The organism is Streptomyces sp. NPDC006207 (assembly GCF_040613835.1).
Taxonomy (GTDB): Bacteria; Actinomycetota; Actinomycetes; order Streptomycetales; family Streptomycetaceae; genus Actinacidiphila.
In genome coordinates, this window is sequence record NZ_JBEXSX010000020.1 from 75,244 (window position 1) to 130,480 (window position 55,237).

At 73.6% G+C, this 55,237-nt stretch carries 53 protein-coding genes, 5 tRNA genes and 2 pseudogenes (1 of these 60 cut by a window edge); 36 read left to right on the forward strand and 24 right to left on the reverse strand.

The features are described 5' to 3' along the window. Positions 1 to 170 precede the first annotated feature (170 nt). Positions 171 to 560: a hypothetical protein gene (locus ABZ312_RS18185; RefSeq protein ID WP_500323809.1), complete on the forward strand. Its 390-nt coding sequence runs from the start codon at positions 171 to 173 to the stop codon at positions 558 to 560. A 15-nt stretch (positions 561 to 575) separates the two neighbouring features. After that, positions 576 to 649: transfer RNA gene (locus tag ABZ312_RS18190), tRNA-Met, on the forward strand. A 73-nt stretch (positions 650 to 722) separates the two neighbouring features. Here ABZ312_RS18190 and ABZ312_RS18195 read toward each other — a convergent pair. Then, positions 723 to 992: a DUF6343 family protein gene (locus tag ABZ312_RS18195; RefSeq protein ID WP_500323810.1), complete on the reverse strand. Its 270-nt coding sequence runs from the start codon at positions 990 to 992 to the stop codon at positions 723 to 725. 144 nt (positions 993 to 1,136) lie between these two features. On the opposite strand from ABZ312_RS18195, the gene ABZ312_RS18200 reads away from it, so the two are divergent. The 8 genes from ABZ312_RS18200 (at position 1,137) to ABZ312_RS18235 (ending at position 7,930) form a co-directional block, all read left to right on the forward strand. Beyond that, positions 1,137 to 2,231, forward strand: coding sequence for an MFS transporter (locus ABZ312_RS18200; protein ID WP_500438168.1), 1,095 nt, complete (start codon positions 1,137 to 1,139; stop codon positions 2,229 to 2,231). A gap of 35 nt (positions 2,232 to 2,266) precedes the next feature. Further along, positions 2,267 to 2,791, forward strand: coding sequence for a SigE family RNA polymerase sigma factor (locus ABZ312_RS18205; protein WP_500323812.1), 525 nt, complete (start codon positions 2,267 to 2,269; stop codon positions 2,789 to 2,791). Positions 2,792 to 2,854: 63 nt separating this feature from the next. Next, positions 2,855 to 4,072: a hypothetical protein gene (locus tag ABZ312_RS18210; protein ID WP_500438170.1), complete on the forward strand. Its 1,218-nt coding sequence runs from the start codon at positions 2,855 to 2,857 to the stop codon at positions 4,070 to 4,072. A 157-nt stretch (positions 4,073 to 4,229) separates the two neighbouring features. Beyond that, entirely contained in the window at positions 4,230 to 5,702 is a 1,473-nt protein-coding gene (locus ABZ312_RS18215) for an FAD-binding protein (protein WP_500438172.1), read from the forward strand. A gap of 29 nt (positions 5,703 to 5,731) precedes the next feature. Next, a complete protein-coding gene (locus tag ABZ312_RS18220; RefSeq protein WP_500323815.1) occupies positions 5,732 to 6,463 on the forward strand; it encodes a tyrosine-protein phosphatase in 732 nt (243 codons plus the stop codon). Positions 6,464 to 6,555: 92 nt separating this feature from the next. After that, entirely contained in the window at positions 6,556 to 7,032 is a 477-nt protein-coding gene (locus ABZ312_RS18225) for an SRPBCC family protein (RefSeq protein ID WP_500323816.1), read from the forward strand. After that, positions 7,029 to 7,382 (forward strand): ArsR/SmtB family transcription factor, encoded by a 354-nt coding sequence (locus ABZ312_RS18230; protein ID WP_500323817.1) that lies wholly within the window; start codon positions 7,029 to 7,031, stop codon positions 7,380 to 7,382. Before ABZ312_RS18225 ends, ABZ312_RS18230 begins: the two co-directional genes overlap by 4 nt. Positions 7,383 to 7,387: 5 nt before the next feature. After that, positions 7,388 to 7,930 (forward strand): hypothetical protein, encoded by a 543-nt coding sequence (locus ABZ312_RS18235; protein ID WP_500438173.1) that lies wholly within the window; start codon positions 7,388 to 7,390, stop codon positions 7,928 to 7,930. A gap of 47 nt (positions 7,931 to 7,977) precedes the next feature. Here ABZ312_RS18235 and ABZ312_RS18240 read toward each other — a convergent pair whose 3' ends face one another. Together ABZ312_RS18240 and ABZ312_RS18245 are read right to left on the reverse strand one after the other, a co-directional pair. Further along, complete coding sequence (locus ABZ312_RS18240) at positions 7,978 to 8,217, reverse strand: hypothetical protein (protein WP_500323819.1); 240 nt, start codon at positions 8,215 to 8,217, stop codon at positions 7,978 to 7,980. Between the two features lie 13 nt (positions 8,218 to 8,230). Beyond that, positions 8,231 to 9,382: an inorganic phosphate transporter gene (locus ABZ312_RS18245; RefSeq protein WP_500323820.1), complete on the reverse strand. Its 1,152-nt coding sequence runs from the start codon at positions 9,380 to 9,382 to the stop codon at positions 8,231 to 8,233. 175 nt (positions 9,383 to 9,557) lie between these two features. On the opposite strand from ABZ312_RS18245, the gene ABZ312_RS18250 reads away from it, so the two are divergent. Then, positions 9,558 to 10,193: a DUF4291 domain-containing protein gene (locus ABZ312_RS18250; protein WP_500323821.1), complete on the forward strand. Its 636-nt coding sequence runs from the start codon at positions 9,558 to 9,560 to the stop codon at positions 10,191 to 10,193. Here ABZ312_RS18250 and ABZ312_RS18255 read toward each other — a convergent pair. Further along, a pseudogene (locus ABZ312_RS18255) lies at positions 10,168 to 10,332 on the reverse strand (MmcQ/YjbR family DNA-binding protein); the annotation flags it as partial. The gene ABZ312_RS18250 and the pseudogene ABZ312_RS18255 overlap by 26 nt on opposite strands. A gap of 7 nt (positions 10,333 to 10,339) precedes the next feature. On the opposite strand from ABZ312_RS18255, the pseudogene ABZ312_RS18260 reads away from it, so the two are divergent. Then, positions 10,340 to 10,441, forward strand: a pseudogene (locus ABZ312_RS18260) (MmcQ/YjbR family DNA-binding protein); the annotation flags it as partial. A 271-nt stretch (positions 10,442 to 10,712) separates the two neighbouring features. Here ABZ312_RS18260 and ABZ312_RS18265 read toward each other — a convergent pair. Continuing rightward, positions 10,713 to 12,068, reverse strand: a complete 1,356-nt coding sequence (locus ABZ312_RS18265; protein WP_500323823.1) for a M14 family metallopeptidase — start codon at positions 12,066 to 12,068, stop codon at positions 10,713 to 10,715. A gap of 177 nt (positions 12,069 to 12,245) precedes the next feature. Here ABZ312_RS18265 and ABZ312_RS18270 point away from each other — a divergent pair. From ABZ312_RS18270 to ABZ312_RS18295, 6 genes are all read left to right on the forward strand, one after another. Next, a tRNA-Gly gene (locus ABZ312_RS18270) sits at positions 12,246 to 12,318 on the forward strand. Positions 12,319 to 12,334: 16 nt separating this feature from the next. Beyond that, a tRNA-Glu gene (locus ABZ312_RS18275) sits at positions 12,335 to 12,406 on the forward strand. Positions 12,407 to 12,426: 20 nt separating this feature from the next. Then, a tRNA-Cys gene (locus tag ABZ312_RS18280) sits at positions 12,427 to 12,498 on the forward strand. Positions 12,499 to 12,514: 16 nt separating this feature from the next. Beyond that, a tRNA-Ala gene (locus tag ABZ312_RS18285) sits at positions 12,515 to 12,587 on the forward strand. 36 nt (positions 12,588 to 12,623) lie between these two features. Then, complete coding sequence (locus ABZ312_RS18290) at positions 12,624 to 13,985, forward strand: SDR family NAD(P)-dependent oxidoreductase (RefSeq protein WP_500438175.1); 1,362 nt, start codon at positions 12,624 to 12,626, stop codon at positions 13,983 to 13,985. A 1-nt stretch (position 13,986) separates the two neighbouring features. Further along, positions 13,987 to 15,165, forward strand: coding sequence for a leucine-rich repeat domain-containing protein (locus ABZ312_RS18295; RefSeq protein ID WP_500323825.1), 1,179 nt, complete (start codon positions 13,987 to 13,989; stop codon positions 15,163 to 15,165). Here the strand turns inward: ABZ312_RS18295 and ABZ312_RS18300 are convergent, their stop codons facing one another. From ABZ312_RS18300 to ABZ312_RS18350, 11 genes are all read right to left on the reverse strand, one after another. Continuing rightward, on the reverse strand, positions 15,166 to 17,022 hold the full coding sequence (locus ABZ312_RS18300) for an ATP-binding protein (RefSeq protein ID WP_500323826.1): 1,857 nt from the start codon (positions 17,020 to 17,022) through the stop codon (positions 15,166 to 15,168). Continuing rightward, on the reverse strand, positions 17,019 to 18,419 hold the full coding sequence (locus ABZ312_RS18305) for a vWA domain-containing protein (protein ID WP_500323827.1): 1,401 nt from the start codon (positions 18,417 to 18,419) through the stop codon (positions 17,019 to 17,021). The genes ABZ312_RS18300 and ABZ312_RS18305 overlap by 4 nt, the downstream gene beginning before the upstream one ends. Beyond that, positions 18,308 to 19,375, reverse strand: a complete 1,068-nt coding sequence (locus tag ABZ312_RS18310; protein ID WP_500438177.1) for a hypothetical protein — start codon at positions 19,373 to 19,375, stop codon at positions 18,308 to 18,310. Before ABZ312_RS18310 ends, ABZ312_RS18305 begins: the two co-directional genes overlap by 112 nt. Before the next feature lie 37 nt (positions 19,376 to 19,412). Continuing rightward, on the reverse strand, positions 19,413 to 20,033 hold the full coding sequence (locus ABZ312_RS18315; protein ID WP_500438178.1) for a TetR/AcrR family transcriptional regulator: 621 nt from the start codon (positions 20,031 to 20,033) through the stop codon (positions 19,413 to 19,415). After that, positions 20,021 to 20,770, reverse strand: coding sequence for an enoyl-CoA hydratase family protein (locus tag ABZ312_RS18320; protein ID WP_500438179.1), 750 nt, complete (start codon positions 20,768 to 20,770; stop codon positions 20,021 to 20,023). The genes ABZ312_RS18315 and ABZ312_RS18320 overlap by 13 nt, the downstream gene beginning before the upstream one ends. Next, complete coding sequence (locus ABZ312_RS18325; protein WP_500438180.1) at positions 20,770 to 22,359, reverse strand: 4-coumarate--CoA ligase family protein; 1,590 nt, start codon at positions 22,357 to 22,359, stop codon at positions 20,770 to 20,772. The genes ABZ312_RS18320 and ABZ312_RS18325 overlap by 1 nt, the downstream gene beginning before the upstream one ends. Before the next feature lie 30 nt (positions 22,360 to 22,389). Beyond that, positions 22,390 to 23,592 (reverse strand): acyl-CoA dehydrogenase family protein, encoded by a 1,203-nt coding sequence (locus ABZ312_RS18330; protein ID WP_500438181.1) that lies wholly within the window; start codon positions 23,590 to 23,592, stop codon positions 22,390 to 22,392. Then, positions 23,589 to 25,481 (reverse strand): acetyl/propionyl/methylcrotonyl-CoA carboxylase subunit alpha, encoded by a 1,893-nt coding sequence (locus tag ABZ312_RS18335; protein WP_500438183.1) that lies wholly within the window; start codon positions 25,479 to 25,481, stop codon positions 23,589 to 23,591. Before ABZ312_RS18335 ends, ABZ312_RS18330 begins: the two co-directional genes overlap by 4 nt. Positions 25,482 to 25,494: 13 nt before the next feature. Continuing rightward, on the reverse strand, positions 25,495 to 27,033 hold the full coding sequence (locus tag ABZ312_RS18340; RefSeq protein ID WP_500323954.1) for an acyl-CoA carboxylase subunit beta: 1,539 nt from the start codon (positions 27,031 to 27,033) through the stop codon (positions 25,495 to 25,497). 20 nt (positions 27,034 to 27,053) lie between these two features. Continuing rightward, positions 27,054 to 27,851, reverse strand: a complete 798-nt coding sequence (locus ABZ312_RS18345; RefSeq protein ID WP_500438184.1) for a TIGR03084 family metal-binding protein — start codon at positions 27,849 to 27,851, stop codon at positions 27,054 to 27,056. 189 nt (positions 27,852 to 28,040) lie between these two features. Then, positions 28,041 to 28,703, reverse strand: coding sequence for an HAD family hydrolase (locus ABZ312_RS18350; protein WP_500438186.1), 663 nt, complete (start codon positions 28,701 to 28,703; stop codon positions 28,041 to 28,043). A 124-nt stretch (positions 28,704 to 28,827) separates the two neighbouring features. Between ABZ312_RS18350 and ABZ312_RS18355 the strand changes: the two genes are divergently transcribed. Then, a complete protein-coding gene (locus ABZ312_RS18355; protein ID WP_500323836.1) occupies positions 28,828 to 29,289 on the forward strand; it encodes a GNAT family N-acetyltransferase in 462 nt (153 codons plus the stop codon). Between the two features lie 55 nt (positions 29,290 to 29,344). Here ABZ312_RS18355 and ABZ312_RS18360 read toward each other — a convergent pair whose 3' ends face one another. Both ABZ312_RS18360 and ddaH read right to left on the reverse strand, forming a co-directional pair. Beyond that, the gene (locus ABZ312_RS18360; protein ID WP_500323837.1) at positions 29,345 to 30,310 is read right to left on the reverse strand and encodes an acyl-ACP desaturase; all 966 of its coding nucleotides are present in this window, start codon (positions 30,308 to 30,310) and stop codon (positions 29,345 to 29,347) included. An 89-nt stretch (positions 30,311 to 30,399) separates the two neighbouring features. Then, positions 30,400 to 31,176 (reverse strand): dimethylargininase, encoded by a 777-nt coding sequence (ddaH, locus tag ABZ312_RS18365; RefSeq protein ID WP_500323838.1) that lies wholly within the window; start codon positions 31,174 to 31,176, stop codon positions 30,400 to 30,402. A 102-nt stretch (positions 31,177 to 31,278) separates the two neighbouring features. Here ddaH and ABZ312_RS18370 point away from each other — a divergent pair, with 102 nt between their 5' ends. The 5 genes from ABZ312_RS18370 (at position 31,279) to ABZ312_RS18390 (ending at position 37,603) form a co-directional block, all read left to right on the forward strand. Then, complete coding sequence (locus ABZ312_RS18370; protein WP_500438188.1) at positions 31,279 to 32,919, forward strand: ABC-F family ATP-binding cassette domain-containing protein; 1,641 nt, start codon at positions 31,279 to 31,281, stop codon at positions 32,917 to 32,919. A 112-nt stretch (positions 32,920 to 33,031) separates the two neighbouring features. Next, positions 33,032 to 33,520: a glutathione peroxidase gene (locus ABZ312_RS18375; RefSeq protein ID WP_499515182.1), complete on the forward strand. Its 489-nt coding sequence runs from the start codon at positions 33,032 to 33,034 to the stop codon at positions 33,518 to 33,520. Positions 33,521 to 33,549: 29 nt separating this feature from the next. After that, on the forward strand, positions 33,550 to 34,230 hold the full coding sequence (locus ABZ312_RS18380; RefSeq protein WP_500323955.1) for a L,D-transpeptidase family protein: 681 nt from the start codon (positions 33,550 to 33,552) through the stop codon (positions 34,228 to 34,230). 326 nt (positions 34,231 to 34,556) lie between these two features. Further along, positions 34,557 to 36,641 (forward strand): FUSC family protein, encoded by a 2,085-nt coding sequence (locus ABZ312_RS18385; protein WP_500438204.1) that lies wholly within the window; start codon positions 34,557 to 34,559, stop codon positions 36,639 to 36,641. 44 nt (positions 36,642 to 36,685) lie between these two features. Beyond that, complete coding sequence (locus ABZ312_RS18390; RefSeq protein WP_500438190.1) at positions 36,686 to 37,603, forward strand: DMT family transporter; 918 nt, start codon at positions 36,686 to 36,688, stop codon at positions 37,601 to 37,603. Between the two features lie 38 nt (positions 37,604 to 37,641). On the opposite strand, the gene ABZ312_RS18395 is transcribed toward ABZ312_RS18390, so the two are convergent. Then, positions 37,642 to 38,562, reverse strand: a complete 921-nt coding sequence (locus ABZ312_RS18395; RefSeq protein WP_500323841.1) for a LysR family transcriptional regulator — start codon at positions 38,560 to 38,562, stop codon at positions 37,642 to 37,644. A 73-nt stretch (positions 38,563 to 38,635) separates the two neighbouring features. Here ABZ312_RS18395 and ABZ312_RS18400 point away from each other — a divergent pair, with 73 nt between their 5' ends. Continuing rightward, positions 38,636 to 39,580, forward strand: coding sequence for an EamA family transporter (locus ABZ312_RS18400; RefSeq protein WP_500438192.1), 945 nt, complete (start codon positions 38,636 to 38,638; stop codon positions 39,578 to 39,580). 71 nt (positions 39,581 to 39,651) lie between these two features. Here the strand turns inward: ABZ312_RS18400 and ABZ312_RS18405 are convergent, their stop codons facing one another. Further along, a complete protein-coding gene (locus ABZ312_RS18405) occupies positions 39,652 to 40,533 on the reverse strand; it encodes an SCO6745 family protein (protein WP_500358961.1) in 882 nt (293 codons plus the stop codon). Positions 40,534 to 40,729: 196 nt separating this feature from the next. Between ABZ312_RS18405 and ABZ312_RS18410 the strand changes: the two genes are divergently transcribed. Beyond that, on the forward strand, positions 40,730 to 41,395 hold the full coding sequence (locus tag ABZ312_RS18410) for a pyridoxamine 5'-phosphate oxidase family protein (RefSeq protein WP_500358960.1): 666 nt from the start codon (positions 40,730 to 40,732) through the stop codon (positions 41,393 to 41,395). Here ABZ312_RS18410 and ABZ312_RS18415 read toward each other — a convergent pair. After that, positions 41,373 to 42,149: an enoyl-CoA hydratase/isomerase family protein gene (locus ABZ312_RS18415; protein WP_500358959.1), complete on the reverse strand. Its 777-nt coding sequence runs from the start codon at positions 42,147 to 42,149 to the stop codon at positions 41,373 to 41,375. The genes ABZ312_RS18410 and ABZ312_RS18415 overlap by 23 nt on opposite strands. A 151-nt stretch (positions 42,150 to 42,300) precedes the next feature. On the opposite strand from ABZ312_RS18415, the gene ABZ312_RS18420 reads away from it, so the two are divergent. Together ABZ312_RS18420 and ABZ312_RS18425 are read left to right on the forward strand one after the other, a co-directional pair. Then, the gene (locus ABZ312_RS18420) at positions 42,301 to 42,909 is read left to right on the forward strand and encodes an HdeD family acid-resistance protein (protein WP_500323846.1); all 609 of its coding nucleotides are present in this window, start codon (positions 42,301 to 42,303) and stop codon (positions 42,907 to 42,909) included. A 210-nt stretch (positions 42,910 to 43,119) separates the two neighbouring features. Continuing rightward, positions 43,120 to 43,611, forward strand: a complete 492-nt coding sequence (locus tag ABZ312_RS18425) for an ATP-binding protein (protein ID WP_500323847.1) — start codon at positions 43,120 to 43,122, stop codon at positions 43,609 to 43,611. Positions 43,612 to 43,698: 87 nt separating this feature from the next. Here ABZ312_RS18425 and idi read toward each other — a convergent pair whose 3' ends face one another. The 3 genes from idi to galE all read right to left on the reverse strand — a co-directional run bounded on the left by idi (position 43,699) and on the right by galE (position 46,540). Continuing rightward, positions 43,699 to 44,307, reverse strand: coding sequence for an isopentenyl-diphosphate Delta-isomerase (gene idi, locus ABZ312_RS18430; protein ID WP_500438194.1), 609 nt, complete (start codon positions 44,305 to 44,307; stop codon positions 43,699 to 43,701). Between the two features lie 112 nt (positions 44,308 to 44,419). After that, the gene (locus tag ABZ312_RS18435) at positions 44,420 to 45,370 is read right to left on the reverse strand and encodes a cation diffusion facilitator family transporter (RefSeq protein WP_500323849.1); all 951 of its coding nucleotides are present in this window, start codon (positions 45,368 to 45,370) and stop codon (positions 44,420 to 44,422) included. Positions 45,371 to 45,553: 183 nt separating this feature from the next. Then, on the reverse strand, positions 45,554 to 46,540 hold the full coding sequence (gene galE, locus ABZ312_RS18440; protein ID WP_500438196.1) for a UDP-glucose 4-epimerase GalE: 987 nt from the start codon (positions 46,538 to 46,540) through the stop codon (positions 45,554 to 45,556). Between the two features lie 420 nt (positions 46,541 to 46,960). On the opposite strand from galE, the gene ABZ312_RS18445 reads away from it, so the two are divergent. The 8 genes from ABZ312_RS18445 to hpnC all read left to right on the forward strand — a co-directional run. Further along, on the forward strand, positions 46,961 to 48,742 hold the full coding sequence (locus tag ABZ312_RS18445; RefSeq protein WP_500438206.1) for a DUF5941 domain-containing protein: 1,782 nt from the start codon (positions 46,961 to 46,963) through the stop codon (positions 48,740 to 48,742). Further along, positions 48,739 to 49,488: a phosphocholine cytidylyltransferase family protein gene (locus ABZ312_RS18450; RefSeq protein ID WP_500323851.1), complete on the forward strand. Its 750-nt coding sequence runs from the start codon at positions 48,739 to 48,741 to the stop codon at positions 49,486 to 49,488. The genes ABZ312_RS18445 and ABZ312_RS18450 overlap by 4 nt, the downstream gene beginning before the upstream one ends. After that, complete coding sequence (locus ABZ312_RS18455) at positions 49,476 to 50,537, forward strand: iron-containing alcohol dehydrogenase family protein (RefSeq protein WP_500358958.1); 1,062 nt, start codon at positions 49,476 to 49,478, stop codon at positions 50,535 to 50,537. The genes ABZ312_RS18450 and ABZ312_RS18455 overlap by 13 nt, the downstream gene beginning before the upstream one ends. Further along, positions 50,515 to 51,300 (forward strand): CDP-alcohol phosphatidyltransferase family protein, encoded by a 786-nt coding sequence (locus ABZ312_RS18460; RefSeq protein WP_500323853.1) that lies wholly within the window; start codon positions 50,515 to 50,517, stop codon positions 51,298 to 51,300. The genes ABZ312_RS18455 and ABZ312_RS18460 overlap by 23 nt, the downstream gene beginning before the upstream one ends. 53 nt (positions 51,301 to 51,353) lie before the next feature. Continuing rightward, complete coding sequence (locus ABZ312_RS18465; protein WP_500323958.1) at positions 51,354 to 52,199, forward strand: glycosyltransferase family 2 protein; 846 nt, start codon at positions 51,354 to 51,356, stop codon at positions 52,197 to 52,199. A 72-nt stretch (positions 52,200 to 52,271) separates the two neighbouring features. After that, positions 52,272 to 53,195, forward strand: a complete 924-nt coding sequence (locus ABZ312_RS18470) for an ABC transporter permease (protein ID WP_500323854.1) — start codon at positions 52,272 to 52,274, stop codon at positions 53,193 to 53,195. Further along, on the forward strand, positions 53,188 to 53,979 hold the full coding sequence (locus ABZ312_RS18475) for an ABC transporter ATP-binding protein (protein ID WP_500323855.1): 792 nt from the start codon (positions 53,188 to 53,190) through the stop codon (positions 53,977 to 53,979). The genes ABZ312_RS18470 and ABZ312_RS18475 overlap by 8 nt, the downstream gene beginning before the upstream one ends. A 572-nt stretch (positions 53,980 to 54,551) precedes the next feature. After that, on the forward strand, positions 54,552 to 55,237 hold the 5' portion of the coding sequence (gene hpnC / locus ABZ312_RS18480) for a squalene synthase HpnC (RefSeq protein ID WP_500438198.1). Its footprint extends 244 nt past the window's final position; only the first 686 of its 930 coding nucleotides appear in the window; the start codon lies at positions 54,552 to 54,554; its stop codon lies beyond the right edge, outside the window.

The window sequence follows — 55,237 nt, forward strand, 5'->3', positions numbered from 1 at the left end:
ACGGGCCCGCGCGGACGCCGGTTCGGCGAGCCGCGGACACGGTGTCCCTGACCTCAGAAGAGCAACGGCCTTCTCCAATCGGACGGTGGCAGGCCGGAGCAGAAGCTACGCCGGTGCCCGGGCCCCGGCAACGCATTTACCGGGCGCCCGGTCCGTGGGAGTGTGACGCCGTGACCTCCCGGACCACCGCGCCCGACGGCCGCGTCGCCTCCGTCCTCCGCTTCACCACCGAGCTCGTGGCCTGGGTCGCGACCCCGTGGGCCCTGGCCGGGCACTCCTGGCCGCTCGCCGCGCTCTCGGTGGTCGTGCTCGCCGGCCTGCCGACGGTGTTCGCCACCCCCGGGGACAAGGCGCAGGTGATCGTCCCCGTCCCCGGCGCGGTGACCGTCGCGCTGGTGCTGCTGCAGCTCGGAGCGGCCGTCGTCTCCTCCTGGGCGGCCTGGCCCGCCCCGGTCGCGGTGCTGGTCGGGGTCCTCGCGGCCGCCACCGTCGTGGCCGAGATCCCCCGCTGGCGGTGGCTGACCGGGAATGGATTTGGTCCTGGCGCCGACACCCCGTAAGGTTGCGTTCAACGACGCGGGGTGGAGCAGCTCGGTAGCTCGCTGGGCTCATAACCCAGAGGTCGCAGGTTCAAATCCTGTCCCCGCTACTGAAGCCGAGGGCCCGGTGCATCAGCACCGGGCCCTCGGTCTTTGCCTGCCCGTGCGTGTCCGGCCGTGCGCTCAGCGTTTGCGGAGCGGTTCGTAGGGCGGGACGTCGCGCCCCGGCTGCCAGTGCGCGCCCTGGCGGATGTGCCGGACGATCAGCACCAGGTCGGTGCCGGCGGCGAGCGCCAGCAGACCGAAGAAGACGGCCCACCCGGTACGCCCCAGGTCGGCGAAGAGCACCGTTCCCGCGATCGCCCAGACCAGCCCGAAGGCCGCGAGTGCGAGCCGCATCCGCAGTGCGCTGCGAGCCCGCAGGGGCTCGTTCCCGCTCCGTCCCATACGCATGGAAAACGCCTCCTCATCCGGTTCGTACCCGGCTACGCTCGTCCCATGACATGGCGACATTGATCCGCACCGGAGTCCCCACTGGCGCGCAGGCTCTACGCCTACGCCTTCCTCGAGGACCTGATCCCGCTCTACCCGGTGTACGTGGTGCTCTTCGCGGGTGCCGGGCTGTCCGAGGCGGGGATCTCCTCGCTCTTCGCCGTCTGGTCCCTCACGGCGTTCCTGCTCGAGGTGCCCTCGGGCGTGTGGGCCGACCGCTTCTCCCGGCGCGCCCTGCTCACCCTCGCGCCGCTGCTGGCCGGGGCGGGCTTCACGCTGTGGACCCTGTGGCCGTGCTACGCGTCCTTCGCCGCCGGGTTCGTCCTGTGGGGCGCCGGGTCCGCGCTGCGGTCCGGGGCGCTGCAGGCCCTGGTGCACGAGGAGCTGACCCGCGTCGGCGCGGCGCACGCGTACGCCCGCCTCACCGGCCGGGCGCAGGCAATCGGCACCACGGCGGCCCTGGCCGCGACCGCGCTGGCGGGACCGCTCCTCGCGGCCGGCGGCGACCGCGCGGTCGGGCTGGCCAGCGTCGCGGTGACCGTGCTCACCGCGCTGGCCGCCCTCGCGCTGCCCGAACCCCGGGCACGCGGCGCCGGTGCCGACGAGGGCGGCGGCGCGGCCTCGTACGCAGGGCTGCTGCGCGAGGCCCTCGACCAGGCCCGGCACACCCCCGGCGCCGGGCGCATGGTGACCGTCGTCTCCCTGGTGGCCGGCGCGACCGCGCTGGACGAGTACGTCCCGCTGCTCGCGCAGGCGACGGGCGTGCGGCCGTCCTTCGTCCCGCTGCTCGTACTCCTGGTGACCGCGGGGGCCACGGCCGGCGGCTGGCTCGCCGGCCGCGGTACCCGCTGGGCCCCGCTCGCACCGGCCGCCGCCGTGGTGTGCCTGACCGCGGGCGCGGCCGGCACGCATCCGGCCGGCCTGGCACTGGTGGCCGTCGCCTTCGGCCTCCTCGACTGGGCGACGACGGCCGCCGACGCCCGCCTCCAGGACCGCATCACCGACCGCACCCGTGCGACGGTCACCTCCTTGGCGGGCCTGGGCTCCGAGGCCGGATCGCTCCTGCTCTTCGGCTGCTGGGCCCTGGGCTCCCACTGGTCCGGGCCGGGTCCGCTGTTCGCCCTGGCGGCGCTGCCGCTGCTGCTTCCTGTGCTCCTGCTGTGGAGGTGCAACATTTCCCCACCCCCACGACGTCAGTGAGGTGAGGGCGACGCCGGACGACGACGGGGTGGGACATGCACGAGGACCGTACGAAGGACTTCCTGGACTTCGCGAGGACCCGCGCTGCACATCTCTTCCGGTCGGCCTGCCTGCTCACCGGCGGTGACACCCATCTCGCCGAGGACCTCGTGCAGGAGACCCTCGGCAAGCTGTACGTCACCTGGTGGCGGGTGTCCCGCGTGGGCAACCCCGCCGGGTACGCCCAGACCGTGCTCGTCCGCACCTTCCTCAGCCACAGGCGGCGGCGCAGCAGCGGCGAGTCCCCCACGGGCGAGCTCCCCGACGTGCCCGCGGACGCCGGCGGCTCCGACAGCGACACGGCCCTGCTGCGGCTGACCCTCCTGGACGCGCTCGCCCGGCTGGCGCCCAAGGACCGCGCGGTCGTCGTCCTGCGCTACTGGGAGGACCGGAGCATCGAGGAGACCGCCGACGCGATGCGGGTCAGCTCGAGCGCTGTGCGCAGCCGGTCGGTGCGTGCCCTCGCCAGGCTCCGCGAACTGCTCGGCGACAGCCTCGCGGAACTCGTCTCCTCCCACTGACTCCCCCCCCACCGGCTTCCCTTCCCCTTACGACCTCTCCTCTCCTCCGGACGGTGGTTCACCATGCCCTTCGAAGACGACCTCGGCGCCGCTCTGCGGAGCACCGGCGACAGTTTCAGCACCGACCACCGCGCCCTCGTCGCGGCCGGCCTCGCGCAGGGCCGCAGCCTCCACCGCCGCCGTACGGCCGCCGTCGCGGGCACCGTCGCCGCCGTGGCGGCCGCGGGGGTGACCGCCGCCCTGGTCGTCCCCCGCGGCGGCGCCCAGGACGTGGGCCCGGCGACGACGGGCACGATCGCGAACTTCGGATGGGGCCCCGAGACGGCCTCCGACCGGAAGATGCTCGCGGTCTTCGAGGACCTGCTCCCCGCGGGCAGGATCCTGGCCGGGCACGCCACGGACACGCGGCCCTCGGCGCACATGGTCCCCAGGGCCCAGGTCGTCTGGGACGACGGTCACGGCGCGTCGACGATCGCCGTCGCCCTCAGTCGCGCCACGCCCGGCCAGGAGCGCACCCGTTGCCCCGACCTCACGCTCATGAGGGAGGGCAGCACCTGCACGCGCACGGAACTCCAGGACGGGTCGGTGCTGGTGGTCATCAGGACCTGGGAGTACCAGGACGAACGCACGGGGCCCAAGAACTGGCGGGCCGTCCTGACCACCCGTGAGGGCCACCAGATCGAGGCCGACGAGTGGAACGCCACCGAGCAGAAGTCCGAGCACTCCACCCGGGACGACCCGCCGCTCAGCGCGGCGCAGCTCGGTGCCCTGGTGCGTGCGACGGAGTGGAAGCGCCTGTTCGCCGTGTTCCCGGAGGCTTCGGCCTCGTCCGGGGAGCCCCGCCCCGGATCCGGCGAGGTGAGCGGCACGGAGATCCTGAAGCGCCTCAAGGCCGTCATGCCGGCGGGCCTGAAGATCACCGCACCGGTGGGGGAGGACGGCTACGCCCACGTCACGGTGGACGACGGTCACGGGCCCACGCTCGTCGAGGTCAACGTCCAGCACTGGGCCGAGGAGGACTTCGGGGACCTGAACTTCTCCGACCCCCAGACCCTGCCCGACGGCACCAAGGTGCAGACCACTCAAGGGGCGGGGGACAAGGGCGGGGCCGGGATCCAGCAGTGGACCGCCGACACCCTGCGGCCCGACGGGCTGCGGGTCGTCATCTCGGAACTCAACTCCGGTGGCTACCACCGGCCTCCCACGCGCACCACGCCCGCCCTCGGCATGGACGCCCTCGTGAAGGCGGCGACCGACCCCCGGTGGGAGTCGCTCGGATGATCACCCGGGCGGCCCGCCCGGCGGGCCGCCCGCCATGGGGTCGGTTAGCGTCGCCGGTGGCCCCACGGGATTCCACGAGTCGCTGTTGACGGGGGGACAGCAGGCCTAGAATCCGGGACTGTTGCAGTGTCCACCGACCCGTTCAGGGGGAGCGCGCATGTCCCACCTCCCGTCCAGACGTGCGATGTTGCGGACGGCGGCGACGGCCGCGGGCGCCGTGGTCGTCGGATTCGACCCCCTGGGCCGCAGTTGGGCCGTGGCCGCGGCGGCCGCGGACCGGGCGGACGGCACGCTGGCGGGGCTGCCCCACCTGGACGGGACGCTGTTCACCGACGACGCCTCCCTCGGCGCCGCCGCGGACGACTTCGGGCACATCGTGCACCGCAGGCCGGTCGCGGTGCTGCGTCCGGGGTCGGTGGACGACGTCGTCGCCATGGTGCGCTTCTGCAACCGGCACGGGCTGAAGGTGGCGCCGCGCGGCCAGGGCCACGGCACCTACGGTCAGGCGCAGGTCGACGGCGGGCTGGTCATCGAGACCACGCCCCTGGCGGGGATCGGCCCGGTCGGAGCGCACAGCCGTACCGTCACGGTCGGCGCCGGGGCCACGTGGAGCGAGGTCACCAGGGCCACCCTGGCGCACGGGCTCACGCCGCCCGTCTTCACCGACTACCTCGAACTCTCCGTCGGCGGCACCCTGTCCGTGGGCGGACTCGGCGGGCAGAGCCACCACCACGGCGCCCAGGTCGACAACGTCACCGAGCTGCACGTCGTCACCGGGGCGGGCGAGTCGCTGCGCTGCTCCCCGTCGCGGCACCGGGACCTGTTCGAGGCGGTGCTGGCGGGCCTGGGGCAGTGCGCCGTCATCGTGTCGGCCACGCTGCGCCTGGTGAAGGCCCCGGCGACGGTCCGGCACTACCTGCTGCCGTACCACGACCTCGGCACCTTCCTCGCCGACCAGCGACTGCTGGTCACCGACGGCCGGTTCGGCTACGTCGAGGGCCAGGTCGTCCCGGACGCGAACGGCGCCTTCCGCGGCTACGTCCTGGAGGCGGTCTCGTACGACGCCGCGCCCGACGACGCCGCGCTGCTGGCGGGGCTGCACCACGACACCGCGGGCGTGCAGACCGAGGACCTCGGCTACTTCGCCTTCCTCGACCGGCTCGCGGCCTCGGTGGCGGCGCTCAAGGCCGCCGGCCTGTGGGACTTCGCCCACCCCTGGCTCAACCTGCTCATCCCCGGGGACAAGGCCGCCGCCGTGGCCGGCGGCATCCTCGACGCGCTCACGCCCGCCGACCTGGGTCCCGGTGTCGTGCTGCTCTACCCGCTGCTGCGCGAGCGCCTGCACCGCCCCCTGCTGCGGGCCGGCCAGGACCCGGTCCCGTACCTGCTCGCCGTGCTGCGCACCACCCCGCCGCAGGACACCGCGACGGTCGACCGCCTCCTGGCCGCCAACCGGGCCGCGTACGAGGCCACCCGGGCGGCCGGCGGCACCCAGTACCCGGTCGGCTCCATCCCCTTCGGCCGCGCCGACTGGCGCGCCCACTTCGGCTCCGCGTGGCCCGCCCTGGCGGCGGCCAGGCGCCGGTACGACCCCCGGGGGATCCTCGTCCCCGGTCAGGGGATCTTCTGAGCGGGCGGCCCGCCCCGTAAGGTCCCCCCATGGGGAGACACATCGCGTTCGACCGACTGCACAACTTCCGCGACCTGGGCGGCTACCGCACGGCCGGCGGCCGCACGGTCCGCTGGGGGCGGCTCTACCGTTCCGACGCGCTCTCGAAGCTCGGGGGCACGGATCTGGAGCGCTTCGCCGCCCTCGGGGTGCGCACGGTCATCGACCTGCGCTACCCGTTCGAGATCGAGGCCAAGGGGCGCGTCCCGGAGGCCACCGGGGTCGCCTACCACAACCTCAGCATCGAGCACCGGCCCGTCGACCAGACCGCGTTCGGGCCGGAGGTCGAGACGACCGCCTTCTACGCCCGGCTGCACGCGGAGGTCGCGGCCGACGGCGTCAAGGAGCTGGCGCGCGCGCTCGAGGTGATCGCCGCCGACACCAGCGGGCCGCTGGTGTTCCACTGCGCGGCGGGCAAGGACCGCACCGGGCTGCTCGCCGCGCTGGTGCTCGGGCTGCTGGGGGTGTCCGAGGAGGACATCGTCGCCGACTACGCGCTGAGCGAGCTGGCCACCGCCCGCCTGCTCGCGGACTGGACGGCGGCCAACCCGGAGCGGAGCCTGCGCTGGCCCGGCTGGGGGAGGGCGCCCGCCGACGCGATGCGGATCTTCCTCGCCGGGCTCACCGCCGAGCACGGTTCCGTCGAAGGGTACGCCCGCGCGCGGCTCGGCACGGACGACGCCCTGCTCACCGCCCTGCGCGAGGTGCTGCTCACCGGCTGACCCCCCAACGTGCAACTTATCGGTTGCGCGATATGGCCTTACGTGCAACCCTGGAGTTGCACGTAAGGCTGTCCAGCGACGGAGGAACCATCATGAGCACCCAGACCCAGGACCGGATCGAACGGGAGATCAGCATCGCGGCGCCGGTCGAGCGCGTGTGGGACGTCCTGACCAGGCCCGAGCACATCGGCCGCTGGTTCGGCGAGGACCTGGGCGGTGGCGGCGCGCCCGCGGACGTGGACCTGCGGCCGGGCGGCGCCTTCGAGATCGACCACGGCTTCGGTGTCTACCCCAGCCGCATCGTGAGCGTGGAACCGCCGCGCTACTTCTCCTACCGCTGGGCCACCGCCTTCCCCGGCGCGGAGGCCACGCAGGACAACTCCACCCTCGTCGAGTTCACCCTCACCGCCGACGGGGACGGCACCCGTCTGCGGGTCGTCGAGAGCGGCTTCGCGGCCCTCGCCATCCCCGAGGACCGCATCCCGTACGCCGGGTACGAGAGCCATGCGCAGGGCTGGGTGGACGTCACGGCCGGACTCGCCACGTACGTGGAGAAGCTGCCCGCATGACGCAGACCCGTACCGAGGGCGAGGAGGACGTCTTCGCCGCGCTGGCCGACCCGATGCGGCGTCGCATCCTGGACGCCATCGCCGAGCACGGTGACACCACCGCCACCGTGCTCGCGGCCGAGCTCCCCGTGTCCCGTCAGGCGATCGTCAAGCACCTCACGGTGCTGGACCACGCGGGACTGGTCGCCGGGAGGCGCACGGGCCGGGAGATGCGGTACGCCGTACGGCCCGAGCGGCTGGTGGCGGCGGCGCGGTGGATGGACCGCGTCGCCGCCCGCTGGGACGCCCGGCTGTCGGCCATCAAACGCCTTGCGGAGGAACCCACTTCGCGGGACCCCGGTGTAACCTGAGCGCCGTGAACGGGGAGAGGCCGCCGGACAAGTTCTCCGGCCGCATAGGCGACGGTCGGATCAACTGGCAGGTGGGCCTGCTGCTCGTCGTCGTGAACGTGGTGCTGCTCGCGCTGGGCGTGGCATCGACCTTCTGGTTCTTCGGGCAGGACATCGGCATCGCGGGGCTGTCCGTGGCGCTGCCCGCCATGAGCCTGTGCACCTTCCTGGTGCTCTTCACCGACTCCCGCGACGTGCGCACCGCCGTGATGTCCGCCTTCACGGTCCTCTACTTCGGTTTCGTCGCGGCCTCGTTCAACAACGAGGTCGCGCGGGCGATGGCGGACACCTCCGGCTTCCTCGACGACGTCTACGGCAGCTTCAACACCTTCATGATCGTGATGGTGGGCTTCTACTTCGGCGGCAAGACCGCGGAGAAGGTCGTCGAGAAGAAGCAAGCCGGCCGGCAGGCCCCCGCCGCCGCCCCGCCTGCGCCCGCCGGGGACGAGCGCGGCACCGTCACGCCGCTGCCCGCGCCCGCCTCGGCCGTGGACGCCAACCCGGCCTGACCGGCCCGGACGCCGCAGCCGGCCCCGCCGCACTTCGGCGCGGAGCGTCAGCCGGGGACGATCAGGTCGATGCCGTAGGCCGCCACCGCCAGGCACGCCGCGAAGCACAGGGCCGCCACGGCCAGGGCCGTCTTCTCCTGGGCGTCGCGCGACTGCCCGTCGCGCGGGCCTCCGCCGCCGGCGCGGCCCCACGCGGCGACGCCCAGCGAGAACATCACCACGACGGCGATCGTGATGCCGAGGCTGGCCCCGAACACGCTGCCGAGGTTGCCCCACTGGATGTCCATGCGGATCCGCTCCTCACCGTTGCCCGGCCGAGTGGCCGGCGGGGCTCGGCGCCGGTGCACCGGGCCGCGTGTCGTTGACGTTCTCCGCGGTCACCGGGCGACGGCGCGACAGGAGGTAGAAGCCCGCGGCGGCGGCGACGGCCACACCCGCCACGAGCGCCACGCCCAGGTCGCCGTGGTCCGCGACCCAGGCCGCGACCCCGCCCACGGCCGCCGCCGCGGGGAGCGTCAGCACCCAGGACACGGCGATCCGCCCGGCGACCCCCCAGCGCACCTGGGCCAGTTTGCGGCCCAGCCCGGCGCCCAGGATGCTGCCGGTGCAGACCTGGGTGGTGGACAGCGCGAAGCCCAGGTGTGAGGACGCGAGGATCACGGAGGTCGCGCTCGTCTCGGCGGCGAAGCCCTGCGGGGACTCGATGTCGGTCAGCCCCTTGCCCATGGTGCGGATGATCCGCCAGCCCCCCACGTACGTGCCGAGCGCGATCGCCAGCCCGGCGCTCAGCACCACCCACCACGGCGGACCGGAACCGGGGGCGAGCAGTCCCCCCGAGATGAGCGTCAGCGTGATGACCCCCATCGTCTTCTGCGCGTCGTTGGTGCCGTGGGCGAGCGCCACGAGCGAGGCGGAGCCGATCTGGCCGGCCCGGAAGCCGCGCTTCACCTCGTTGCCCCGGGTCCGTCTGGTGATCACGTAGGCCAGGTACGTCGCCAGCATCGCCACCACGCAGGCCACGACGGGTGAGGCGACCGCGGGGATCACGATCTTCTCCAGGACCTCGCCGGCGTTGACCGCGGACGCGCCCGCGCCCACCCAGACCGCACCGATCAGCCCGCCGAACAGGGCGTGCGAGGAACTGGAGGGCAGGCCGAGCAGCCAGGTGACGAGGTTCCACAGGATGGCGCCCACCAGCCCGGCGAAGATCATGACGGCGGACACCTTGGCGTCGTCGACGATGCCGTTGGAGATGGTCTTGGCGACCTCCGTGGACAGGAACGCCCCCAGCAGGTTCAGCACACCGGCCACCGCCACCGCCACCCGCGGCGTGAGCGCGCCCGTGGCGATCGACGTCGCCATGGAGTTGGCCGTGTCGTGGAACCCGTTGGTGAAGTCGAAGGCGAGCGCCGTGACGATGACGATGACGATCAGAAAGGAGACAGTGGCCACCGCATACCTCCCACCCGGGTGCGGTGCAGTTCACCGGGCCCTTCGTAGCGATGTCGTGTCGGGATTCCAGGCTAGGCGAGGTGCCGGTGGGCCGCATGGCACGGCCCTCCGGACGGGCACGTCGCCGGAAAATGCCTGGCGGCGGGTGGCCCGTGGGGGGCACGATGCCCGCATCATGGAGAACACCGAGACGCCGTACCGCCTGATCAGGGCCGCGCACACCGAGGACGCCGTGACGGTCTATCAGGCGTACCGCCCCGAGATCGGTGACCACGCCGCGCAGCACGGGCGCTTCCCCGCGAGCTGGAGCCGCTCCCGGATGACGTGGATCAAGCCGTCGTTCCTGTGGATGATGTACCGCAGCGGCTGGGGCCGCAAGGACGGGCAGGAGAGGGTGCTCGCCCTCGACATCAGCCGCGACGGCTTCGACTCGGCGCTCCGGCAGGCCTGCCTGTCGCACTTCGACCGCTCGGTGTACCCCGACCGCGAGACCTGGGCCGAGCGCGTGCGCACCACGCAGGTCCGCGTCCAGTGGGACCCGGAGCGGGACCTCTCCCTGCGTCCGCTGCCGTACCGCTCGCTGCAGCTCGGGCTCACCGGCCGGACGACGCGCGACTACGCCGACCACTGGATCGTCCGGATCCGGGACGTCACCGCGCTCGCCCAGCGCGTCCAAGGGCTTGTGCGCTCCGGCGACCACGAGGCCGCGAAGGCGCTGCTGCCGCAGGAGCGGCCCTATCCGGTCGACGCGGCGACCGCCGCCGTGATCGGCGCGAGGACCGGGCTCAGCGGCCGTCCAGCTCCGCGATGAGCCGCTTCGGGGCGACCACGCGGTAGCTCTCCTCCACCCAGTCGCACAGCACCTCGGCGGCCGGCGCCGCCCCGGTGAGGGGGACCGTGACCCAGCCGGCCCCGCCGAGGCCGTAGCCGGAGGGCTCGGCGCCGGGGACCGAGAAGGTGCGCGCCTTCGCGCTCACGCTGCCCGGCGCGGCCGAGGAGTTCCCCTGGGGCGAGAGCGTCGTCAAGGTCAACAAGAAGGTCTTCGTCTTCCTCGGTGCCGGCGACGGCAGCCATCCTCCCGGCATCAACGTCAAGCTCAAGGACCCCCAGGTCCACGAGCGCGCACCTTCTCGCGCACGGCGAGCGGGTCGTGGACGGTGGTCACGGGGCCTCCCCGGGGCGGGCGCGGACGGCGGGCGACGGGCACGCGTACGCCCCGATCGTAGGACGGGGGCGGCCCGGATCCCGGGCAGGCGGGCCCCGCGACGCGCGAGGCCCCGCGACGCGCCAGGCGCCGCAGGGCCGGGCCGCGGGGGCCGTACCGGCCCGCTCATGAGCAGTACTGCGCCTCCTTGCCGATGGCGCGGTACATGCAGTCCGCGTTCTCCAGGAGCAGCAGCACCGCCTCGCGGTTGCGGCTGGTCTGGGCGGGGATCACCTCGTCGGGCGGGTAGAAGCCCGAGGAGCCGTTCGGGCCCGGGTACATCTCGAAGGTGTACGCCCAGATCCCCTGGTCGCCCCAGAGCCAGTCGTCGATCGACCCGTCGGTGATGTAGAGGTCGCTGGACTGCTCGGGGGTGTAGCCGTTGGTGGCGGCCATGGTGCGGCCGAAGGTGGCGAAGGTGTTGTACTGGTCGGCCGTCATCCCGGTGGTGGTGTTCGCGGTGGTGTAGCCGAAGGGCCACAGGACGAGCTGGCTGTAGGTGTGGAAGTCGATGCCCGCCGTGATCTGCTGCCTGCCGCCGACGACCCGGCCGCGTACGAAGTCCGCGACGAGCCTGACCTCGGGTGCGGACTCGGGGGACGCGCCGCGGTAGGTCTCGCTCGACTTGGTGCCGGAGGAGCCGCCGCAGCAGCCCCACCGGTAGTTCCAGTTGCGGTTGAGGTCGGTGCCGACGGCGGAGGAGCCGGAGTTGGGCTGGCGGTTCTTGCGCCAGCTGCGGTAGGAACCGGTCGCGATGTCGTACTCGCCGCCGTCCGGGTTGAGGTCCGGGATGATCCAGATCTCGCGGGAGTCGACGATGCCCTTGATGCGGCTGTCAGTGGCGTAGGTGTCGCCGAACTGGTGCAGCAGGTAGAGCGCCATCTCGACGGTGAGGTGCTCACGGGCGTGCTGGTGGTGGGTGAACAGCACCTCGGGCTCGGCCTCGTCGGTGCCGACGTTGTCGCTGACCTTGACGGCGACGATGTTCCGGCCGCCGTAGGAGGTGCCGATGACCTGCTGCCTCATGATGGCGGGATGCGCGGCGACCAGGGCGTTGATCTCCGCGGTCATCTCCGCGTGGTTGTGGTAACCGGAGTCGGAGCCGGGGAAGTCCAGCACCGAGGCGCCCCCGTCGGCGCCGCGGCCGCCGTCGCTCCCGGCGGGCGGACCGGGGAGCGCGGTGAGGCGGTAGCCCGCGGAGCGGAGTGCGGCTGCCTGGGCGGCGTTCGCGGTGACGACGGTGGAGTGGGTGCGGGCGGCGTCAATGGATACGCCGTGGGCGGCGAGCGCGGTACGGGCGGCGACGGTGCCGGTGCCGGCCACCTCGTACTGCCGGACGATCTCGTCGGCGGCGGCCGCGACGGGACGGCCGCCGGCGGTGGCCGGCGAGGCGTCGGCCTGGACGGCGAGCGAGGTCGCCAGGGCGCAGGCGAGCAGTGCGGCGGTGACCGTCGCCCGTCGGCCCGTTCGGGGGATGTGCATGGACGTCCTCCTGGGTGTGGGGGTAGCGCAGGAGTTCGACCCGATCGTGCGGTCGTGGCATGCGCGCGTCAAGATGTCCACGGTGCCTTCGGCTGTGAACGCCCGGAACCCTCCGGTGGATTGGCCGGGGGCCGCCCTGAAGGGCCCTGCGCGGCGCCGGTACGATCGGCGCAATGCCCGGACGTAGCGCAGAGGCAGGCGCGCCGTCTTGCCAAGACGCATCACGCCGGTTCGAATCCGGCCGTCCGGGCAGTCGGTGACACATGGGGCCCGTAGGGCAGAGGCAGACCCGCCGCCCTCTCAAGGCGGATACGCCGGTTCGAATCCGGCCGGGCCCCCGATAGGATCATCGCAATGCCCGGATGTAGCGCAGAGGCAGGCGCCCCGTCTGCACAACGGGATCACGCCGGTTCGAATCCGGCCGTCCGGGGCAGCCGGGGGCATATGGGTCCGTAGCGCAGAGGCAGGCGCCGCCGCCTCAGCAAGGCGGATACGCCGGTTCGAATCCGGCCGGACCCATCCCTCTTCGTCGCGGCGGGACATCGGGCAGGAGCCATGGGGGAGACGGGCGACATCACGGAGGCGGAACTCGCCGTCTTCGACGCGGTGGTGGGCAAGCTGCGCGCGCTGCCCGTCGACGATCCGGTACGGCTGAGGGCCGAGCAGGTGGCCGCGTCCTTCGCCCGTGACGGACGGCTGCGGCGCAGGAAGACCCGGCGGGACGGCCGGGCCATGGCGGACGCCGACGTCGTGGCGGCCACCGCGACCGGTGCGCGGGCACGCCGCGAGGACGCGCCCCTGGACGAGGTGGCGCAGGGAGGCGCCGCAGGGGAGTTCGCCAAACCCCGCCGCTGCTACGTCTGCAAGTCCTTCTACCGGCAGGTGGATGCCTTCTACCACCTGCTCTGCCCCGCCTGCGCCACGGACAACACCGCACGCCGGCGCCTGCGTACCGACCTCGGCGGCAGGCGCGTGCTGCTGACCGGCGGCCGCGTCAAGATCGGCTTCCAGCTGGCCCTGATGATGTTGCGCGACGGGGCCGAACTCCTGGTCACCAGCCGCTTTCCCCGGGACACACTGCGCCGCTTCACCGAGGCACCCGGCAGCGAGCAGTGGCTGCACCGGCTCACGGTCGTCGCCGTGGACCTGCGCGACCCCCGCCAGGTCGTCGGCCTGTGCGAACGGCTCCGCGAGACAGGTGAGCCGCTGGACATCCTGGTCAACAACGCGGCCCAGACGGTCCGGCGGCCACCCGAGTCGTACGCGGCCCTCACCGCGGGCGAGCGCGCGCCGCTGCCCGCCGGGGCGCGGCCCAAGGCCATGCTCACCGCTCCGGGATTCGGCACCGCCCCCGCGCTGCCGGCGGCCGCCGGTCCCACCGTCGAACTCCTGCTGGCCGGGACCGACGAGGCCGGGCTCCTGCCCGACACCGCCCCGGAGAACTCCTGGTCGGCGGAGCTCGGCGGCCTCGACCCGGCCGAGGTGCTGGAGACCCAGCTCGTCAACTCCCTCGCCCCGGCGCTGCTCTGCGACCGCCTGCTGCCGCTGCTGCTGGCCTCCCCGCGGCCGCGCCGCTACATCGTCAACGTCACCGCGGTCGAGGGGCGCTTCACGGTGCGCAACAAGACCGCCGGCCATCCGCACACCAACATGGCCAAGGCCGCCCTCAACATGCTGACCCGCACCAGCGGACCCGCACTCGCCCCACAGGGCGTCCACATGTGCAGCGTCGACACCGGCTGGATCACCGACGAGAACCCGCTGCCGAAGAAGAACCGGCTGGCAGACCGGGGCTTCCGCACCCCACTGGACGTCGTGGACGGCGCGGCCCGGGTCTACGACCCGATCGTGCGCGGAGAGGCCGGGCACCCGCTCTCCGGCGTCTTCCTCAAGGACTACCAGGAAGCCGAGTGGTGAGATGACGGACGACCGGCCCCCGTACGCGGGCGTCCCCGAGACCGTGCCGCGCCCGCACGCCGACCTCGAGCCGCTGCTGGGCTGGCTGCGCGGCGGCGAGGGCGTGCCCGAACGCCGGGACTTCCCGGCCGGCACCGCCCTGCCCGACGGGCGCCTCGACCTGTGCAAGCAGGCGCTGGGCCCGGAGGGGGCGGCCGCCGTCGCCGAGGCCCTGCGTCAGGCACCCGCCACCGGTGCCGTACGCCACCTGCTGCTCGGCACCGACGGACTGGGCGACACGGGCGCCGCCGCCGTCACCGAACGCACCGGGGGCACCGGAGTCGAGACGCTCTACCTGGGCTGCAACGGCATCACGGCGGGTGGCGCCTGCCGCATCGCGGACAACCTGCGGGCCTCACCGCAGGCCGTCACCGGGGTCTGGCTGAAGCGCAACCCGCTCGGCGGCGGCGCGGGCGAGGCGGGTGCCGGACTCGTGGAGTCGGCACGGTCGTTGCGCACCCTTGACCTGGTGCAGACCGGACTCGACCCCGCGGGCCTCGCCGTGCTGGCCGACGCGCTGGTCGTCGCCGCCCGCTCGGGACGCGCCGTGGAGCGGCTGTTCGTCGGCGGCAACGCGCTCGGCACGGCCGGAGCCGCCTGCCTGGGGACTGTCATCACAGCGGGAGCCGTCGCCGAGCTGTACGTGTCGGCCGCCGGTCTCGGCGACGAGGGAGCCCTCGTGCTCGCCGAGGCCCTCGCCCGGGCGCCGCACGGCCGGCTCACCCGGCTCTCCGTGGCCAGCAACGGCATCGGAGCGGTGGCCTGCGCCCGCCTGGTCACCGCCGCGACGGCCGCGGGTGTGGAACTCGTGGACCTGGGGCGGGTCAAGGCCGCCCGCGTCCTGGGCGCCGCGGACAACCAGGTCGACGTCGAGGCGGCCACGGCGATGGCCGCGGCACTGACCTCGGCGCCGCACCGGCTGACCCATCTCGTGCTGGCCCACACCGGAATGCGCAGCCGGGAGGCGCACCGTCTGCTCGACGCCGCCCCGGCTGCGGCGACCGCGACGCGCTACGTCCTCGGCAAGGGCATCGCGACCAGCGTCCGGCGGCGGCTGGACGCGCTCAGCGCGCACCTGCCTTCGCCGGCCGTGCCCGAGGACGTCGCCGCCGTGCGCAGCGTCCACCGCACCCCGCGCTGATCAGCGGGGCATGCGGGCGAAGGTCTCGATCCAGAAGCGCTGCGTCTGCTCCGAGGCGCCCACCAGGTAGGTCGAGCGCAGCTTGGGCGGCAGCAACGCCACCAGCCGGGCGACGGCCTTGCGGTGCCGCTTGAGCTGGGACAGCTCCGCGTTGGCGATCACCTGGTGGACGACGTCGCTCTCGTCGTTGCCCTCCCCGGACTCCTCCCGGGCCCGTCGCAGCCGTGCCTCCCAGGCGTCCACGTCCCGCGCCAGTTCCCGCAGCCCGGTCACCGAGCGGTTGGCGAGCCGGTCGACCAGCGCGGTCAGCGGCACCGGGGCGTACTCGCCGTCGCCGAGGTAGACCGTGGCCATCTGCAGGGGCAGACCGCGTTGGTGGAGCTTGATCAGCCGCTCGATGGTGCGCTTGGTGATCCAGGCGCGGCCCTCGTCGTCGATGTCGTGCTTCCACCACTCCAGCACGGTCTCGGCGAGGCCGCCGTACCGCGCGATCAGCCACTCGTTGGCCGGGATGTCGCCCGGTTCGACGGTGAGCGAAGCCGTGAAGCGCGTCGCCTGGGCGATGTTGTTGCGGGACACCATCAGCCGGCGGCCCAAATGGTACGGCGGGTTCTGCACCGCTATCTGGGCACGCAGGTTCTCGATCGGGCGCCCCGCCAGCGACCACTCCTGCGTGATCTCCATCAGCTTGGCGAACGCGGCCTTGTCCTTGGGCCGGTTGTACTCGTCCCAGACGATCGCCTTCGGCTCGCTCCCGGTGAACTTCTGCGCCAGCAGGGTGTCCAGTGAGCCGTCCCGGTCCGGGACGGGCGCGCACAGGTCCTCGACGTTGGTGACCGGCAGCGAGAAGTACAGCGGGTCACGGCCCAGGTCCTCGCGCAGCGTCTCGCGCACCACCTCGGTCTTGCCGCAACCGGGCGGCCCCTGGAGCAGCACCGTCCACCGGTTGCGCAGCGCCGCCCGCACCACCGAGCGCACCGGGTCCGGCACGGTCGCCGGGTTGGGCACGCCGAGCTCCGTGGCGATCCGGTCCAGGATCTCCGACGTCCGGTCCTGCCCCGGCCTGCCGTCCGGCCGGGGCTCCGCCAGGCGCAGCCGCTCGCCGTTGACCAGCGGCAGCCCCCAGCGCAGCGGGAACCCCTCCCGCGCGTTGGCGAGGACGTGGTCGAGGGTGCGCGGGGAGAGCAGCTCGCGGACCGCCGGGCCGAGCGACGCCCACAGGGCGAAGACCCCGTTCAGGTCCCAGTCCCGGTACTTCTCGGCGAGCTTGCGCCGCCACGCCGTGTTGTTGGCGGTCACCCGCACCGTGACCATGCGGTCGAGGACGGCCAGGTCGCCGCGGCGCGCGGCCGTCTCGGACAGCGACTCGTTGTCGCTGAGGAACACCCCGACGCAGCCCAGCGCCCGCAGGTCGTACTCGCCGAGCGTCCAGTTGCAGGCGATCTGCATCAGCTGCGACTGGATCGTCTCGCCGGCCTGCAGCGAGTCGTCGATGAGCAGCACGAACGGGCGCCCCGGCCGCAGCTGGCTCATCACCAGCTGGCGCAGCACCAGTTCGTCCGAGTGCGGGTCACGGACCGGCGCGTTCACCAGGAGGTCGTCCGGGGTGAGGTTGGCAGCGGGCACGTAGACCAGCTCGGCGTGCGGATGGGCCTCGGCGACGTGCGAGAAGAACGTCGAGGTCTTGCCGATGCCGTGCTCACCGAAGACCTGCCCCGTCTGCCCCATGTCGATCATCGCGTCGATGAACGACTCCAGCCGGGAAGCCTCCGGCCGGCCCTCGGGCGGCCGTGGATAGGTGGCGTTGGCCCGCCAGGGCCGGGGGCCGGCCGTGGCGGTCGCCGCGGTGGTGGTCATCTCGCTCCTGTCGTCACGCGGTGGCAGGCCATGGGCGGGGTGTGGGCGTCGGGCCAGTCGTCGCCGCCCTCGGTGATCAGCCATATCCACTTGTCGGGCTCCTGCGGCGTGATGTGCGGGGCGTAGCCGTCGGTCAGCACGACCACCGCGTCCGGACGCTCCTCGAAGCGCCGCCCTCGGACTTCCGTACGCCCCTCCACGTAGTCGGCCACGGCCTGGAAGCTCGTGCCCCCGCCGCCGTACACCCGCTCGCCGGGGGCGAAGGGCATCACGACGCCGTCGAAGGAGAGCCAGTGGGCCTCCACGCCGTCGATCCGCCCGACGAGTTCGGTCAGCCAGGTGATGACGGAACCCGGCATGGACCCCGAGGTGTCGTAGGCGATGACCAGCACCTTGTCGCGGACGGGGCCGCGCCTTGAGAGCATCGGGTCGTGGCCGAGCGCCGCCAGCAGCGCGCCCCGCTTCTTCGGGTAGACCAGCCGCTCGCCCTCGCGCAGCTTCGAGGCGACCACGTCGACCAGCCACCGCTGCCACCAGTCCACCCGCCGGGTCCTGACGGTCTCGCCGCGCAGCGTCCCGGCGCCCAGCTGTCCCCACAGCCGGGCCGTGCGCTCCGAGGCGCCCTCGGTGCGGCCCATGAGGTCCAGCAGCTCGCGCTCGGCTCCGGTGTGCCCGCGGCGCGCGGCCAGCAGCGAGTTCAGCAGGGAGGAGGAGACCAGTGCGTCGATGGTGCCCTGGTCGCCCGGTACGCCCTCACCCTCGAGGTGCACGCACGACGACGTCAGGGGCACCGGTGGGTGCTTCATCCGCTTGAGCTCGGTGTAGACGCCCATGTCGGTCTCGACGAACTCCGCATAGGACAGGGGTGTCAGCCCCTGCTCCGTCAGATCCCGCTCGTACGCGGCGTGGACCTCGTGCGGATCGACCCCCGTCGGCCGGCCGTCCCGCAGCGGCAGGGCCTGCCGTCGTAGGCGGACCAGCGCCACGTGGTTGATCGCCACCTCCGCCGCGGTGGAGAAGACCGGGTCCTCCCGCAGCGCGGGCTCGGCGAACAGATGCCGGTGCACCACGTGCCGGGCCTCGTGGAAGAGGACGAACTTGACCCCGTCCAGCCCCAGGTCGACGAAGAACGCGGGGTTGTACAGCAGGAGGACGGAGCCGTCCCCCGAGGCCACCACCGCCGCGGTGTCCACGGCCGTGGTCGGGATCTGGTGCGGGCACTTGGCGTACAGCCAGGACGCGACCGCCGACTCGGTCAGCCCGAAGTCCAGCAGCGCGGCCTCCTTCAGCCGCTCGGCCTCCGCCACGACGACCGGATCCGCCGGATGCCACTGCTCCAGCGCCCGCCGGTCGGCGAGGTCGACCACGGGTCGTCGCCCGCGCTCGTCGAATCCCATGTCGGCCCCCCACGTTCGTGCCCCGGACCCTCCTGGCCCCTTGGTGACTCAGTGTTACCAGAGGCCACTGACAACGGGCCGTCGGCTTCCTCCCCGGCGCCCTCCCCGGCGCCCTCCGCGATCGCCCCCGCCGTCGTGATCAGCTCCGGCAGCGTGCCCGTGAACGTCGGCAGGAGCTGCGTCAGCACCGCCCACGCCTCGGTGTTGCCGCCCAGCTCCGTGCGCACCAGCGGCCGCAGCGCGTCGGCGGCCTCCGGCAGCCGCAGCGGGAACGCCCAGCGGCCCATGGCCAGGACGCGCAGGGCGTCGCGTGCCGGACGCGTGCCGGTCGCGTACGCCCCCGGGCCATCCACGACGCCCGCGTCACGGAGCCGGTTGGTGAACTTGCGATGCGTACCGAACTGCGTGCGCAGCGCCGGAGGGCAGTCGGGGCGGATCGCCAGTGCCCAGCGGGCGTAGCCCGGCAGCGGCTGCTCGCGGTCGGCCTCGGCCACCACGGCCCAGTCGTCCCGCCCCACCGTCAACGCGGCGGCCCGGCCCTGGGACATACCCGCCACGGCCCGCAGCGCGGCGACCAGCGCCTCCGGCCCGGCCGGCAGGGCGAGTTCCGGCGCCGGAAAGTGCGCGAGGTCCGCGTGCACCTTCACAGGGCGGGAGCGATCCGGCCCGTACGGAAGGCCGTTGAGGATGTCGTACCGGACGCGGTCGTCGGTCCGCCAGTGGTGGTACACCAGCGCGTTGGTCCGGGGATCGTCCTCCTGCAGGATCCACCAGAGCACCGACGCCGGCAGGTTGTGCCACAACGGGCCCCACATCAGGTGCTCCGGGGGCTTCGCGACGGCCGCCGGATCCTCCTCCGGCACACCCGTCCGGCTCCGCGCACGCGCGGCGAGCGCCGGGTCGACCAGACCCAGCAGGAAGCCCAGTTCGCCGGCGGACACCGCCTCGTTCAGCATGCCGTGATCGTCTCACCCGGCACCGACAGCGGGCGACTCAAAAACCCCGGCGCAGCACCCCGTCCAGGACCGCCGACCACTCGCGGACGATGCCCCCCCGGCGGGCGCTGTCGTCGCTGAGGAGGTTCGCCAGCCCCAGGCCGCGGGCCATGTCGAGGGTGGCCTGGACGGTCTCCCTGACCCCGGCCACCGCCTCGTCCGCGCCGAGCATCTCCACGGCGAGCCGGTGCGCCTCCCGCCCGATGCGCGCCTCCAGCGAGGTGACCCGGGGCCGCAGTTGCTCCTCGTTCGCCGCGGCGACCCACAGGTGCAGGGCGGCCCGGAAGATCGGCCCCGTGTAGAGGTCGACGACCATGCCGACCACGGCGTGCGTGCGGGGCACGCCCTCGCGGGGGAGGGCGTGCGCGTGCTCGCGCAGGGCGACCAGCCACTGTTCGGCGACGAACTCGATGGCCCCGGTGAACAGGTCCTCGCGGGTGGGGAAATGGTGCTGGGCCGCACCCCGCGACACCCCCGCGCGCTCGGCGACCACGGTCACCGTGCTGCCCGCCCAGCCGCGTTCGGCCAGGCAGGCGACGGCGGCCCCCAGCAGCCGCTGCCGCGTGGCGCGGCTGCGGTCCTGCTTGGGCGTACGGGTGCCGGCGCTCACAGCGCCCATGGGGCCTCCCGCCGTTCGAGGAACGCCCGCATCCCCTCCGCGGCCTCGGGCGAGCCGAACAGCCGGGCCGACTGCTCGGTCAGCGCCGCGGCGTCCCGGTCGAAGACGCGCAGCACGGCGGCCGTCGTCAGCGCCTTGGACTCCGCGAGCCCCTGCGGCGACGCCGCGCGCAGCCCGGCGAGGATGCCGTCCAGCGCCTCCTCCGGCGCGGCGACCAGGCCGGTGCGGACGGCCTCCGCGGTGTCGAAGACCTCGCCCGTCAGGTAGTGCCGCGCGGCGGACCGGGCGTCCATACGCGGCAGCACGGTCAGCGAGATCACGGCCGGGGCGAGGCCGAGCCGTGCCTCGGTGAAGGCGAAGCTCGCCCCCGCCCCCGCCACCGGGACGTCACAGGCCGCCAGCAGCCCGAGGCCGCCCGCGCGCACGTGACCGGTCACGTGCGCCACGACCGGCTTGGGCAGTTCCACGATGGCCCGCAGCAGCGCCACCAGCCGCCGCGGCCCGTCCGGCGACGCCGCCTCCTTCAGGTCCGCGCCCGCGCAGAAGGTGCCGCCGGTGTGCGTGAGCAGCACCGCCCGCGTGGCCGGGTCCTTGCCGGCCCGGGCCAGCGCGTCGGACAGCTCGTCGACCATGCGTGCGGACAGCGCGTTGCGGTTGTGCGGGGAGTCCAGCGTGAGCGTGGTGATCCCCCGGTCGTGCGCGCTCCGCACGCAGGGTGCCCCGGCGTCGTCGGTCATCAGGTGGTACCCCTTTCCCGGGCGCGCAGTTCACGCCGGAGGATCTTGCCGCTCGCGGCCCTCGGTATCGCGTCGGTGAACTCCACCCGGCGCACCTTCTTGTACGGGGCGACCTGCGCGGCCACGTGCGCGATCACGTCGTCCGGCGTGAGGCCGGAGCCCTGCTTCGGCACCACGTACGCCTTGGGGATCTCGTTGCCGTCCTCGTCCACCACGCCGATGACCGCGGCGTCGGCCACCCGCGGGTCGGTGAGCAGCACGGCCTCCAGTTCGGCGGGCGGCACCTGGTAGCCCTTGTACTTGATCAGCTCCTTGACCCGGTCGACGACGTGCAGCCACCCGCCGGCGTCCACCCGGCCGACGTCGCCGGTGTGCAGCCAGCCCTCCTCGTCGATCATGGCGGCGGTCTCCTCGGGCCGTCCCAGGTAGCCCTTCATGACCTGCGGACCGCGGATCTGGATCTCCCCGGTGCCCTCGGCGGCGGCGTCCCCGCCCTCCTCGCCGAGCGGCACGATGCGCATCTCGGTGCTGGGCAGCAGTTTGCCGACCGCGCCGGGCGGCGCGTCCCGCGAGTCCAGCGGCACCACGTGCGTGCCCGGGGAGAGTTCCGTCATCCCGTACGCCTGCAGGATCGGCGGCAGTCCCAGCCGCTTGGAGCAGGCCTGGGCCAGCTCCGCGTCGAGCGGGGCCGCCGAGCACAGCACGTACTCCAGCGAGCTCAGGTCGTGCGCGGCGACCGCCGGGTGCTTGGCGAGCGCCAGCACGATCGGCGGGGCCACGAAGAGGCCCTGTACGCGGTGGGTCGCCACCGCCTTCAGGAACTGCTCCAGGTCGAAGCGCGGCAGCACCACGACGGTGGCGCCCTTGCGCAGCGGGGCGTTCATGAGCGCGGTGAGCCCGTAGATGTGGAAGAACGGGAGCACGGCCAGGATGCGGTGCCCGGGGCCCATCGAAAGCGTCGGGTCCAGCTGGGCCAGGTTGGTGGCGATGTTGCGGTGGGTCAGCATCACGCCCTTGGGCACGCCGGTGGTGCCCGAGGAGTACGGCAGTGCGGCCAGGTCCTCGCCCGGGTCGAAGGTGATCTCCGGCTCGGGGGCGGTGGAGCCGAGCAGGTCCAGGACCGAGCGGTGGCCCTCGGCGCTGTCGCAGACGAGGATCTCCCGCACGCCGCCGGCCTGCTCCGCCGCCTTGCGTGCGGTCTCCAGCAGCGGCGAGACGGTGACGATCCACGAGGCGCCGCTGTCCCGCAGCTGCCGCGCGAACTCCTCGGCCGTGGCGAGCGGATGGACGGTGGTGACGGCCGCCCCGGCGCGCGTGGCGCCGTAGAAGACCGGCGGGTAGGCGATGGTGTTGGGGCTGTGCAGGGCGAGGACGTCGCCCTTGCGCAGGCCCGACTCGGCCAGCGCCGCGGCGATGCGGTGGGTGAAGGAGTCGAGCTGCGCGTAGGTGAGCGTCGTGCCCTCGACCCCGTCGACGAGCGCCGGCCGGTCGCCGAACTCGGCGGCGTGGCCCAGCACAGCCTCGTGGATCGGCAGGTCGATGGCGGGAACCGCGGGGTACTCGCTGTGGAACACGGCCGGCTGTGCCATGGCCGTTCCCCCCTCCTCGGTAGGACGTGCTCAGTAGGACTTGGGCAGACCCAGCGTGTGGTGCGAGACGTAGTTGAGAATCATCTCCCGGCTGACCGGCGCGATGCGACCCACGCGCGACGCCGTGAGGAGGGAGGCCAGCCCGTACTCGGCCGTCAGCCCGTTGCCGCCGAGGGTGTGCACGGCCTGGTCGACGGCCTTCGCGCCCGCCTCGGCCGCCGCGTACTTCGCCATGTTGGCGGCCTCGCCGGCCGCCATGTCGTCCCCGGCGTCGTACAGGAACGCGGCCTTCTGCATCATCAGCCGGGCCAGTTCCAGCTCGATGTGGGCCTGTGCCAGCGGGTGGGCGATGGCCTGGTGAGAGCCGATGGGGGCCTTCCACACCTGCCGGGTGCGGGCGTAGTCCACGGCGGCGTCGAGCGCGAAGCGGCCCATGCCGATCGAGAAGGCGGCCGTCATGACGCGTTCGGGGTTGAGGCCCGCGAACAGCTGCAGCAGCCCCGCGTCCTCGTCGCCCACCAGGGCGTCGGCGGGCAGCCGCACGTCGTCCAGGTAGATGTGGAACTGCTTCTCGGGCGCCGACAGCTCCATGTCGATCGGCCGGAACTCGAAGCCCGGCGTCTCGCGCTCCACGACGAACAGGCACGGCTTCAGCTTTCCCGTACGGGCGTCCTCGGTGCGGCCCACGATGAGCGTCGCGTCGGCGATGTCGACACCGGAGACGAAGACCTTGCGGCCCGTGAGCAGCCAGTCCGAACCGTCCCGGCGGGCCGTGGTCGTCAGGCGGTGCGAGTTGGAACCGGCGTCCGGCTCGGTGATGCCGAACGCCATCCGGAGGGAGCCGTCCGCGAGCCCGGGCAGCCACCGGCGCTGCTGCTCCCCGGTGCCGAAGCGGGCGATAACGGTGCCGCAGATCGCGGGGGAGACGATGAGCAGCAGCAAGGGGCAGCCCGCGGCGCCCAGTTCCTCCAGCACGATGGAGAGCTCGGCCAGGCCGCCGCCCCCGCCGCCGTGCTCCTCCGGCAGGTTGACGCCGAGATAGCCGAGCGCGCCGGCCTCCTGCCACAGCTTGTCGGTGTGCCGCCCCTCGCGGACGGCGTCGAGGAAGTACGAACGCCCGTACCGGCGGCCCAGGTCGGAGACGGCCTTGCGCAGCGCGCGCCGTTCCCCGCTCTCCAGCAGGACGTTGTCGAAGGTGCCGGTCGGTCCGTGCACAGCGGGCGTACCGCTCATGGGGAATCCTCTTCCTGAACGACGGCGAGTACGGCTCCGACGTCGACCTGGCGGCCGGCCTCGGCGTGCAGTGCGGTGAGCACACCGTCCGCCGGGGCGGCGACGCGGTGCTCCATCTTCATGGCCTCCAGCCACAGCAGGGGCTGCCCCGCGGCCACCTTGTCGCCGACGGCGACGTCCGCGACGCGGACGACCGTCCCCGGCATCGGGGCCAGCAGCGAGCCGGGCGCGAGCTGGGCCTGCGGGTCGGGGAAGCGGGGGAGCGCGGTGAAGCGGTGGGCGCCCGACGGGCCGTCGACGCACACCTCGTCCCCGTAGACCGCCACCTCGAAGGCCCGGCGCACCCCGGCGACCTCCAGCACCACGCGTGCCGGCCCGTGCTCCAGCAGGCGCACGTCCGGGTGGCCCTCGGCCGCGAGGCCGCCGCGGCCGAGCCGGTAGCGGACCTCGTACTCCGTGCCACCCGGCTCGCCGCGGTAGGTCTTGGACTGCGGCGCCGACCGCACGTTGCGCCAGCCGCCCAGCGGGTGGCGTCCCGAGGCGTCGGCGAGCGCGGCGGCCAGGGCCGACAGCCGTAGCGCGGCCCCGTCCTGCTCCGGCGCCGGGCCGAGCCGGTCGAGGAAGGCCGTCGACAGCCGCCCCGCGGCGAAGTCCGGGTCGCGCAGCACCCGTACGAGCAGGTCGCGGTTGGTCACCAGGCCGTGCACGCGGGCCCGCTCCAGGGCGTGCGCGAGCAGCCGCAGCGCCTGCGGGCGGGTGGGGGCGTGGGCGACGACCTTGGCGAGCATCGCGTCGTAGTGCACGCCGATCCGGTCGCCGTCGCCGAAGCCCGCGTCCACCCGCAGGCCCGGCGCCTCCGGCACCAGGAAGCGGTGCAGGACGCCGGTCTGCGGCTGCCAGTCGCGGGCCGGGTCCTCCGCGTACAGCCGGGCCTCGACCGCGTGCCCGGAGGGCGCCGGGGGAGCGGCCGGGAGCCGCCCGCCCTCGGCGACGTCCAGCTGGAGCGCGACGAGGTCCACGCCGAAGACGCACTCGGTCACCGGGTGCTCCACCTGGAGACGGGTGTTCATCTCCAGGAAGTACGGCCGGCCGTCCGCCGACACCAGGAACTCCACCGTCCCCGCGCCGACGTAGCCGATGGCCCGCGCCGCCGCCTCCGCCGCCTCGTGCAGCGTCCGGCGCAGCGCGTCCGGGATACCGGGCGCCGGGGTCTCCTCGACCACCTTCTGGTGGCGGCGCTGCACCGAGCAGTCGCGCTCGCCCAGCGTCCACACGGTGCCGTGCGTGTCCGCCAGCACCTGCACCTCGATGTGCCGGCCGTCCTCGACGTACGGCTCCAGGAACACCTCGCCGTCCCCGAAGGCGGACAGCGCCTCCGCACGGGCGGCGGCCAGCTCCCGCTCCAGGTCGGCCGCCTCGCGGACGACGCGCATGCCGCGTCCGCCGCCGCCCGCCGCCGCCTTGACCAGCACGGGCAGGTCGCCTGGACCGGCCTCCAGCACCGGGACGCCGGCCTCGGCCATCAGGTGCTTGGCCCGGGTCTTGGAACCCATCGCCTCGATGGCCTCCGGCGTCGGCCCGATCCAGGTCAGGCCCGCCGCGATGACGGACCGGGCGAACTCGGCGTTCTCCGACAGGAACCCGTAGCCCGGGTGGACGGCGTCCGCGCCTGCGGCGAGGGCGGCCTTCACGATGAGGTCGCCGCGCAGATAGGTGTCGGCGGGCGCGTCGCCCGGCAGCCGCACGGCGGCGTCCGCCTCCCGTACGTGCAGGGCGGTCGCGTCCGCGTCCGAGTGGACGGCGACCGTGGCGATGCCCAGGTCCCGGCAGGTACGGAAGACACGGCGGGCGATCTCGCCGCGGTTGGCCACCAGCACTGATGCGATCACGGTCAGGTGCTCCTCACATCCGGAAGACGCCGAAGCCGCCACGGGCGCCCTCGACCGGTGCGCTGTGGACCGCCGACAGGCACACGCCGAGCACCGTGCGGGTGTCGCGCGGGTCGATCACCCCGTCGTCGTACAGCCGCCCCGACAGGAACATCGGCAGGGACTCGGACTCGATCTGCTGCTCCACCATCGCCCGCAGCCCGGCGTCGGCCTCCTCGTCGAAGGGCAGGCCCCGGGCGGCCGCGGACTGCCGCGCCACGATGGACAGCACTCCCGCGAGCTGCGCCGGCCCCATCACGGCCGACTTGGCGCTGGGCCAGGCGAACAGGAAGCGCGGGTCGTACGCCCGGCCGCACATGCCGTAGTGCCCGGCGCCGTAACTCGCGCCCATCAGGACGGAGATGTGCGGGACCTTCGAGTTGGACACCGCGTTGATCATCATGGCGCCGTGTTTGATGATGCCGCCCTGCTCGTACTCGCGGCCCACCATGTAGCCGGTGGTGTTGTGCAGGAACAGCAGCGGGATGTCGCGCTGGTTGGCGAGCTGGATGAACTGCGCGGCCTTCTGCGACTCGGCGCTGAAGAGCACGCCCTGCGCGTTGGCGAGGATCCCGACGGGATAGCCGTGCACCCGCGCCCAGCCGGTCACCAGGCTCGGCCCGTACAGCGGCTTGAACTCGTCGAACTCCGAGCCGTCCACGACCCGCGCGATGACCTCGCGAGGGTCGAAGGGGGTCTTCAGGTCGGCGGGGACGATGTCCAGCAGCCCGTCCTCGTCGTACAGCGGCGGGTCGTAGGCGGCGGCCGGGGCGGGGCCCTGCTTGCGCCAGTTGAGCCGGGCCACCACCCTGCGGGCGGTGCGCAGGGCGTCGGGCTCGTCCAGCGCGAAGTAGTCCGCGAGGCCGGAGGTACGGGCGTGCATGTCCGCCCCGCCCAGCGACTCGTCGTCGCTCTCCTCGCCGGTGGCCATCTTCACCAGCGGCGGGCCGCCGAGGAACACCTTGGAGCGCTCCTTGACCATGATCACGTGGTCGGACATCCCGGGGACGTACGCGCCGCCGGCCGTGGAGTTGCCGAACACGACGGCGACGGTGGGGATGCCGGCCGCCGACAGCCGGGTCAGGTCCCGGAAGAGCGCGCCGCCCGGGATGAAGATCTCCTTCTGGCTGGGCAGGTCGGCGCCGCCCGACTCCACGAGGTTGACCAGCGGCAGCCGGTTGGAGAGCGCGATCTCGTTGGCCCGCAGGGCCTTCTTCAGGGTCCACGGGTTGCTCGCCCCGCCGCGCACCGTGGGGTCGTTGGCGGTGATCACGCACTCGGTGCCCTCGATCACGCCGATCCCGGTCACCAGCGACGCGCCGACCGGGTAGTCGCTGCCCCAGGCCGCGAGCGGCGACAGCTCCAGGAACGGGCAGTCCTGGTCCAGCAGCAGCTCCACCCGCTCCCTGGCGGTCAGCTTCCCCCGCGACCGGTGCCGGTCCACGTACTTGGGGCCGCCGCCCGCGAGCGCCTTCTCGTGCTCGGCCTCCAGTTCGGCGAGGCGTTCGAGCATGGTCGTACGGTTCTCGGCGTTCACGCCGTTCCTCCCTCACGCGGCTCGCGGCCCCGCCCGGGCGGTCCCGCGAAGGCCTGGGCGATGTCCAGCCAGCGGTCGGCGTCCTCGCCCTCGGCACGTACGGCCAGGTCGGCGCGGTGCCGGCGGCGGGTCGCCAGCAGGCACAGGTCGAGCGCCGGGCCCGTGACGCGCTGCGCCGCGTCCTTCGGGCCGTACGCCCACAGCGTGCCGTCGGGGGCCGACAGCTCGACCCGGAACTCCTCAGCGGGCGGGGTCAGCCCGTTGACGAAGTACGCGTAGTCGCGGGCCCGTACGGCGATCCGCGCCACGTGCCGCAGCCGCCCGGTCGGCGGACGGCGGACACCGAGGGCGTCCGCGACGTCCTCGCCGTGCGCCCAGCTCTCCATGAGCCGGGCCGAGGCCATGGACGCGGCGCTCATCGGCGGCCCGAACCACGGGAAGCGCGTCCCGGGCGGCTGCGCCCGCAGCGCGGCCTGCAGCTCCGCCCGCCCCGAGCGCCAGCGCGCCAGTAACTCGGCGGGCGGCAGCGCCGCGCCCTCCTCGGCTCCGGCGTCGACGAAGGTGTCGACCGCGGCGGCGGCCTTCTCCACCACGGACCCGAAGCCCTCCGGGTCGGTGACCGCCAGCACGGACTGCCGGTCGGTCCAGGCCAGATGGGCGATCTGGTGCGCGATCGTCCACCCCGGAGCGGGCGTCGGTGCCGCCCAGGCGCCCTCCGCGAGCGGGGCGACCAGGGCGTCCAGGCCCTCGCTCTCGTCCCGCAGATCGTCCAGTACGGGTGTGGGGTCGGACAAAGGTCCCCCTGAATGACGCAGCGTCAGCGAAGCCGTGCGCGTCACAGGCTGGCACCGCGGCAGGAAACAATCAAGCGTGCTTGCATGATTTTCCGCCTGGGCCCCGCTGCGGCGGCCACGCTGCTGTCGATGGCGACGTTCTCCGCCGCGGCCTGGGCCCTGGGCCCCGCCCACGGCTGACTCCCGTCGTCAGCGAACCGCCGCGACCAGGCGGCTCAGGGGGGGAAGCACGTCCCGCAGGTCCTCGCCGTCCACCGCGACGGTCGCCGCGGCCCGGGCGTCCGCCGAGGCGTTGAACGCCACGCTCAGCCCGACGGACGCGAACAGCGGCAGGTCGGAGCGGCTGTCGCCGACGGCCCCGCAGGCGCCGGGGGCCAGGGCCAGCCCTCGCGCGTGGGCGAGGGCGAAGTCCCTCTTGCCGTACTCGTCGAAGTGCCGGGCGACCCGGCCCGTGAACCGGCCGCCGGAGGTCTCCAACCGGGGGCCGCTGAACGCGTCGAAGCCGAAGCGCTCGCTCAGGTGGCCGCCGACCGGCGACCAGGCGAGGGTCGCCAGCACGGGCGCCAGTCCGTTCCGCCGGCACCAGGCCACCGTCTCCGTGATGCCCGTGACCAGGGGGAGCCCGTCGAGCCACCCGGCGACCCGTCCCTCGGGCACGCCCGCCCAGCCGGCGGCGTCCAGCTCGGAGACCTGCCGGTTGTCCATGGCGCCCCTGGCGTAGGCGTCCTCGGCCTCGCTCAACTCGTCCCGATGGCCGAGGAAGCCGGCCAGGAAGGCCGACGAGCTCGTGCCGGGCACGAGGGTGCCGTCGACGTCGAAGAACACCGCGCCCGCGCGACCGGAGGGGAACACCGCTCAAGGATGTCATCGGAGCCCACGCCCTTCCCCGGTGGGTCGCGGAGCCGGCCCGGGGCGGCCCGGCCTGCCGGGGGCGGAAAACCGATGACGCCGTGGCCTGCGCTGCCACGCTCGTGGCATGGAAGGTGTCGTGATCCGTCCGGCCCGCCCGCAGGAGCTGCCGTTCCTGGACGCGTTGGTCCTGAGGTCGAAGTCGCACTGGGTGGGCGGTCGCGTGGAGGACGTCCCCGACGTGACGCCGAAGCTCACGGCGGCGGACATCGCCTCCCGGTACGCCACCGTCGCCGAGAAGGACGGCGTGCCCGTCGGCTTCTACACGCTCAACGAGCACGAGGACTACCTGGGGATCGGTCTGCTGTTCGTCGACCGGACGTCCATCGGCACCGGGGTCGGGGGCCTGCTGTGGGGCCATCTGGTGCGGCGGGCGGTCGCGCTGGACGCACGCCTGCTCGGGGTCGGCGCGGAGCCGCGGGCCGAGGGCTTCTACCTGCGGATGGGCATGGTGAGCCGGCACGCGTTCGAGCACAACGGCGAACGCCTGATCTGGATGGTGGGCGAGGTCGCCGCGCTGGCGCGCTGACCGGCCCGCCGCGGTGGGGCCCCTCCGGGGAGGCGCCCCACCGCGCACCGCTTCGTCAGGCGCGCGCGGCCCGCCGGGCCATCAGGGCGTCCCGGCGCTCCTCGAACTTGCGTGCCTGGCTGTCCAGCTCGCCCATGAAGAAGCCCAGTTCCTCCTGTGCCTTCAGGCCCTCGGCGCCGAGCCCCGCGGTCTCCAGCACCTTCAGGTGCCGCAGTACGGGCTGGAGCACGTCGTCGTGGTGGATGCGGAGGTTGTAGATGCCGCCGATGGCGATCCGCGCCGCGGAGCGTTCGAAGCCGGGCATCCCGTGCCCCGGCATCCGGAAGCCGACGACCACGTCACGGATCGCCTGCATCGCCTGGTCCGGCGCCAGTTGCAGCGCCGCCGCCAGCAGGTTGCGGTAGAAGACCATGTGCAGGTTCTCGTCGGTCGCGATGCGCGCCAGCATGCGCTCGCACAGCGGGTCGCCCGACTCGCGGCCCGTGTTGCGGTGCGAGATGCGGGTGGCCAGTTCCTGGAACGCCACGTACGCCACCGAGTGCAGCATGCTGTGCGCGTTGTCGGACTCGAAGCCCTCCGACATGTGCTGCATGCGCAGCCGCTCCAGCTCCACCGGGTCCACGGCACGGGTGGTGAGCAGGTAGTCCCGCATCACTATGGCGTGCCGGCCCTCCTCCGCGGTCCAGCGGTGGACCCAGGTGCCCCAGGCGCCGTCCCGGCCGAAGAGGGTGGCGATCTCGTGGTGGTAGCTGGGGAGGTTGTCCTCCGTGAGGAGGTTGACCACCAGCGATATCCGGCCGATCTCGGTGACCTTGGACTGCTCGGGCGCCCAGGCCTCGCCGCCCATCACACCGTCGTAGTCGCGGCCCTGGCTCCACGGGACGTACTCGTGGGGCATCCACTCCTTGGCCGCCTTCAGATGACGGTTGATCTCGGTCTCGACGACCTCTTCCAAGGCGTACAGCAGCCTGGTGTCACTCCATGCTTCCGAACCGGCACTCTGGGACGGGGCAATGGTCACGCGGGGCTCCTGGCTGTTCGCTGAGAGTGCTTACGGAATCGTAAGTTACGAAACCGTAGGTTAGGTGACACTGAAAAGGCAACCCGCCGTCAGGCGTACAAGTTCCGCAGGCGAACGGACAGGCAGGTCACGCATCCCTCGAGCTTCTCGAACTCACTGATATCCACTGATACGGGCTCATATCCCCTATCACCCAGCAGCTCCGCGCTCCTCGGCGCGCTCGCCGCCATCAGCAGCCGCCCGCCGCCGAGCAGCACCACGTGGGCCCCCGCCTCCTCCGGCACCGGCAGGAAGCGGGGGAAGACCGACGGGTCGTCAACCAGCGGCGGATACCCGATGACCGTGCCGTCGGGCAGCGCCGTCACCGCCGACTTCAGATGCAGCACCTTGGTGACGGGAACGGCGACCACTCGCGCCCCCAGCGGCTCGAACGCGGACCGCAGCTGCCGGACGCCCTCGGCGTTGGTCCGCCCGCCGCGGCCCACGTACACGGTGTCCCCCGTCTTCAGCACGTCCCCGCCGTCCAGCGTGCCCGGCTCGCGGACCCGGTCGACCGAAAGCCCCAGCGCCGCCACCGCCTCCCCGACCCCGGCCGTCTCCGGGCGCCGGGACACGGCACCGGACCGGGCGAGCAGCGCGACGTCGCGGAAGACGACCACCGGGTCCTCCACGAAGACCGCGTCCGGGCAGTCGTCGGCGGCCGGCACCTCCACCGTCTCCCAGCCGTGGGCGCGCAGCGCCGCCACGTACCCCTCCCACTGGCGCGCGGCGAGTCCGGCGTCGACGGGGGAGCGCTCGACGTGCGTCACCAGCCCCTCGGCGAGGCGCGGACCCGGACGGCGGACGAGGGCCATCTTGCTCGGCACGGAAGGTTCCCTCCCTGGGATCGGGGACGGCCGGCGGCCGTCCCGGGCGCCACGCACGGGCCGCAGGGCGCGGGCCGGCGGGGCGATAGCATCGGCAGCCTGATGAGTGCCACTCTTGTCGTCAAGGATCTCGCCGCCGGCCACGGGGACCGCGTCCTCTTCTCCGGCCTCGACCTCGTCGTCGCCCCCGGCGACGTCATCGGCCTGGTCGGTGCCAACGGTGCCGGGAAGTCGACGCTGCTGCGCCTGCTCGCGGGCCTCAGCGCGCCCGAGCAGGGGCAGCTGCGGCTGAGCCCGCCCACCGCGACCGTCGGCCACCTCCCGCAGGAGCCCGAACGCCGCCCGGACGAGACCGTACGGGCCTTCCTGGCCCGGCGCACCGGGGTCGCCGCCGCCCAGGCCGAGCTCGACGCCGCCACGCAGGCCCTGGTCGACGGGGCGCCCGGCGCGGACGACGCCTACAACGACGGCCTGGAGCGCTGGCTCGCCCTCGGCGGCGCGGACCTCGAGGAGCGCGCCGAGGAGGTCACCGACTCGCTCGGGCTGACCGTCGGCCTCGACCTCCCGATGACCGCCCTGTCCGGCGGCCAGGCCGCCCGCGCCGGCCTGGCGTCCCTGCTGCTGAGCCGATACGACGTCTTCCTGCTCGACGAGCCCACCAACGACCTCGACCTCGACGGCCTGGAGCGGCTGGAGGCCTTCGTCAGGGGCCTGAAGGTGGGCACCGTCCTCGTCAGCCACGACCGCGAGTTCCTCACCCGCACCGTGACCAGGGTCGTCGAACTCGACCTCGCCCAGCAGCAGGTCAACACCTACGGCGGCGGCTACGCCGCCTACCTGGAGGAGCGGGAGACCGCCCGCCGTCACGCCCGCGAGGAGTTCGAGGAGTACGCCGACACCAAGGCCGCCCTGGAGTCCCGCGCCCGGATGCAGCGCAACTGGATGGAGCACGGCGTCCGCAACGCCCGCCGGAAGGCGAGCGACAACGACAAGATCGGCCGCAAGCTGCGCTCCGAGTCCACCGAGAAGCAGGCCGCCAAGGCCCGGCAGACCCAGCGCATGATCGAACGCCTCGACGTCGTCGACGAGCCCCGCAAGGAGTGGGAGCTGCGCATGGAGATCGCCGCCGCGCCCCGCGCGGGCGCGGTCGTCGCCACGCTGCGCGGCGCCGAGGTCCACCGCGGCTCCGGGTTCACCCTGGGGCCCGTCGACCTGCAGGTCGACTGGGCCGACCGGGTCGCCATCACCGGCGCCAACGGCTCCGGCAAGTCCACCCTCCTGGCCGCCCTCCTCGGCCGCGTCCCGCTGGACGCCGGCGCCGCCCACCTCGGGCCCGGAGTCGTCGTCGGCGAGGTCGACCAGGCACGCAGGCTCTTCCTCGGCGGCGAGTCGCTGCTCGACGCCTTCTGCGCGGAGGTCCCCGACACGGCCCCCGCCGACGTCCGCACCCTGCTGGCCAAGTTCGGCCTCAAGGCCGCCCACGTGCTGCGCCCCGCCGCCACCCTCTCCCCGGGCGAGCGCACCCGGGCCGCCCTCGCCCTCCTGCAGGGCCGCGGCGTCAACCTCCTCGTCCTCGACGAGCCCACCAACCACCTCGACCTGCCCGCCATCGAGCAGCTCGAGTCCGCCCTCGCCTCCTACGACGGCACCCTGCTGCTGGTCACCCACGACCGCCGCATGCTGGAGGCCGTCCACACCACCCGTCGCATCCGGGTCGACTCCGGGCGGGTCACCGAACACTGACGTCACGCCGCGGTCGTGCCGCGGACCCCCTCCCATGGGAAGATCGGCACCGTGACCGGGGTTGAAAGGACGACCTGTGGTCCGTCCGTGCCCCAAACGAGGAGATCCGAACGTGAGCATCTACGACATCCCGCTGCGCACCCTCACCGGTGAGCCCGCCTCCCTCGCGGACCACCGGGGCAAGGCCCTGCTGATCGTCAACGTGGCCTCCAAGTGCGGTCTGACCCCGCAGTACGAGGGCCTGGAGCGGCTGCAGAAGCGGTATGCCGACCGTGGGTTCACCGTGCTGGGCTTCCCCAGCAACCAGTTCGCGGGCCAGGAGCCGGGCACGGCCGAGGAGATCGCGACCTTCTGCTCCGCGACCTACGGCGTGAGCTTCCCGCTCTACGAGAAGGCCGACGTCAACGGTGAGCAGCGGCACCCGCTGTACGCCGCGCTGACCGAGACCGCCGACGCCGAGGGCCAGGCGGGCGACGTTCAGTGGAACTTCGAGAAGTTCCTCGTCGGCGGCGACGGCCAGGTCGTCGGCCGGTTCCGCCCCCGCACCGAGCCCGAGGCCGACGAGATCGTCGCCGCCATCGAGGCGCAGCTCCCCGCTTGAGCCTGCGCGCGGCACTGACGCGCCTCGCCGTGCCGGCCGTCGTGGCCGGCACGGCGGCCGCGGTCCCGTGGTCGCCGCCCGCGCTGCCGGACCGCATGGCGGACACCGGCGGCGGCACCCAGCTGATCACGGCGGTCGCCGCCTCCCCGGAGGCCACCACTGGGACGCTGACCTGGTGGGACCGCCGCGACGGCCGCTGGGTCGCCGCGGGCTCCGCGGCCGCCCGCTTCGGCGGCGGCGGCCTCGTCGAGGGCGGGACCCGGGTGCAGGACACCTCGACCACCCCGACCGGGCTGTACGACCTCCCGTTCGCGTTCGGCACCAAGGCGCCTCCCCCCGGCACGACGACGCGGTACCTGCCGGTCACCGAGGACTCCTGGTGGTGCCAGGACAACGCCTCGGACTCCTACAACCGCTGGGTCGAACCGCTGCCCGAGGACTGCGCCCCCGAGGAGTCCGAGCACCTCGCCGACTTCGGCCGCCAGTACGCGCACGCCCTCGTCATCGGCTTCAACTACCGCCACCCGGTCCGCGAACGCGGCGCCGGGATCTTCCTCCACGTGAACGGCCGCGCCGCAACGGCGGGTTGCGTCTCGGTCCCGGCCGGCGCCATGCGTCGCATCCTGGCCTGGGCCGACCCCGGCCGTGACCCCCACATCGCGATCGGCACGGAACCGGGCCGCGGCGGGACCGCGGTCACGCGGTACTAGGCCGCGTCGTCACATGCCCTCCGCCAACCTTCGGCCGGGGGTGCCCCCACCCCGCGACGCTCCCCCAGCCGGCACTGGGAGGTACCCCCACCCCACGCTGCGTTGTCGAATCGTCCGAGCAGCCCACTACGAGGACGGCTCTCCGCCTTGTGATGCCCCGCACCTGGGGCACCTCCCAGCGGAGCTGGGGGAGCTCCTTCGACGACACGGCCCAGGCCGGTGCCTGCTCGCCCGCGGCCGATAGGCTGAGGTGGGGGAGGCGAGGGCCCGGAACCCTGCTGGCCTGCGTCTTTTCCCGACGCTGAGATCGTTCCCGTCCCGTGAGGATGCCCGTGCTGCCCCGTGGCCCCGGCCGCCGGCCCGTCGCCCTGCCGACCTGGCTGGCCCATCCGCTGCGCTGGCAGCGAGGGCCGGTGCCCTGGCCCGCCGTGCTGCGCGGGGCGCTGGCGGCCGGGCCCCTGCTCGCGCTGGGGATCGCGCTGGGACGCGTCGAGATCGGGGTGCTGGCCGGACTCGGGGCCCTGTTCGCGGGCTTCAACGACCTTCCCGGCACCCGCAGGACGGGCGTCGTCCACATCGGGCTGCCCGCGCTCGTCGCCGCGCTCGGCGTGCTGGTGGGTGCCGCGACGCAGGACGCCCTGAGCGGGTGGTGGGGGCTGCCGGTGCTCTTCGCGGTGGGCGCGGTGTCGGGCGCGGTCAGCGTGATCGGCCCGGTCTGCTCGCGGGCCGGGATGCAGGGGCTGGCCGCCATGGTGATCGGTATGGGCCTGCCGCTGCCCGGCGGGCCCTGGTACAAGGCGCTGTGGTTCCTCGCCGGGGCGGGCTGCCTGCTCCTGCTGCGGCTCGTGCTGCGGCCGCCGCGCCCGTCCGGCGGGGCGCTGGAGGGCGAGCGCGCCTCGCTGGCCCGGATCTTCGACGCCCTCGCCGACGCTCTCGACGCCGTCGGCGGACCCGGGGCGGAGGCGGCGCGGCGACGGCTCAGCGCCGCCCTGGACCGCGGTGACGAGGCGGTTCGGCTGCGCCGGCTCAGCCGGCGTCTGCTGCGTACCCGCGCACGCCGCGACGAACTGCTGCTCGCCGAGCGCTTCGGCGTGGCCACCGAGCTGACCGACGCCGCCGCGGCCCTGCTCTGGGAGGCCCGCCCCCTGCCGCCCGGGACCGGCGACGGCCCGCGGCGGCTCGCGCGGGCCCTGCGGACCGGAACGCCGCCCGGCCCCCTCCCGGCGCCCGGGCAGGCCACCCCCGCCCGCGCCGCCTTCGACGCGATGCTGCTGCACGCCGCCGTCGTCTTCGCCCGCACGGTCCCGGACACGGACCGGCCCGAGGAGGCCGCGCCGCTCCCCGCCCGCCGCCCGGCGCCGCTGCTGCGCCGCCGCGTCCTCGGCCCCGTGGGCCGTGAGTACGGGCTGAAGGTCGCGGTGTGCGTCACCGCCAGCGCGGCCGTGGCCCTGGCCCTGCGGGCGGACCACTGGTACTGGCTGCCGCTCACGGCGGCGTTCCTGGTGAAGCCGGACATCGGCCCGCTGTTCTCCCGGGTCGTCAACCGCTGCTTCGGCACGGCGCTCGGCGTGCTGGTCTTCGCCGCGGTGGCCGCGGTCCTCGGGGGCGGGATCTGGTGGACCGCGGTCTGCGCCTCGGTGGCGGGCGCGCTGCTGCCGTTCGCGGCCCGCCACTTCGCGCTGCAGACCTCCGCCGTCACGATCATGGTGCTGGCGTTCGTCTGGGCCGGCGGCGACACCCAGGCCGCCCTGTCCCGCCTGCTGGACACCGCGATCGCCTGCGCGATCGTCGTCGTCGTGGGCCACCTCCCGCGGCTCGCCGACCCCACCGCGCGGGTCGGCCACCTGGTGGCCGTCGCACAGCGGCGCACCGGGGACTACCTCGACCACGTCCTGACCGTGCCCGCCGGCGAGCGGCCCGAGGAACGCAGGGTGCTGCGGCGGGCGGCCTACAGCGCCCTGGGCGAGGCCCGCGTCGCCGCCGAGACCCTGGCCGCCGAGCTGCCCTCGCGGCACGGCGGGAACGGCGACTGGTTCCGGGTGGTCGCCGCCTCCGAGCGGATCGTGGACGCGGCCACCGCCTGCGTCGTCCGAATGGAGCAAGGGGCCCCGCGTCCGTCGGCCCGCGAGGGGGCGCAGGTGGCCGCCGCGCTCACGGCGGTCGCCGACACCCTGGACGGCAGGGCCCCCGCCGCGGGCCCTCCGGAGCTCCCGGCGGCCCCCGAGTGCGAGACGCTCGCCGACGTCGTAGCCGAGCTGCACTTCATCCGCGCCATCATGGCGGGCCTGCCCGTGCCCGCGCGGGGCAGGCGCACCACACGGCACCCCGCCGCGACCGCCGCGACCGCCGCGACCGCCGCGGCCGCGGGCCGGGAGCCAGAGGCGGACAATCGTCGCGATCAAGACGGGTGAGGGGCTAAGGTCGGGCCAGTCGGCGACACCGGGAGGTTGACGAGGTGGCCGTATTCCTGCTCGGGGTGGGGGCCGCTTGCTGTCTGGGGCTGGGCTTCGTGCTCCAGCAGCTGGCCGCCCAGCGTGCCCCGCTGTCCGACTTCCTCTCCTTCAGGCTGCTGCTGGACCTCATGCGCATGCCGCAGTGGCTGCTCGGCGTCTTCCTGATGATCTGCGGCATGCTGCTCAGCGCCCTCGCGCTCACCAAGGGCGAGGTCTCGCTCGTCGAACCGCTGACCGCGACCAACCTGCTCTTCGCGATGGCGCTCTCCCGCCGCCTCACCGGCCAGAGACTCGGGTGGCACGGCTGGTCGGGCGTGGCGCTGCTGGCGCTCGGCGTGACGGCGTTCATCGTGGCCGGCCGGCCCTCGGGCGGCGGACCGCCCGCAGGGGCGCTGCGGCACTGGCTCGTGGTCGGCGTCGTCGTCGGCCTGGCGCTGCTCCTGGTGGGCTGCGCGCGGCGGCTGCGCCCGTCGCCCGAGGCCACGGTGCTGGCGCTCGCCGCGGGCCTGCTCTACGGCCTCCAGGACGCCCTGACCCGGATCTCCGGCCAGGTGGCCGAGGACGAGGGCGTCGGCGCGCTCCTCATGCACTGGCAGCCGTACGCCGTCGTCGCGATGGGCCTGACGGGGCTGATGCTCGTGCAGAGCGCCTTCGAGACGGCCCCGCTGCGCATGTCGCTGCCCGCGCTGACCGCCGCCCAGCCGCTCGCCGGGATCGCCTGCGGCGTCGGCTTCCTGGGCGACCGCGTGCGCGTCACGCCGGGCGCGCTGGCCTGGGAGGCGGCGGGGCTCGCGGCGATCGCCGTGGGCGTCGTGCTGCTGGGCCGGCACCCGGCGATGCCCTGCGCGCACGGCACGTCCCGGAAGGACGCGGCCGACGTCGGCGGATCCGGCGAGGAACCCGTCAGGATCGTCCACTGACCACGTGACCACGTGACCACCGCGGTCGCCCGGCGCGCTCACCCCGTGAGCAGCCGGGCGACCGTCGCGATCGGCGGCCACGACCACTGACCGGCGCGTGCCACCAGGAAGTGCCGGCGCGTGCCGACCAGCGGGTCCAGCGGACGGGTCACCACGTCGTCGCGCTGCCGCTCCACCCCCGACTCGGCGAGCAGCGCCACACCGAGCCCCGCCCCGGTCAGCAGGTTCACCAGGTGCAGGCTGTCGACCCGGTGGACGATCCGCGGGGTGAAGCCGGCCATCGCGCACACCCGCTGCACCAGCTCGTCGTCGTCACTGCCGCGGGAGTTGGTGATCCACCCGGCCCCGGACAGCCGGCTCAGCCCGGACAGCGGCACCGGCCCGCCCGGCCCCGGGTCGCCGGTGTGCCCGGACGGCAGCAGGAGCACCATCGGCTGGGTGGCGAACTGCCGGGCGCTGAGGCCGTCCGGCACCGGCCGCGGCACCAGGCTGTAGTCGTAGACGATGCCGAGGTCGACGTCCCCCGACAGCAGCAGCGCGAGGGTCTGCTCCGGCTCGTGCTCGTACAGCTGCACCTCGACGCGCGGGTGCTCCGCGCGGAGCCGGCCGAGCGCGGGCACGACCGTGGGCTCCACGGCGCTGACGAAGCTCGCCAGCCGTACCCGGCCGGCCGGGCCGGACGCCCCGCGCAGCTCGGCCCGGGCCTCCTCGACCGCCGCGAGGATCCCCACGGCGTGCCCGACCAGGCGCTCGCCCGCCGGGGTGAGCCGTACCCGGCGGCCGACCGGGGTGAGCAGCCTGGTGCCGACCTCCTGCTCCAGGACGGCGAGGTGCTTGGAGACGGCGGAGGTGCCGTAGCCGGTGCGCTCGGCGACGGCGGCCATCGTGCCCAGGCGGCTCAGCTCGACCAGCAGGCGCAGCCGGCCGAGGTCGGGGAGCTGGTCGGGCGCATCGATCATCCACCGATCGTAAACAATGCGTCCGCCAATGACGCGTGGACAGAAACAACGGGCGGCGTGTCCAATGGGGGCCGTGTCCGAGCCGCATACCTTTACGACCCGCCGCATACCTGGCGCCGTGCTGATCCTGGCCGCGATGACGGTGCTGCACACCGGAAGCGCCCTGACGACGGAACTCTTCGACGAGATCGGCCCGGCCGGCACGACGTGGCTGCGCGTCGGTTTCGCCGCGGTGCTGCTGCTCGCCTTCACCGGCCGGTCGCTGTGGCCCGCGCTGCGCGCCGCCCCGCGCCGGGACCTGGCGGCCGTCGTCCTGCTCGGCGCGGTCAGCGGCGGCATGATGCTGCTCTTCTCGGAAGCCGCCGACCGCATCCCCCTGGGCACCGCGACCGCGCTGGAGTTCCTCGGACCGCTCGCCGTCGCGGTCGCCTCCTTGCGGCAGCGCCGTGAACTCGCCTGGCTGCTGCTCGCGGCGGCGGGCGTCCTGTGCCTCACCTCCCCGTGGCAGAGCGGCGCCGACCTGGCGGGCGTCCTGTTCGGGGTCGCCTCCGGCGCGTGCTGGGCGCTGTACGTGATCAGCACCCAGCACGTCGGCAGCCGCTTCTCCGCGCAGCACGGCCTCGCCGTCTCGCTGGGCGTCGCCACGGTGTTCACCGCGCCGTTCGGCGCCCCGGGCGTGGTGGTGGGCGCCACGTGGTCGGTGCTCGCGGCGGTGGCGGGCATCGCCGTCCTGATGCCGCTGGTGCCCTTCCTGCTCGAGATGAAGGCCCTGCAGCGGATCGGCAAGACCGCCTACGGCACCCTCGCGGGCATGGAACCCGCGGTCAGCCTCCTCGCCGCGATGGTGCTGGTCTCCCAGGTCCCGACCGCCCTCCAGGCGGCGGGTACGGCCCTGGTCGTGGTCGCCGGCATCGGCGCCGCCCGCGGCGAGAAGCGCGCGGCGGGCCGCTCCGGCCGCGAGGTCACCCGCAGCGAACCCCCCACCCCCGCCCCGGCCGCCCCGGCCCCCACCCCCTGACGGCGACGGGCGGCCGGACGAGGTGGGGGTCGTGGGAACCGCACCGCAAGCGGGGCGCGGAGGACGTCCCCTCAGTCCTTGCCGAAGTGCTGCAGCGGGAAGCCGCCGTTGCTCAGGACGCGGTGGGTCAGGGCGCCCGCGAGGGAGGTGAGGCGGTCGACGGCGGCTGCGCCGAGGTGTTCGTAGGGGGCGCGGTCGAGGCGGTCGGTCACGCCCTCGATCTCGCGGCGCAGTTCGACGCCGCGGTCGGTGAGGTCGCCCGCCGCGTCGAGGAGACCGCGCTCCCGGAGCCGGTCCTGGGCCGCGGCCCAGTCCTGCGCGGACCAGCCGCGGCTGCGCTGCACGAAGCGCGGGGTGAAGCTCTTGCCGGTGGCGGTGTGGGTCACGAGGGCCTCCAGACCGTCGAGGCCCGCGGCGGCGAGGGCCGCGAGGTGACCGTCTCCGCGGTGCTCGCGCAGCAGGGTGGCGGCGTGCCAGAGCGCGAGGTGGGGCCGGTCCGGCACCGGCAGGTCCGCGTTGGCGGCGTAGAGGGGCCTGGCCCCGCGCGTGCAGGCCTCGGCGGCGCGCAGCGCCAGGTGCGCGGCGTCGGCGAGGTCGGCGGAGGCGATGACCTCCGGTCCCAGCAGCCGCGTCAGTACGGCGTCGGCCACCCGCAGCCGGGTCCCGACGATCGCGTCCGGGCTCGCGATGTCCCAGGCACGCGGTATGACCGGGGCGACGATCGCGTGGTTGAAGTTGTAGAACGTGGCGGTGACCGTCCCCGCCGCGACGGCGCCCAGCGGGGCCGCCCGCCCGGCGAAGTAGGCCATGGCGCCTCGCTCCAGGCCGAGCGCCGAGAGTTCGTCGTCGTACTCGGACGAGAAGTACACGACCGAGTGCAGGGGGTTGAGGGCGTTGTGGCAGCGCCGGCCCGCGCGCGGTTCCAGCGCGGGGGCGGGGACGGTGGCGGTCATGGGCAGCAGGTTACCGACCGGTCGGCATGTCGCCGAGACCGGGACCGCCGAAACACGGATTCCGTCGCCCAAACGGCCATCGCCACCGATTCCGTGGAAAGCGTGGCGCGGAGTTGCTCATATGACTAGTCTCGGCGTCCTGTAGCCGCGAACCCTTCGGAGGCCGCCCGTGCCAGCCGCCGACCGTGCGCTTCCCGTGACCGGGCGCACCCGGCACCGCCGCCTCCGGGAGCAGGGCAGTGTCTCCCGCGACGACCTGGACGCCGTGCTGGGCGCGGGGTTCGTGTGCCACCTCGCCGTCGTCGTCGACGGCACGCCGCTGGCGGTGCCCACCGCCTACGGGTACGACGCCGCCACCGGCACCCTCTACCTGCACGGCTCCGTGGCGAGCCGCAGCCTGCGCCCGGCCCCGGGCGCGCCGGTGTGCGTCACGGTGACGCACGTGGACGGCCTGGTCCTGGCCCGGTCCGTCTTCGAGCACGGCGTCAACTACCGCAGCGCGATGGTCCTCGGTACGCCCCGCACCGTGACCGGCCCCGAGGAGAAGCTGCACGGCCTGCGGGTGCTCACCGAGCAGTGCGCCCCGGGGCAGTGGGACCACGCCCGCCGGCCGGACCGCCGGGAGCTCGCCGCGACGACGCTGCTGGCGCTGGCCACCGACGAGGCCTCGGTGAAGCTCCGCACCGGCCCGCCCGAGGACGGCGACGGGCCGGACGCCGCGCTGCCCGTGTGGGCGGGCGTCCTGCCGCTCACCACCGCGTGGGGCACGCCCGTCCCCGACCCGGCGCTGCGCGACGGCGTGCCGCTGCCGCCGCACCTGGCGGCCCTGACGGGGCTGACTACCGGTCCACCGTCCACGTGAAGCGGGGCTCGCGGCCGTCCAGGAACGCGGCCACGCCCTCCGCCGTGTCGTCGCTGCCCTCCGCCTGGCGGGCCCAGTGCCCGACCCGCGCGGGGTCGGGTCCGGGCGCGGTGAACTCCTTGGCCGCCGCCTGCGTCAGCAGCGACCGCGAGGCCAGCACCCCGGCGAACTCCTCGACCCGCTTGTCCAGCTCGTCCTCCGCCAGCACCTCGTCCACCAGCCCGGTCCGCAGCGCCCGCTCGTGACCGATCAGCTCCGCGGAGAACAGCAGGTGCTTCGCCGTCGAGGGCCCGACCAGCCCCGTCAGCCGCCGCGTGGAGGACGCGGGGTAGACGATGCCCAGCCGCGCCGGGGTGACCCCGAAGCGCGAGCCCTCCGCGGCGAACCGCAGGTCGCAGGCGGCCGCGAGCTGGCATCCGCCGCCCACGCAGAAGCCGCGGATCACGGCCAGCGTCGGCTTGGGGAACCCCGCGAGCGCCTCCTCCGCCTCCACGGCCGCGGTCTGCGCCGTGCCGGAACCGCTCGCCGGATCGCGCAGGTCGGAAATGTCCGCTCCGGCGCAGAAGGTGCCGCCGGCGCCGGTGAGCACCAGGACGCGCACGGCCGGGTCCGCGGCGAGGCCGTCGAGCAGGCCGGGCAGCTCCCGCCACATCGCCACGGTCATCGCGTTGCGCTTGGCCGGATTGCTGATCGTCACGGTGGCCGTGGCGCCCGCCGTGTCCACCCTCAGGCCGGGCCCGGACGGCTCGGACATGCCCGCATCCCTCATCTCGTCGTCGACCCGGCTGCCCGGAGATCGCGGCGGCCGCCGGACGGGGATCCTATCCCGGTCCGTGCCACGGCAAATCGGGTATATGAGCAGTAGCTCCCGACTGGCTCCCGACGCGCGCGAGGAGGCGACGGCCATGACCCCGTTCAAGGGACGCAAGAAGCATCCCGAGCCCCCTGAGGCCGGGATCAAGCGCAGCTTCGGCTGGGTCGCCGCCCTCGGGGCGGTCCTCGTCGTGGGCGGCCTGGTCGGGCTGTTCTACGTGGGCTTCGCCACCATCACCTCGATGCTGCTCTTCGGCTGGCTGCTGCTGGTCGGCGGCGTCGTCGGCCTGGTCCAGGCGGTGCAGAACCGCAACACCAACTTCTTCTGGCTCGCCCTGGTCGTCGCGGCCCTCTACATCGCCGCCGGGGTCGTCGTGATCCGCAACCCCGAGCAGACGGCGGCCGCCCTCACCATGTTCGCGGCCCTGCTCTTCCTGACCGGCGGGATCTTCCGCCTCTTCGGCGGGCTCGTGGTGCGCGGGCCGCACATGGTGTGGACGCTCATCCAGGGCGCGATCGGCATCCTGCTGGCGGTCCTGGTCCTGGCGAACTGGCCGGAGAGCAGCCTCTACGTCATCGGCGCCTTCTTCTCCCTGGCGCTGCTCTTCGACGGGCTGGGGCTGCTCGGCGCCGGCCTCGGGGGCCGCCGGATCGTCGGAATGGTCGCCGATGCCCGGGACGCCCCGCTGACGCGTCAGTGAACCGGAAGTACCAGATCAGTAGGGGCTCACGGGCCCGACACGTCCGATCGCCTTGAGTCGGAGGTGGTCGAAAGGTGCGGATTTACGGTCAGCGGCTCGGGGTGGACCCGTCGGCTGCCGACACTCGATCCGTGAGGCGGACCTCGCCGCCGCCGTGGGCGGCCCGCGGGGGCCGCGGGGTGCATCGCGAATGCAAGGGTGAAGACCGCCATGGACGTACGCGGGAGCGTCCCGCCCTCCGAACCGGTGCCCCCGATGGCGCCGGATGTCCCGCGCCCTTACGAGGGCGTGTGGCGCTTCACCGCCCCCGCGCTGGACTCCTCGGTGCCGCAGGCCCGGCACGCGGTACGGGACCTGGTCGTCCGCCAGGGCGTGCCGGTCAGCGAGGAACTGCTGCACGGCCTGCTGCTGATCGTCTCCGAGCTGGTCACCAACGCGGTGCGGCACGCCGCACTGCTGTCTCCCGAGATCGCCGTGGAACTCGCCGTCGGAGTGGACTGGGTACGGGTGGCCGTCGAGGACAACCACCCGTACCGGCCCAAGGCGCTGCAGGTCGACGACGCCGACACCGGCGGGCGCGGCCTGCTGCTGGTCAAGACGGTCACCGCCGAGGCGGGCGGGATGTGCGACGTCCAGCAGACGACGACCGGCGGCAAGGTCATCTGGGCCGCGCTCCCGCTGCCGCCCGGCCTGGTGCACTGACCGCACCGAGCGCACCGAGCGCACGACCGCACCGACCGCACCGACCGCGGCCGGCCGCACCGAGCGCACCGGCCGCAGCGGCCGGGGCTACCAGCCCGCGTCCCCCGTAAGCTCGCGCACCGCCGGCAGCGCGGCATCGAGCACGGTCGGGAACCAGGTCGAGAACGGCCCGGCGGCGCGGAGCGCGGCGAGCTCGGCGGGCGACACGAACGCGGTCTCGTCGATCTCCTCCGGATCCGGCTCCAGGGGTGCGGTCACCAGGCCGACGAAGAGGTGGTTGTACTCCTGCTCGACCAGCCCCGACGCCGGGTCCGGGTGGTTGTAGCGGACCGTGCCGGCCTCCCGCATCAGGGCGGGCGCCACACCGAGCTCCTCGCCGGTGCGGCGCGCGGCGGCGACGAAGGGCGGTTCGCCCGGGTAGGGATGGCCGCAACAGGTGTTCGACCACACGCCGGGGGAGTGGTACTTCCCCGCCGCCCGGCGCTGCAGCAGCAGCCTTCCCTCGCCGTCGAAGAGGAAGACCGAGAACGCACGGTGGAGCCGCCCCGGCGGCAGGTGGGCCGACAGCTTCTCCGCGGTCCCGATCGTCACCCCGGTCTCGTCGACCAGCTCGAGGAGGATCGGCGCCGGGGCACCGTTGGAGGAGGGGTCCGCGGCGGGTGTGCGGGGCCGGTCGGCGGCGGGGCTCGTGGGCATGGCCATCCTTTGCTTCGACGACAAGACCTCAGTTTGCCTCACGCGGGGACACGCCACGTGGTTGCAGCGCGCTCAGGCTTCGTGACACTGCGTCGCACGGCGCGGCGTGCCGTCAGTGGCACAACCGCGCCTCGTGCTCCGCGTGTCCGACCGGCTCCAGCTGGAAGGTGCAGTGCTCCACGTCGAAGTGGGTGCCGAGGCAGCCCTGCAGGTCGTGCAGCATCTTCTCGTGGCCGACCGCGTCCAGGACGTCCCGGCTCACCACGACGTGCGCGGAGAGCACCGGCATCCCCGAGGTGATCGTCCACACGTGCAGGTCGTGCAGCCCGGCCACGCCGGGCAGCGCGAGGATGTGCGCCCGCACGTCGGCCATGTCCACGTCCTTGGGCGCGGCCTCCAGCAGGACGTCGATCGCCTCGCGCAGCAGCTTCCACGTCCGCGGGACGATCATCAGCCCGATCAGGATCGAGGCGACCGGGTCCGCCTGCTGCCAGCCGGTGGCCAGGATCACCAGCGCCGCCACGACGACGGCCAGCGAGCCCAGCGCGTCCGCCATGACCTCCAGGAACGCACCCCGGACGTTCAGGCTCTCGCGCTGCCCGCGCATCAGCAGCAGCAGGGACACCGAGTTCGCCACCAGGCCGATCGCACCGAAGACGACGGTGAGCCCGCCCTCCACCTCGGTGGGCGTGATGAGCCGGCGGACCGCCTCGTAGAAGATGAAGGCGCCCACGCCGAACAGCAGCACCGCGTTGGCCACCGCCGACAGGATCTCGGCGCGCGCCAGCCCGAAGGTGCGGCGCTCGCTCGGCGGGCGGTTGGCGAAGTGGATGGCCACCAGCGCCATCGCGAGGCCCGCCGCGTCGGTCGCCATGTGCCCGGCGTCGGCCAGCAGGGCGAGCGACCCGGTGAGCGCGCTGCCCGTGACCTCGGCCACCAGGATCAGCAGCGTGATGCCGAGCGCCATGCGCAGCCGCCCGCGGTACGCGGCGGCCGCGGTGCCCGTCGGTACGGATCCCGGCCCGTGCGAGTGGCCGTGGCCGTGCGCGTGCCCTGCGCCCATCGCCCGACGCTCCCGTCCGCCGCCTCCACGCGACGGCGTGCCCGCGCGCGGAGACCGGCGTGCCCAGTGAACAACGGTCACCTTCCGTGGGCAACTCGCCGACGGTGGCCGCTGTCAGGTGCTGTCAGCCGCGGTGACCTGCGGCGATGGGGAGCGTGACGGCCGCGGGGGGAGCGCCCGTGGTCAGGCGCGGCGCGCCTGCGGGTGGTTCAGGCACCAGCCCTCCCACGCGGACTCCACCATCTCGCGGATGCCGCGGCTCGCCGTCCAGCCCAGTTCCCGGCGGATCAGCGCGGACGAGGCGACCACGCTCGCCGGGTCGCCCGCGCGCCGCGGCAGGATCACCGGCGTGACGTCCTTGCGGCCGGTGACCTCGAGGACGATGTCGATCAGCTCCCGGACGGAGACGCCCTCGCCGCGTCCGATGTTCACCGTCAGGTCCGTGCCGCCGTCGCGCTCGCCGACCCAGTGGGCGGCCGCGAGATGGGCGTCGGCGAGGTCCTCGACGTGGATGTAGTCGCGCACGCACGTGCCGTCGGGGGTGGGGTAGTCGTCGCCGAAGATCTGCGGGGCCTCGCCGCGGGTCAGCTTGTCGAAGACCATCGGGACGATGTTGAACACCCCGGTGTCGGCCAGCCGGGGCTCGGCCGCCCCCGCGACGTTGAAGTAACGCAGGCAGGCGGTGGAGATCCCGTGCGCCCGCCCGGCCGCGCGGACCAGCCACTCGCCGGCCAGCTTGGTCTCGCCGTAGGGGCTCAGTGGCAGGCACGGCGTGGACTCGGTCACCAGCGGCACGTCGGGCAGGCCGTACACGGCGGCGGAGGAGGAGAAGACGAAACGGCCGATCCCCGCGTCCGCCACCGCCTCCAGCAGCGTCCCGAGGCCGCCGAGGTTCTCCCGGTAGTAGCGCATCGGCTGTTCGACCGATTCGCCGACCTGCTTCCTGGCGGCCAGGTGCACGACGCCCGTGACGCCGTGCTCGGCGATCGCGCGGTCCAGCACGGCGCGGTCCAGGACGGAGCCGGTCACCACGGGGACGTCCGCGGGCACACGGGCCGGCACACCGGCCGAGCCGTCGTCGAGCACGACCACGCGCTCGCCCGCGCCGCTCATCGCCCGCACCACGTGAGATCCGATGAAGCCGGCCCCGCCGGTGATCAACCAAGTCATGGCGCCACCCTAGTGGTTCGGCGCGGGAGCGGGTCCGCCGCCGTCGGCTCGCGGAACACCGGGTCGAGGAACGCGGACGGACGGACGCCGGGCCGGCACCGGGACCCGGCGACGTCCCGGTCCCACCACGCACCCCCGGGCCGTTCGAACGGCCACCCGGCACCCCTCCCGGAGCGGCCACTCACCTGCACCCACAGTGACCCCTGTTCCACGGGGCGTACCGGGCGGTTGTCGACGCCCGTGCGATCGACCATGATGATCACGCCCAGCGGCCCACCGCAGGGGAAACGGCCGGTGAACGGAGCCTTCCGGGAATCCGATAGCCTCTGCCGACACGGCCCCGCGGCACGTCGCACCCTGTGGCGGCGGCGTCCCCGGCAGGCGCCGAGTACTCACGCACGTCCAGGGAGATGAGTCCTTCTGTCGACCGCCATCCTCACCGGTACGCCGGTCGCGATGTCGCCGATCGAGGGCGACCTGCGGACCCTCGGGTTCGAGGTCGTCACCGCGGAGGACGCCGCCTCGCTCGCGGCGAGCCTCCGCGCCGCCCCGGCGGCCGACCGCGTCGCCGTGGTCGACCCGTGCTTCGTCGGGCACCTGCACGCGCTGCGCCTGGGGCTGGTCGATCCGCGTTTCGACGTCTCCGCCGTGCCGGGCGCCGTGTCGGTGCGGCCCGCCGCCCGCCCCGCCCTCGTGCGAGCCCTCGCGGAGACCGGGGATGAGGGCGCGGACGAGGGGGAGGCCCTCGCCGACCGGCTCGCCGGGCGCATGGAGAAGGACGGCGTCCGCGTGCACCGTCCTGAGCTCGGCGTCCTGATCGCGACCGTACCGGCCGACGCCGCGGGGCGCGTGAGCGCCGAGGCGGCCGTCGCGGCCGTGGACGACGAGGCGGTGCGGCTGCGCAGCGCCGTCAAGTCCCGTGACGGCTTCTTCACCACGTTCTTCATCAGTCCCTACTCCTGCCACATCGCGCGCTGGTGCGCCCGCCGCGGACTCACCCCGAACCAGGTGACCACCGCCTCGCTGCTGGTGGCCCTGGTCGCGGCCGGCTGCGCGGCCACCGGCACCCGGCCGGGCTTCGTCGCCGCGGGCGTGCTGCTGCTGACGTCCTTCGTCCTGGACTGCGCCGACGGCCAGCTGGCCCGTTACTCGCTGCAGTACTCCACGCTCGGCGCCTGGCTGGACGCGACCTTCGACCGCGTCAAGGAGTACGCCTACTACGCGGGCCTCGCGGTCGGCGCGGCCCGCGGCGGTGACGACGTCTGGGCGCTGGCGCTCGGCGCCATACTGCTGCAGACCTGCCGCCACCTCGTGGACTTCGCCTTCTCCGAGTCCGCCCAGGACGGCGCGACCGGCGCCGGCGCGGCGGCGCTGTCCCGGAAGCTCGACCGCGTCGGGTGGACGGTGTGGCTGCGGCGCATGATCGTGCTGCCCATCGGCGAACGCTGGGCGCTGATCGCGGTGCTCACCGCGGCGACCACGCCGCGCATCACCTTCACCGTGCTCCTCGTCGCCTCCGGACTGGCCGCCTGCTACACGACGGCGGGCCGCGTGCTGCGCTCGGTGCGCGGGGCGACGCACTGCGGCGACGCCGCGGCCCGGGCACTGGCCGACCTCGCCGACACCGGCCCGCTCGGTGAGGGCCTCGCGCGTCTCTTCCGGGGCCACGGCATCCCGGCGGCCGCCCTGCTGGGCGCGGCAGTGATGATCGCCACGTCGCTGCTCGCGCCGGCCGGCAGTCCGTGGCCCCTGGCCGCCGCCGGCTGCTACGCCGTGACGTCGGCCCTCGCCGTCTCCCGGCCGCTCAAGGGAGCCCTCGACTGGATCGTGCCGCCGGTCTTCCGCGCGGCCGAATACGGAACCATCCTGGTGCTCGCGGCGGTCTCCGATGTGAACGGAGCATTGCCCGCGGCTTTCGGGCTGGTGGCCGCGGTCGCCTACCATCACTACGACACGGTCTACCGCATCCGCGGCGGGAGCGGTGCGCCCCCGCGGGGCCTGGTCCGCGCGACGGGCGGTCACGAAGGCCGGGCACTGCTGGTCACGGCGGCGGCCGCGGCCCTGGCGCACAACACGATTTTCACGGTCGCGCTGACGGCTCTCGCCGTCGCGCTGGCGGTGGTGGTGCTCACCGAGAGCATCGGCTTCTGGGTGTCATCACATGCACCCGCTGTACACGACGAAACTGGAGGACCTGCATGATCGGCCTCGTGCTGGCGGCCGGCGCCGGACGGCGACTGCGCCCCTACACCGACACCCTGCCGAAGGCCCTGGTGCCCGTGGACCCGGCGGGTGAGGGGACCACGACCGTGCTGGACCTCACGCTGGGCAACTTCGCCGAGGTCGGCCTGACCGAGGCCGCCATCGTCGTGGGATACCGCAAGGAGGCCGTCTACGAGCGGCAGGCCGAGCTGGAGGCCAAGTACGGCCTGAAGCTCCACCTCGTCGAGAACGACAAGGCCGAGGAGTGGAACAACGCCTACTCCCTGTGGTGCGCCCGTGACGTCATCAAGGAAGGCGTCATCCTCGCCAACGGAGACACCGTGCACCCGGTCTCCGTCGAGAAGACCCTGCTCGCCGCCCGCGGCAACGGGCAGCGCATCGTCCTCGCCCTCGACACGGTGAAGCAGCTCGCCGACGAGGAGATGAAGGTCATCACGGCCGAGGGCAAGGGCGTCCAGCGGATCACCAAGCTGATGGACCCGGCGTCCGCCACCGGTGAGTACATCGGCGTCACCCTCATCGAGGGCGAGGCCGCCGCCGACCTCGCCGACGCGCTGAAGGCCACCTACGAGCGCGACCCGCAGCTGTACTACGAGGACGGCTACCAGGAGCTGGTCAACCGCGGCTTCCAGGTCGACGTCGCCCCCATCGGCGAGGTCTCCTGGGTCGAGATCGACAACCACGACGACCTGAACCGTGCCCGGGAGATCGCGTGCCGGTACTGACGAGGCTCATCCCCTCGCCGGTCGTCGTCGACATCCGTGCCGGAGCCCTGGACGACCTGGCGACCGTACTCGCCGACCAGCGCATCTCCAGTTCCGGCAGGCTGGCCATCGCGATAAGCAGCGGTTCGGGGGCCCTCCTGCGGGCGCGGCTCGCCCCGGCGCTGCCGGGCGCGGACTGGTACGAGGTCGCGGGCGGTTCCATCGACAGCGCGGTGAAGCTCGCCGACGCCATGCGCGGCAACCGCTACGACGCGGTGGTCGGGCTCGGCGGCGGCAAGATCATCGACGCCGCCAAGTACGCCGCAGCGCGCGTCGGCCTGCCGCTGGTGGCGGTGGCGACCAACCTCTCGCACGACGGCATCTGCTCGCCGGTGTCCACCCTGGACAACGACAACGGCCGCGGCTCCTACGGCGTGCCGACCCCGATCGGGCTCGTCATCGACCTGGACGTGATCCGCGAGGCCCCGGTCCGCTACGTGCGCTCCGGCATCGGCGACGCCCTGTCCAACATCTCGGCGATCGCGGACTGGGAGCTGTCCCACCGCGAGACCGGTGAGCCGATCGACGGGCTGGCCGCCGCCATGGCGCGCACCGCCGGCGAGTCGGTGCTGCGGCACCCCGGCGGCACGGGTGAGGACGAATTCCTGACCGTGCTGTCCGAGGCGCTGGTGCTCACCGGCATCGCGATGTCGATCAGCGGCGACAGCCGCCCCGCCTCCGGGGCGTGCCACGAGATCAGCCACGCGATCGACCTGCTGTACCCCAAGCGGGCCGCCGCCCACGGCGAGCAGGTCGGCATCGGCGCCGCCTTCGCGATGTTCCTGCGCGGCGCCGAGGAGGAGGCCGGCCTCTTCGCGGAGGTGCTGCACCGCCACGGGCTGCCCACGACGCCGGGTGAAATCGGCTTCACCGAGGCCGAGTTCGTCACGGCCGTCGAATACGCTCCGCAGACCCGCCCCGGGCGTTACACGATCCTGGAGCACCTGGAGCTCTCCACCGACCAGATCAGGGACGCATACGCCGACTATGCCAAAACCATCGGTAGCTGAGCTGCGGCCGGTCGTTCACCCCTCGGGGCTGAAGGACCGGCGCAGCGGTGAGCACTGGGCCGGGCGCATCTACATGCGGGAGATCTCGCTGCGCTGGACCCGGCACCTCGTCAACAGCCGGGTGACCCCCAACCAGCTCACGTACCTCATGATCGTCGCGGGCATCGCGGCCGGCGCGGCGCTGCTCGTGCCCGGCCTGCCCGGCGCCGTCGCCGGCGCGCTGCTGATCCAGCTGTACCTGCTGCTGGACTGCGTCGACGGCGAGGTCGCGCGCTGGCGCAAGCAGACCTCGATCACCGGCGTCTACCTCGACCGGGTGGGGCACTACCTGTCCGAGGCGGCGCTGCTGGTCGGCTTCGGGCTGCGCGCGGCCGACCTCTTCCACCGCGACGGCGCCACCACCCAGTGGGGCTGGGCGTTCCTGGGGACGCTGGCCGCGCTCGGCGCGATCCTGATCAAGGCCGAGACGGACCTGGTGGACGTGGCCCGCTCCCGCAGCGGTCTGTCCGCCGTCCAGGACGAGGCCTCCGTGCCCCGGTCCTCCGGACTGGCGCTGGCCCGCAAGGCCGCGGCCGCGCTGAAGTTCCACCGGCTGGTGGGCGGTGTCGAGGCCTCGCTGCTGATCCTCGCCGCCGGTGTCGCGGACTTCGTCCACGGCGACCTGCTCTTCACCCGCATCGCCGTCTGCCTCCTGGCCGCCATCGCCGTGCTGCAGACGCTGCTGCACCTGGTGTCGATCCTCGCGTCGAGCAGGCTGAGGTGAGCGCCGTGGGGACGTCGGCCGGAACGATCCGCCTCGGCGCGGTGATCATCACCATGGGCAACCGCCCCGAGGAACTGCGCGACCTGCTGGACTCGGTCGCCAAGCAGCGCGGCCCGGCGATCGAGGTCGCCGTGGTCGGCAACGGTTCACCGCTGCCCGAGCTGCCCGCCGGGGTGCGGGCCGTCGAGCTGCCCGAGAACCTGGGCATCCCCGGCGGCCGCAACGTCGGCATCGAGGCCTTCGGCCCCGGTGGCGGCGAGGTGGACGTCCTGCTCTTCCTGGACGACGACGGACTGCTGCCGAACGAGGACACCGCGGAGCTGGTCCGCGAGGCCTTCGCCGCGGACCCGCGGCTCGGCATCGTCAGCTTCCGGATCGCCGACCCGGAGTCCGGGACCACCCAGCGCCGCCACGTCCCCCGGCTGCGGGCATCCGACCCCCTGCGCTCCTCGCGCGTGACCACCTTCCTCGGCGGCGCCAACGCGGTGCGCACGGAGGTCTTCCGGCAGGTCGGCGGCCTGCCCGACGAGTTCTTCTATGCCCACGAGGAGACCGACCTCGCCTGGCGGGCCCTCGACGCGGGCTGGATGATCGACTACCGCGCGGACATGGTGCTGTTCCACCCGCTGACCGCTCCGAGCCGGCACGCGGTCTACCACCGGATGGTGGCCCGCAACCGCGTGTGGCTGGCCCGCCGCAACCTGCCCTGGGTCCTGGTCCCCGTCTACCTCGGCGTGTGGATGCTGCTGACCCTGCTGCGCAGACCCTCGGGCCCCGCGCTGAGGGCGTGGTTCGGCGGTTTCAAGGAGGGCTGGACGACCCCGAGCGGCCCGCGCCGGCCCATGCGGTGGCGGACCGTGTGGCGCCTCGCCCGACTGGGCCGGCCCCCCATCATCTGACAAGCTCGGAAATGAGTGACCCCGCGCGACGGGCCCGGCCCGTGGCGCGCCAAGAGGACGAAAGTGTCAACTGTGAGCGAGACAACGCACGGCGGTGCGGTCGCCGTGGGCCCGGTGCCCCCGGCGGGCGGCGGCCTCACGCCGTCCCAGCTGGCGGCCAAGTACGGCCTGTCGGTCAGTGGTGCCAGGCCGGGTCTCGCCGAGTACGTACGGCAGCTGTGGAGCCGCCGTCACTTCATCTCGGCGTTCGCCCGGGCCCGCGTGTCGGCCCAGTACACCCAGGCCCGGCTGGGCCAGCTGTGGCAGGTGCTGACGCCGCTGCTCAACGCGGCCGTCTACTACTTCATCTTCGGCCTGCTGCTGGGCACCGACCGCGGTGTCGACAACTTCATCGCCTTCCTGGTCACCGGTGTCTTCATCTTCACCTTCACCCAGTCCTCGGTGCTGGCGGGGGTGCGCGCCGTCTCGGGCAACCTCGGGCTGATCCGCGCGCTGCACTTCCCGCGGGCGAGCCTGCCGATCGCCTTCACCCTGGTCCAGCTGCAGCAGCTGCTGATGTCGATGTTCGTGCTGCTGGCCATCGTGCTGATGACCGGCGAGGTGCCCGGGCCGTCGTGGGTCCTCGTCGCGCCCGCGCTCGTCCTGCAGTGCGTCTTCAACGCGGGCCTGGCGCTGGTGATGGCGCGGCTCGGCAGCAAGATGACCGACCTCGCGCAGCTGATGCCGTTCATCCTGCGGACCTGGATGTACGCCTCCGGTGTCATGTACAGCATCAGCCACTTCGCGGCGGCCGCGCCGACCGCGGTCAAGATCGCCCTGGACGTCAACCCGGCGGCCGTCTACATCGACCTCATGCGCTTCGCGCTGATCGACAGCTTCACCGCCGAGCAGCTGCCCCCGCACGTGTGGGCGCTGGCGCTCGGCTGGGCCCTGGTCATGGGCATCGGGGGCTTCGTCTACTTCTGGAAGGCCGAGGAGAGGTACGGCCGTGGCTGAGCACAACGAGACCGCCGAGGGCGGCGAGCGCGTCCCCACCGTGATCGTGGACGACCTGCACATCGTGTACCGGGTGCACGGCGCCGGCAGCAGCAAGGGCAGTGCCGTCGGCGCCCTGTCCCGTCTGGTCACCCGCAGGGGCGATCCGAACGTCCGCAAGGTGCACGCCGTGCGCGGCGTCAGCTTCACCGCCTACCGGGGCGAGGCGATCGGGCTGATCGGCTCCAACGGCTCGGGCAAGTCCACCATGCTGCGCGCCATCGCCGGCCTGCTGCCCGCGGAGAGCGGCAAGGTGTACACCGAGGGCCAGCCCTCGCTGCTCGGCGTGAACGCCGCCCTGATGAACGACCTGACCGGCGAGCGCAACGTGATCCTCGGCGGTCTCGCGATGGGGATGTCGCAGGACGAGGTGCGGGAGCGCTACGAGTCGATCGTGGAGTTCTCCGGCATCAACGAGAAGGGCGACTTCATCTCCCTCCCGATGCGCACCTACTCCTCCGGCATGGCGGCCCGGCTGCGCTTCTCGATCGCCGCGGCCAAGAGCCACGACGTCCTGATGATCGACGAGGCGCTCGCCACCGGTGACCGATCGTTCCAGAAGCGCTCCGAGGCGCGGATCCGCGAGCTGCGCAAGGAGGCCGGCACGGTCTTCCTGGTCAGCCACAACAACAAGTCGATCCGCGACACCTGCGACCGCGTGCTGTGGCTGGAGAAGGGCGAGCTGCGCATGGACGGCCCCACCGACATCGTGCTGAAGGCGTACGAGGAGTTCACCTCGAAGTGACCCCGCAGGCCGGCCCGCGCCCCCGACAGGAGGCGCGGGCCGGCGCACGTCCCGGGCGGTCCGCCGAACTCTCCCGCTCCCGCGTGGTGTTCGCCCGCGCTCGGCCACGGCCGCGACGGCGGCCGTCCACCCGGCGCCGATCCCTTCGTCCGGGACGCCGGCGGGTCCGCGTACGGATACGCCAAGTGAGTGGGCGCGCGCCCGGCGCATCCGCGGCGCGCGGACCACGGGGCGAATGAGGCCGATGATTTTCCCGGGATTTTGCGAGACACCGGGGACAGGAACCCACGGTTCGTGCGTTGCTGCTTTCGGATCGACATCGGTCCGCCCCCCGGCGCACGCCGGAGCGGGTCCGCGCCGTAAGCTGTAGCGGTACTCAATCGCCGGATCTCGGGCGATACGTCCGGAGAGTCGGTTCGAGTGCCGGGACAGCCAGGAGCAGGAATTATAGGAGCGGCGTGTCCGAAATTGGGTGTAATGGGCTATCGGTGTAGAACGGGGGATGTGACGGCAATGGCTCTGTGGACCCCTGGGGAGAAAACACCCACCGCCCGCACACCGGGACGTCCACGGTGACCGGTCTCAAGCCCGAGGCACGGGCTGGCACGGCGCCGGATCCTCATTCACGTGCCGTCCTCGACAAGGCGGCCCGCGAGAACTTCCCCGTCGCACCCTTCTTCGTCCCCCGTTCCTGGCGCGCCGACCTGATGGCCGTCTACGGCTTCGCCCGGCTCGTCGACGACATCGGCGACGGGGACCTGGCCGACGGCGGCCGCACGGACGCGGTACGGCTGGGGCTGCCCGCGGAGGCGGCCGAGGACCGCCTCGCCATGCTCGACGCCTTCGAGGCGGACCTGCGCCGGGTCTTCGACGCAGGCCCCGACGACGTCCGCCACCCGCTGCTGCGCGCCCTGCAGCCCACCGTCCGGCGCCACGGCCTCACGCCCGCGCCCTTCCTCGGCCTCGTCGAGGCCAACCGCCAGGACCAGGTCGTCCGCTGCTACGCCACCTACGAGGACCTCCTCGCCTACTGCGAGCTGTCGGCGAACCCGGTCGGCCGGCTCGTGCTCGGCATCACCGGCACCGCCACACCCGAGCGGATCCGCCGCTCGGACGCGATCTGCACCGCACTGCAGATCATCGAGCACCTCCAGGACGTGGCCGAGGACCTCGGCCGCGACCGCATCTACCTGCCCGCCGAGGACATGAAGCGCTTCGGCGTCACCGAAACCGATCTCACCGCCGCGAACGCAGGCGC

What these genes read in the sequence shown, in the direction of transcription:
- ABZ312_RS18195 (WP_500323810.1), bottom strand. Translation starts at nt 992, where the DNA reads ATGCGTATGGGACGGAGCGGGAACGAGCCCCTGCGGGCTCGCAGCGCA.
- ABZ312_RS18205 (WP_500323812.1), top strand. Translation starts at nt 2,267, where the DNA reads ATGCACGAGGACCGTACGAAGGACTTCCTGGACTTCGCGAGGACCCGC.
- ABZ312_RS18210 (WP_500438170.1), top strand. Translation starts at nt 2,855, where the DNA reads ATGCCCTTCGAAGACGACCTCGGCGCCGCTCTGCGGAGCACCGGCGAC.
- ABZ312_RS18215 (WP_500438172.1), top strand. Translation starts at nt 4,230, where the DNA reads ATGTCCCACCTCCCGTCCAGACGTGCGATGTTGCGGACGGCGGCGACG.
- ABZ312_RS18220 (WP_500323815.1), top strand. Translation starts at nt 5,732, where the DNA reads ATGGGGAGACACATCGCGTTCGACCGACTGCACAACTTCCGCGACCTG.
- ABZ312_RS18225 (WP_500323816.1), top strand. Translation starts at nt 6,556, where the DNA reads ATGAGCACCCAGACCCAGGACCGGATCGAACGGGAGATCAGCATCGCG.
- ABZ312_RS18230 (WP_500323817.1), top strand. Translation starts at nt 7,029, where the DNA reads ATGACGCAGACCCGTACCGAGGGCGAGGAGGACGTCTTCGCCGCGCTG.
- ABZ312_RS18240 (WP_500323819.1), bottom strand. Translation starts at nt 8,217, where the DNA reads ATGGACATCCAGTGGGGCAACCTCGGCAGCGTGTTCGGGGCCAGCCTC.
- ABZ312_RS18250 (WP_500323821.1), top strand. Translation starts at nt 9,558, where the DNA reads ATGGAGAACACCGAGACGCCGTACCGCCTGATCAGGGCCGCGCACACC.
- ABZ312_RS18265 (WP_500323823.1), bottom strand. Translation starts at nt 12,068, where the DNA reads ATGCACATCCCCCGAACGGGCCGACGGGCGACGGTCACCGCCGCACTG.
- ABZ312_RS18290 (WP_500438175.1), top strand. Translation starts at nt 12,624, where the DNA reads ATGGGGGAGACGGGCGACATCACGGAGGCGGAACTCGCCGTCTTCGAC.
- ABZ312_RS18295 (WP_500323825.1), top strand. Translation starts at nt 13,987, where the DNA reads ATGACGGACGACCGGCCCCCGTACGCGGGCGTCCCCGAGACCGTGCCG.
- ABZ312_RS18300 (WP_500323826.1), bottom strand. Translation starts at nt 17,022, where the DNA reads ATGACCACCACCGCGGCGACCGCCACGGCCGGCCCCCGGCCCTGGCGG.
- ABZ312_RS18305 (WP_500323827.1), bottom strand. Translation starts at nt 18,419, where the DNA reads ATGGGATTCGACGAGCGCGGGCGACGACCCGTGGTCGACCTCGCCGAC.
- ABZ312_RS18310 (WP_500438177.1), bottom strand. Translation starts at nt 19,375, where the DNA reads ATGCTGAACGAGGCGGTGTCCGCCGGCGAACTGGGCTTCCTGCTGGGT.
- ABZ312_RS18315 (WP_500438178.1), bottom strand. Translation starts at nt 20,033, where the DNA reads ATGGGCGCTGTGAGCGCCGGCACCCGTACGCCCAAGCAGGACCGCAGC.
- ABZ312_RS18320 (WP_500438179.1), bottom strand. Translation starts at nt 20,770, where the DNA reads ATGACCGACGACGCCGGGGCACCCTGCGTGCGGAGCGCGCACGACCGG.
- ABZ312_RS18325 (WP_500438180.1), bottom strand. Translation starts at nt 22,359, where the DNA reads ATGGCACAGCCGGCCGTGTTCCACAGCGAGTACCCCGCGGTTCCCGCC.
- ABZ312_RS18330 (WP_500438181.1), bottom strand. Translation starts at nt 23,592, where the DNA reads ATGAGCGGTACGCCCGCTGTGCACGGACCGACCGGCACCTTCGACAAC.
- ABZ312_RS18340 (WP_500323954.1), bottom strand. Translation starts at nt 27,033, where the DNA reads ATGCTCGAACGCCTCGCCGAACTGGAGGCCGAGCACGAGAAGGCGCTC.
- ABZ312_RS18355 (WP_500323836.1), top strand. Translation starts at nt 28,828, where the DNA reads ATGGAAGGTGTCGTGATCCGTCCGGCCCGCCCGCAGGAGCTGCCGTTC.
- ABZ312_RS18370 (WP_500438188.1), top strand. Translation starts at nt 31,279, where the DNA reads ATGAGTGCCACTCTTGTCGTCAAGGATCTCGCCGCCGGCCACGGGGAC.
- ABZ312_RS18385 (WP_500438204.1), top strand. Translation starts at nt 34,557, where the DNA reads ATGCCCGTGCTGCCCCGTGGCCCCGGCCGCCGGCCCGTCGCCCTGCCG.
- ABZ312_RS18395 (WP_500323841.1), bottom strand. Translation starts at nt 38,562, where the DNA reads ATGATCGATGCGCCCGACCAGCTCCCCGACCTCGGCCGGCTGCGCCTG.
- ABZ312_RS18405 (WP_500358961.1), bottom strand. Translation starts at nt 40,533, where the DNA reads ATGACCGCCACCGTCCCCGCCCCCGCGCTGGAACCGCGCGCGGGCCGG.
- ABZ312_RS18415 (WP_500358959.1), bottom strand. Translation starts at nt 42,149, where the DNA reads ATGTCCGAGCCGTCCGGGCCCGGCCTGAGGGTGGACACGGCGGGCGCC.
- ABZ312_RS18420 (WP_500323846.1), top strand. Translation starts at nt 42,301, where the DNA reads ATGACCCCGTTCAAGGGACGCAAGAAGCATCCCGAGCCCCCTGAGGCC.
- ABZ312_RS18425 (WP_500323847.1), top strand. Translation starts at nt 43,120, where the DNA reads ATGGACGTACGCGGGAGCGTCCCGCCCTCCGAACCGGTGCCCCCGATG.
- idi (WP_500438194.1), bottom strand. Translation starts at nt 44,307, where the DNA reads ATGCCCACGAGCCCCGCCGCCGACCGGCCCCGCACACCCGCCGCGGAC.
- ABZ312_RS18435 (WP_500323849.1), bottom strand. Translation starts at nt 45,370, where the DNA reads ATGGGCGCAGGGCACGCGCACGGCCACGGCCACTCGCACGGGCCGGGA.
- galE (WP_500438196.1), bottom strand. Translation starts at nt 46,540, where the DNA reads ATGACTTGGTTGATCACCGGCGGGGCCGGCTTCATCGGATCTCACGTG.
- ABZ312_RS18450 (WP_500323851.1), top strand. Translation starts at nt 48,739, where the DNA reads ATGATCGGCCTCGTGCTGGCGGCCGGCGCCGGACGGCGACTGCGCCCC.
- ABZ312_RS18460 (WP_500323853.1), top strand. Translation starts at nt 50,515, where the DNA reads ATGCCAAAACCATCGGTAGCTGAGCTGCGGCCGGTCGTTCACCCCTCG.
- ABZ312_RS18465 (WP_500323958.1), top strand. Translation starts at nt 51,354, where the DNA reads ATGGGCAACCGCCCCGAGGAACTGCGCGACCTGCTGGACTCGGTCGCC.